Annotated in this window: 50 protein-coding genes, 1 tRNA gene and 1 pseudogene (2 of these 52 only partly in view); 28 read left to right on the forward strand and 24 right to left on the reverse strand. The window is 64.6% G+C overall.

Translation table 11 applies throughout. The annotated features are described in order from the left end of the window. The 3 genes from ACKWRH_RS02645 to ACKWRH_RS02655 all read right to left on the reverse strand — a co-directional run. Window positions 1-897, reverse strand: partial view of an efflux RND transporter periplasmic adaptor subunit gene (locus tag ACKWRH_RS02645; protein WP_445219206.1) — the 5' portion only. 33 nt of this gene lie to the left of the window's left edge; 897 of the gene's 930 nt are visible here — the first part of the coding sequence; its start codon is at window positions 895-897; its stop codon lies off the left edge, out of view. Window positions 898-1,074: 177 nt separating this feature from the next. Then, window positions 1,075-1,746 carry an OmpA family protein gene (locus ACKWRH_RS02650; RefSeq protein WP_166346490.1) on the reverse strand — a complete coding sequence of 224 codons (672 nt, stop codon included), beginning with the start codon at window positions 1,744-1,746 and terminating at the stop codon, window positions 1,075-1,077. 145 nt (window positions 1,747-1,891) lie between these two features. Next, on the reverse strand, window positions 1,892-3,406 hold the full coding sequence (locus ACKWRH_RS02655; protein WP_445219207.1) for a caspase family protein: 1,515 nt from the start codon (window positions 3,404-3,406) through the stop codon (window positions 1,892-1,894). Between the two features lie 367 nt (window positions 3,407-3,773). On the opposite strand from ACKWRH_RS02655, the gene ACKWRH_RS02660 reads away from it, so the two are divergent. After that, window positions 3,774-4,580, forward strand: coding sequence for an N-acyl homoserine lactonase family protein (locus tag ACKWRH_RS02660; protein ID WP_445219208.1), 807 nt, complete (start codon window positions 3,774-3,776; stop codon window positions 4,578-4,580). 19 nt (window positions 4,581-4,599) lie between these two features. Here ACKWRH_RS02660 and ACKWRH_RS02665 read toward each other — a convergent pair whose 3' ends face one another. Together ACKWRH_RS02665 and ACKWRH_RS02670 are read right to left on the reverse strand one after the other, a co-directional pair. Beyond that, a complete protein-coding gene (locus ACKWRH_RS02665; protein WP_445222610.1) occupies window positions 4,600-5,325 on the reverse strand; it encodes a class I SAM-dependent methyltransferase in 726 nt (241 codons plus the stop codon). An 84-nt stretch (window positions 5,326-5,409) separates the two neighbouring features. Further along, entirely contained in the window at window positions 5,410-5,952 is a 543-nt protein-coding gene (locus tag ACKWRH_RS02670) for a MarR family winged helix-turn-helix transcriptional regulator (protein WP_445219209.1), read from the reverse strand. Between the two features lie 110 nt (window positions 5,953-6,062). On the opposite strand from ACKWRH_RS02670, the gene ACKWRH_RS02675 reads away from it, so the two are divergent. The 5 genes from ACKWRH_RS02675 (at window position 6,063) to fahA (ending at window position 11,723) form a co-directional block, all read left to right on the forward strand. Beyond that, window positions 6,063-7,679, forward strand: a complete 1,617-nt coding sequence (locus tag ACKWRH_RS02675) for an FAD-dependent oxidoreductase (protein ID WP_445219210.1) — start codon at window positions 6,063-6,065, stop codon at window positions 7,677-7,679. A gap of 23 nt (window positions 7,680-7,702) precedes the next feature. After that, a complete protein-coding gene (locus ACKWRH_RS02680) occupies window positions 7,703-7,927 on the forward strand; it encodes a DUF2783 domain-containing protein (protein WP_008137646.1) in 225 nt (74 codons plus the stop codon). Between the two features lie 22 nt (window positions 7,928-7,949). After that, entirely contained in the window at window positions 7,950-8,906 is a 957-nt protein-coding gene (locus ACKWRH_RS02685; protein ID WP_445219211.1) for an MBL fold metallo-hydrolase, read from the forward strand. A 2-nt stretch (window positions 8,907-8,908) separates the two neighbouring features. Continuing rightward, window positions 8,909-10,255, forward strand: coding sequence for a homogentisate 1,2-dioxygenase (gene hmgA, locus ACKWRH_RS02690; protein WP_445219212.1), 1,347 nt, complete (start codon window positions 8,909-8,911; stop codon window positions 10,253-10,255). A 196-nt stretch (window positions 10,256-10,451) separates the two neighbouring features. Further along, a complete protein-coding gene (fahA, locus tag ACKWRH_RS02695) occupies window positions 10,452-11,723 on the forward strand; it encodes a fumarylacetoacetase (protein WP_445219213.1) in 1,272 nt (423 codons plus the stop codon). A gap of 11 nt (window positions 11,724-11,734) precedes the next feature. Here fahA and ACKWRH_RS02700 read toward each other — a convergent pair whose 3' ends face one another. The 3 genes from ACKWRH_RS02700 to ACKWRH_RS02710 all read right to left on the reverse strand — a co-directional run bounded on the left by ACKWRH_RS02700 (window position 11,735) and on the right by ACKWRH_RS02710 (window position 12,778). After that, window positions 11,735-11,911 (reverse strand): hypothetical protein, encoded by a 177-nt coding sequence (locus ACKWRH_RS02700; RefSeq protein ID WP_445219214.1) that lies wholly within the window; start codon window positions 11,909-11,911, stop codon window positions 11,735-11,737. Between the two features lie 3 nt (window positions 11,912-11,914). Beyond that, window positions 11,915-12,226: a DUF1272 domain-containing protein gene (locus ACKWRH_RS02705; protein WP_445219215.1), complete on the reverse strand. Its 312-nt coding sequence runs from the start codon at window positions 12,224-12,226 to the stop codon at window positions 11,915-11,917. Between the two features lie 72 nt (window positions 12,227-12,298). Next, window positions 12,299-12,778: an Lrp/AsnC family transcriptional regulator gene (locus ACKWRH_RS02710; protein ID WP_027577470.1), complete on the reverse strand. Its 480-nt coding sequence runs from the start codon at window positions 12,776-12,778 to the stop codon at window positions 12,299-12,301. Between the two features lie 119 nt (window positions 12,779-12,897). On the opposite strand from ACKWRH_RS02710, the gene hppD reads away from it, so the two are divergent. After that, window positions 12,898-14,016, forward strand: coding sequence for a 4-hydroxyphenylpyruvate dioxygenase (gene hppD, locus ACKWRH_RS02715; protein WP_445219216.1), 1,119 nt, complete (start codon window positions 12,898-12,900; stop codon window positions 14,014-14,016). Between the two features lie 137 nt (window positions 14,017-14,153). Here the strand turns inward: hppD and ACKWRH_RS02720 are convergent, their stop codons facing one another. The 4 genes from ACKWRH_RS02720 to ACKWRH_RS02735 all read right to left on the reverse strand — a co-directional run bounded on the left by ACKWRH_RS02720 (window position 14,154) and on the right by ACKWRH_RS02735 (window position 19,218). After that, window positions 14,154-15,260 carry a CaiB/BaiF CoA transferase family protein gene (locus ACKWRH_RS02720; RefSeq protein WP_445219217.1) on the reverse strand — a complete coding sequence of 369 codons (1,107 nt, stop codon included), beginning with the start codon at window positions 15,258-15,260 and terminating at the stop codon, window positions 14,154-14,156. 231 nt (window positions 15,261-15,491) lie between these two features. Beyond that, complete coding sequence (locus ACKWRH_RS02725) at window positions 15,492-16,292, reverse strand: FAD binding domain-containing protein (RefSeq protein WP_445219218.1); 801 nt, start codon at window positions 16,290-16,292, stop codon at window positions 15,492-15,494. A 13-nt stretch (window positions 16,293-16,305) separates the two neighbouring features. Next, window positions 16,306-18,648 (reverse strand): xanthine dehydrogenase family protein molybdopterin-binding subunit, encoded by a 2,343-nt coding sequence (locus tag ACKWRH_RS02730; protein WP_445219219.1) that lies wholly within the window; start codon window positions 18,646-18,648, stop codon window positions 16,306-16,308. Between the two features lie 84 nt (window positions 18,649-18,732). Next, entirely contained in the window at window positions 18,733-19,218 is a 486-nt protein-coding gene (locus tag ACKWRH_RS02735; protein ID WP_445219220.1) for a (2Fe-2S)-binding protein, read from the reverse strand. Window positions 19,219-19,559: 341 nt separating this feature from the next. Here ACKWRH_RS02735 and ACKWRH_RS02740 point away from each other — a divergent pair, with 341 nt between their 5' ends. After that, window positions 19,560-21,599, forward strand: coding sequence for a methyl-accepting chemotaxis protein (locus ACKWRH_RS02740; protein ID WP_445219221.1), 2,040 nt, complete (start codon window positions 19,560-19,562; stop codon window positions 21,597-21,599). 336 nt (window positions 21,600-21,935) lie between these two features. Further along, entirely contained in the window at window positions 21,936-23,969 is a 2,034-nt protein-coding gene (locus tag ACKWRH_RS02745; RefSeq protein ID WP_445219222.1) for a methyl-accepting chemotaxis protein, read from the forward strand. A 164-nt stretch (window positions 23,970-24,133) separates the two neighbouring features. Here the strand turns inward: ACKWRH_RS02745 and ACKWRH_RS02750 are convergent, their stop codons facing one another. After that, complete coding sequence (locus ACKWRH_RS02750) at window positions 24,134-24,505, reverse strand: DUF3175 domain-containing protein (RefSeq protein WP_445219223.1); 372 nt, start codon at window positions 24,503-24,505, stop codon at window positions 24,134-24,136. Window positions 24,506-24,687: 182 nt separating this feature from the next. Between ACKWRH_RS02750 and ACKWRH_RS02755 the strand changes: the two genes are divergently transcribed. The 3 genes from ACKWRH_RS02755 (at window position 24,688) to ACKWRH_RS02765 (ending at window position 28,700) form a co-directional block, all read left to right on the forward strand. Then, window positions 24,688-26,175, forward strand: a complete 1,488-nt coding sequence (locus ACKWRH_RS02755; protein ID WP_445222611.1) for an MFS transporter — start codon at window positions 24,688-24,690, stop codon at window positions 26,173-26,175. Window positions 26,176-26,178: 3 nt separating this feature from the next. Then, a complete protein-coding gene (gene otsB, locus ACKWRH_RS02760) occupies window positions 26,179-27,000 on the forward strand; it encodes a trehalose-phosphatase (RefSeq protein ID WP_445219224.1) in 822 nt (273 codons plus the stop codon). Window positions 27,001-27,236: 236 nt separating this feature from the next. After that, entirely contained in the window at window positions 27,237-28,700 is a 1,464-nt protein-coding gene (locus ACKWRH_RS02765) for a trehalose-6-phosphate synthase (RefSeq protein ID WP_445219225.1), read from the forward strand. A 122-nt stretch (window positions 28,701-28,822) separates the two neighbouring features. Here ACKWRH_RS02765 and ACKWRH_RS02770 read toward each other — a convergent pair whose 3' ends face one another. Further along, window positions 28,823-29,164, reverse strand: a complete 342-nt coding sequence (locus ACKWRH_RS02770; protein ID WP_445219226.1) for a hypothetical protein — start codon at window positions 29,162-29,164, stop codon at window positions 28,823-28,825. A 196-nt stretch (window positions 29,165-29,360) separates the two neighbouring features. On the opposite strand from ACKWRH_RS02770, the gene ACKWRH_RS02775 reads away from it, so the two are divergent. Further along, window positions 29,361-29,450, forward strand: a tRNA-Ser gene (locus tag ACKWRH_RS02775). Between the two features lie 6 nt (window positions 29,451-29,456). On the opposite strand, the gene ACKWRH_RS02780 is transcribed toward ACKWRH_RS02775, so the two are convergent. Then, complete coding sequence (locus ACKWRH_RS02780) at window positions 29,457-30,410, reverse strand: LysR family transcriptional regulator (RefSeq protein WP_445219227.1); 954 nt, start codon at window positions 30,408-30,410, stop codon at window positions 29,457-29,459. 98 nt (window positions 30,411-30,508) lie between these two features. Here ACKWRH_RS02780 and ACKWRH_RS02785 point away from each other — a divergent pair, with 98 nt between their 5' ends. Beyond that, a complete protein-coding gene (locus tag ACKWRH_RS02785) occupies window positions 30,509-31,690 on the forward strand; it encodes an MFS transporter (protein ID WP_445219228.1) in 1,182 nt (393 codons plus the stop codon). Between the two features lie 10 nt (window positions 31,691-31,700). Next, window positions 31,701-32,734: pseudogene (locus ACKWRH_RS02790) on the forward strand (aldo/keto reductase). A gap of 7 nt (window positions 32,735-32,741) precedes the next feature. Here the strand turns inward: ACKWRH_RS02790 and ACKWRH_RS02795 are convergent. After that, window positions 32,742-34,352 carry an amidohydrolase family protein gene (locus tag ACKWRH_RS02795; RefSeq protein ID WP_445219229.1) on the reverse strand — a complete coding sequence of 537 codons (1,611 nt, stop codon included), beginning with the start codon at window positions 34,350-34,352 and terminating at the stop codon, window positions 32,742-32,744. Further along, on the reverse strand, window positions 34,349-35,167 hold the full coding sequence (locus ACKWRH_RS02800; protein ID WP_445219230.1) for a uracil-DNA glycosylase: 819 nt from the start codon (window positions 35,165-35,167) through the stop codon (window positions 34,349-34,351). The genes ACKWRH_RS02795 and ACKWRH_RS02800 overlap by 4 nt, the downstream gene beginning before the upstream one ends. Before the next feature lie 250 nt (window positions 35,168-35,417). Here ACKWRH_RS02800 and ACKWRH_RS02805 point away from each other — a divergent pair, with 250 nt between their 5' ends. The 5 genes from ACKWRH_RS02805 (at window position 35,418) to recQ (ending at window position 42,745) form a co-directional block, all read left to right on the forward strand. After that, window positions 35,418-36,992 carry an amidase family protein gene (locus ACKWRH_RS02805; protein WP_445219231.1) on the forward strand — a complete coding sequence of 525 codons (1,575 nt, stop codon included), beginning with the start codon at window positions 35,418-35,420 and terminating at the stop codon, window positions 36,990-36,992. Between the two features lie 470 nt (window positions 36,993-37,462). Continuing rightward, the gene (locus ACKWRH_RS02810; RefSeq protein WP_445219232.1) at window positions 37,463-38,764 is read left to right on the forward strand and encodes an O-acetylhomoserine aminocarboxypropyltransferase/cysteine synthase family protein; all 1,302 of its coding nucleotides are present in this window, start codon (window positions 37,463-37,465) and stop codon (window positions 38,762-38,764) included. A gap of 12 nt (window positions 38,765-38,776) precedes the next feature. Then, complete coding sequence (gene metA, locus ACKWRH_RS02815) at window positions 38,777-39,778, forward strand: homoserine O-succinyltransferase MetA (protein WP_445219233.1); 1,002 nt, start codon at window positions 38,777-38,779, stop codon at window positions 39,776-39,778. A 104-nt stretch (window positions 39,779-39,882) separates the two neighbouring features. Continuing rightward, window positions 39,883-40,626, forward strand: a complete 744-nt coding sequence (locus ACKWRH_RS02820; RefSeq protein ID WP_445219234.1) for a polysaccharide deacetylase family protein — start codon at window positions 39,883-39,885, stop codon at window positions 40,624-40,626. A gap of 253 nt (window positions 40,627-40,879) precedes the next feature. Further along, window positions 40,880-42,745 (forward strand): DNA helicase RecQ, encoded by a 1,866-nt coding sequence (recQ, locus tag ACKWRH_RS02825; RefSeq protein WP_445219235.1) that lies wholly within the window; start codon window positions 40,880-40,882, stop codon window positions 42,743-42,745. 178 nt (window positions 42,746-42,923) lie between these two features. Here recQ and ACKWRH_RS02830 read toward each other — a convergent pair whose 3' ends face one another. Then, a complete protein-coding gene (locus ACKWRH_RS02830) occupies window positions 42,924-43,937 on the reverse strand; it encodes a 1-aminocyclopropane-1-carboxylate deaminase (protein WP_028153143.1) in 1,014 nt (337 codons plus the stop codon). 163 nt (window positions 43,938-44,100) lie between these two features. On the opposite strand from ACKWRH_RS02830, the gene ACKWRH_RS02835 reads away from it, so the two are divergent. From ACKWRH_RS02835 to ACKWRH_RS02845, 3 genes are all read left to right on the forward strand, one after another. Beyond that, a complete protein-coding gene (locus ACKWRH_RS02835) occupies window positions 44,101-44,565 on the forward strand; it encodes an Lrp/AsnC family transcriptional regulator (protein WP_445219236.1) in 465 nt (154 codons plus the stop codon). 106 nt (window positions 44,566-44,671) lie between these two features. Further along, entirely contained in the window at window positions 44,672-45,835 is a 1,164-nt protein-coding gene (locus ACKWRH_RS02840) for a PLP-dependent cysteine synthase family protein (protein ID WP_445219237.1), read from the forward strand. 207 nt (window positions 45,836-46,042) lie between these two features. Then, entirely contained in the window at window positions 46,043-46,603 is a 561-nt protein-coding gene (locus ACKWRH_RS02845; protein ID WP_166060847.1) for a carboxymuconolactone decarboxylase family protein, read from the forward strand. 16 nt (window positions 46,604-46,619) lie between these two features. On the opposite strand, the gene ACKWRH_RS02850 is transcribed toward ACKWRH_RS02845, so the two are convergent. Beyond that, window positions 46,620-48,203 (reverse strand): diguanylate cyclase, encoded by a 1,584-nt coding sequence (locus ACKWRH_RS02850; RefSeq protein WP_445219238.1) that lies wholly within the window; start codon window positions 48,201-48,203, stop codon window positions 46,620-46,622. A 223-nt stretch (window positions 48,204-48,426) separates the two neighbouring features. Further along, window positions 48,427-49,299: a hypothetical protein gene (locus ACKWRH_RS02855; RefSeq protein WP_445222612.1), complete on the reverse strand. Its 873-nt coding sequence runs from the start codon at window positions 49,297-49,299 to the stop codon at window positions 48,427-48,429. A gap of 218 nt (window positions 49,300-49,517) precedes the next feature. Between ACKWRH_RS02855 and ACKWRH_RS02860 the strand changes: the two genes are divergently transcribed. Beyond that, on the forward strand, window positions 49,518-49,766 hold the full coding sequence (locus ACKWRH_RS02860) for a hypothetical protein (RefSeq protein ID WP_445219239.1): 249 nt from the start codon (window positions 49,518-49,520) through the stop codon (window positions 49,764-49,766). 9 nt (window positions 49,767-49,775) lie between these two features. Here ACKWRH_RS02860 and ACKWRH_RS02865 read toward each other — a convergent pair whose 3' ends face one another. Next, a complete protein-coding gene (locus ACKWRH_RS02865; RefSeq protein WP_445219240.1) occupies window positions 49,776-50,711 on the reverse strand; it encodes an alpha/beta hydrolase in 936 nt (311 codons plus the stop codon). A gap of 104 nt (window positions 50,712-50,815) precedes the next feature. Between ACKWRH_RS02865 and ACKWRH_RS02870 the strand changes: the two genes are divergently transcribed. Further along, a complete protein-coding gene (locus ACKWRH_RS02870; RefSeq protein WP_445219241.1) occupies window positions 50,816-51,703 on the forward strand; it encodes a branched-chain amino acid aminotransferase in 888 nt (295 codons plus the stop codon). An 18-nt stretch (window positions 51,704-51,721) separates the two neighbouring features. Here ACKWRH_RS02870 and ACKWRH_RS02875 read toward each other — a convergent pair whose 3' ends face one another. Next, window positions 51,722-52,339 (reverse strand): class I SAM-dependent methyltransferase, encoded by a 618-nt coding sequence (locus tag ACKWRH_RS02875; protein WP_445219242.1) that lies wholly within the window; start codon window positions 52,337-52,339, stop codon window positions 51,722-51,724. 103 nt (window positions 52,340-52,442) lie between these two features. Next, entirely contained in the window at window positions 52,443-53,039 is a 597-nt protein-coding gene (phaR, locus tag ACKWRH_RS02880) for a polyhydroxyalkanoate synthesis repressor PhaR (RefSeq protein WP_445219243.1), read from the reverse strand. A gap of 305 nt (window positions 53,040-53,344) precedes the next feature. Between phaR and ACKWRH_RS02885 the strand changes: the two genes are divergently transcribed. The 3 genes from ACKWRH_RS02885 to yddG all read left to right on the forward strand — a co-directional run bounded on the left by ACKWRH_RS02885 (window position 53,345) and on the right by yddG (window position 56,465). Next, the gene (locus tag ACKWRH_RS02885) at window positions 53,345-54,523 is read left to right on the forward strand and encodes an acetyl-CoA C-acetyltransferase (protein WP_028149510.1); all 1,179 of its coding nucleotides are present in this window, start codon (window positions 53,345-53,347) and stop codon (window positions 54,521-54,523) included. Window positions 54,524-54,769: 246 nt separating this feature from the next. After that, window positions 54,770-55,495 (forward strand): acetoacetyl-CoA reductase, encoded by a 726-nt coding sequence (phbB, locus tag ACKWRH_RS02890; protein WP_445219244.1) that lies wholly within the window; start codon window positions 54,770-54,772, stop codon window positions 55,493-55,495. Window positions 55,496-55,595: 100 nt separating this feature from the next. Continuing rightward, complete coding sequence (yddG, locus tag ACKWRH_RS02895) at window positions 55,596-56,465, forward strand: aromatic amino acid exporter YddG (RefSeq protein ID WP_445219245.1); 870 nt, start codon at window positions 55,596-55,598, stop codon at window positions 56,463-56,465. A gap of 51 nt (window positions 56,466-56,516) precedes the next feature. Here the strand turns inward: yddG and ACKWRH_RS02900 are convergent, their stop codons facing one another. Then, window positions 56,517-56,861, reverse strand: the 3' portion of a protein-coding gene (locus ACKWRH_RS02900) for a cupin domain-containing protein (protein ID WP_445219246.1). The gene runs 78 nt beyond the window's last position; 345 of the gene's 423 nt are visible here — the last part of the coding sequence; its start codon lies beyond the right edge, outside the window — the gene reads right to left on this strand; the stop codon is at window positions 56,517-56,519.

Here is a 56,861-nt window from a genome sequence, read left to right on the forward strand (position 1 = left end):
GAACATGGTCTTGATCTGGTCGCCGTCATGGAGCGAAGACCCGGCGTCGGCCACGACGATTTCGCCGACCTCGAGGCCTTCCAGGATTTCCGTCGCGCTGTCGGACGACAGCCCGACCCGTACCTTGCGTGTCTCGACAATATTGCCTTTGACGACCTGAATGGTGAGATGGTCGATCGCGGTCTTGGGGATCGAGACGCCGCAGCTTCGCTTGGCGTCGATCGAGGCGCGGGCGAACACGCCGACCTTGAGCGATGGATTGTTGGTGACGCTGATGCGGACGCGGCCGAGCTGCGTGGTGCGGTCGATCTCGGGCGCGACCAGCCGGACCCGGCCGATCAAATCGGGCGCGTCATCGCGGCTGATGCGCACGGTTGCGCCGGGGTTGAGCTTGGGCATGTGCACCGCCGGGACCTGGGCGTCGAGCTCGATCTCGTTGTTGACGGCGATGCGGAACATCGGGCCGGCCTGCGGCGAGGCGGGCGCGCCGACGATGGTGCGCACTTCGGTGACGAGGCCTGGCGCAGGCGCCTTCAGCGAGATCGAGCCTTGCGGGCCGGGTCTTTGCGGCTGGCCGGGGATCTGCGGCGGCGCCGTCAGGCGCGCCAGCTCCTGATTGTCGGTGACCATGGCGCCTTCGGTGACGAAGAGGTCGGTGACCCTGGAGCCTTCTTGGTCGGCGACGACCACGGCCTCGCGGCGCGGCACGAAGAAGCCTGTCACCCGCACGAGATCGGAGAAGCAGGCGTTGGTCGACTTCGTCACGATGACGAGCGCCTCGCTCGGCGTGTCCTTCGCCTCGGGGCGATGCCGATGCTCGAACAGATAATAGCCGACACCGAGCGCAACGACGAACAGCACGGTTCCGGCAGGCTTGAGATATTCGGAGGCGTTCATCGCCGGATTGTCCTGGCCTGGCTCACGGCCATCCGCACGAGGCCTGCTGAGAGCGTTTCCCTGAAATAAAGCTGCGTCCCGCAAGGCTGCGGGACGCGCTTTTGAAGCAAGACTTTACACCACATCACGACTTGGCACTTCAAAGGATTTGGCACTTCAAAGGATTACGTCGTGCTCTCACTTCGATGCGGTGGTCTTGTTTTCCATGTTGACGACCTGCACGCGCCGATTGACCTCCGCCATCGGCTGGGCCGGATCCTTCAGCTTGCTCTTGCCGTAGCCGACGGTGACGAGATCGGTCGCGGAGATGCCGTACTTGTCGACGAGATAGCGCTTGATCGAATCCGCGCGGCGCTCCGACAGGTCCTGATTATAGCCCTCGCCGCCGGCGGCGTCGGTGTGGCCGGCAACCACGAAGGTCGAGCCCTTCAGGTCGGGGCTGGTCAGCGCGCGACCGAGCGCCTGTACCGAGGCGAGCGACTTGGCGCTGATATTGGCCGAGTTGTAGTCGAACGTGATTTCAAGATCGATGTTCGGCTTGTCCTTGGCCACCGACGCGATCTCTTCGCGCTCGGTCGACGAAAGCGAGCGCGTCGAGCGGCCGCGCACGGACTGGATCAGCTTGGTTTCCGCCGCACTGGGCGCGGGATCGGCCTGCGGGGCGATCGAGAGGCCGCGGGTCAACGGCTTCTTCGGCGGCGGCGCCAGCGCGCGGACGATCTCGTCCTCGGTGACGTTCTTGCTGTTGCCGTCGTCGCCCGCGAATGCGAGCGGGGTCGTCAGCGACAGAGCGGCGCCGACCGTGATGATGGACAGGATCGCGGTAAATCCCTTTGCAGCCAATCTCATTGCCAGTCCCTCCTGCGCAGCTGACCCGCGCGGTTCCAAAATTTCTGCAATGGCCCCCGGGAAAGGCCGCCTGCGGCATCCGTCCGTTAGTCTTCCCTGGGCCGCCGAGGGTTCGAGGCGTCTACCACCTCAACTCAAAAAAATACTAGCGTACTCCGTAGCTTGCGAACTCCTGAACAATGTTCGGGTCCATCGCCTTGGCATTGGCGATGTCGAGCGCGCCTTCCTGCGCCGAGCCGTTGCGCTGCTTGGCAATCCCGCGGCCAAAGAGCGAGGAGGTCAGGCGCGGGTTGATCCTCAGGGCTGCGTCGAAATCGGCGATGGCGTTCTTGACCGCTCCCGATTTCAGATTGACGAGCCCCCGGCTGTCCAGCGCATCGACGAAATTCGGCCGCAGCCGCAGCGCCTCGTTGCAATCCTTCAGCGCGCCCTGGAGGTCGCCGACCACGGTGCGGGTCCAGCAGCGGTTGTTCAGCGCCTCGACGTCCTTCGCGTTGATCCGAAGCGTCTCGTCGAAATCCTTGATGGCCAGATTGTAGGCGCCCTTGCTGGCATAGACCTGACCGCGCCGGTACAGCGCGTTTACGTCGTCAGGATTGGCGGCGATCTTGGCCGTCAGGCCCTTGATGGTCGGATCCTCCGCCAGCGCGGCCGCGCTCGGCCCGCTATCCATGCTCGGTGCGGGGGTGGTCTCGGTCGGTTTCACCGGCGGCAAGGCGGCCTCGACCTGCGGTTTCGGCGAGGGCGCCGGCGCCGGTGCTGGAGCAGGCGCCGGTGCCGGAGCAGGTGCCGCTGCCGTGTCAGCCGGCTTCGGCGGCGAAGGCGGTGCGGGCGGAGCCGGCGGTGGGTTGTTGGCGACGACCGGCGGCGATGGCGGCGGTGCCGTCATCGACGGGCGCGATCCGCCGGCGCCAGGAATGAACGAAAAATCCTCGGCGAGCGACGAGGAGATCCACGGCACCTGCTCGCCGCGTGAGGCGCGGGTGACGCCCATCTTGGTGCGGTTCAGCGTCTCCTCGGCCATCAGGTCGGGGACACGGATCTCCTTCAGGAGTTCCTGGACGAACAGGCTGTGCTCGCCGCCCGCGTCCGAGACCACCGAGGCCAGTGCCGCCGAGTACATCACCAGCGTGCCATTCGGCGCGATGACCGGCGTCAGGCCGGCCGAGAAGCTGCGGAACCGGCGCTCGAAGGGATTGCGCCTGGAGGCGTCGACCAGCGCGATCTTGACGCCCGCGCCGCGAGTGTTGAGCTCGCCGAGCACGGTCTCCAGGCTGAAACCGTCGCGGCGCACGTCGGATTCGGTCCAGATCTGCGCATCGATCGGCAGCATATAGCTCTGGCGTGCCGACTGGATGCCGAAGCCGCTGAAGAAGATCAGCGCCACCGAGCCCGGCTTGATCTTGCCATAGAGCTTGTCGAAGGCGCGGCGCATGCCGTCGCCGGTCAGGTTCTCGCCGATTTCAACGGAAAAGCCGTCGCGCTTGAGCTCGTCGGCGACGTCGCGCGCGTCGTTGAGCGGTTCCTTTAGCGGGGCGTCCGCGTCCGGATATTTGGCGTTGCCGATGACCAACGCATAACGGTCGCCAGCGGCCAGGGATGGCGCAACCGGGACGAGCGAAACGAGCAAGGGCAGAAGAAAAAGGAAGCGAATCTTCATAATCAGCGCGGTCCAGCCAAAAAGGCGCCGTTACCAGCCTGCGCCGCGGCGACCTTAACTTACGCAATGTGCATTATCAAACCGCGGAAGGGGGGCGTCAACCGCCTGGAGATTCGGCATTATCGCGACAATTGACCGCGATGCATGGGCGCGCTGGGACGGGAATAAACGGGCTGTCACGTTGGTACTCGGCGCCATCTGGTTCGGCTCTGCGGCAGGATGCTGGAGCAGCCGCGACAAAGAAGATGTGAGGGGTCTCACATAGCAGGCTGGACGCTGTCGCAACCCTCCAGTGTTTGACCTTCGCGGCGGACGATGGCTTGCTGCGCTTGATCGTCCCCGAAGGTCCAACTCAGAAAAGAAAACCATGGGAAACGCCTACGAAATCTACGCCCTGCGTTATGCGACGATGTCGCCCCGCACCCCCAACATGAATTTCCTGGCGCCCGACCCGCATGACAGCGCGGCGCAGGATCTCGACTATTTCGTCTGGCTGATCCGCGGCGGCGGCCGCGACATCCTGGTCGATACCGGCTTCAATGCCGAGGAGGCGAGCGCGCGGGCGCGCAAACTGACGCTCAATCCCGTCGATGCGCTGGAGCGCTTTGGCGTCGCGGCGTCGAGCGTTCGCGACATTATCGTGACGCATCTGCATTACGACCATGCCGGCAATCTCGATCGCTTTCCGAATGCGCGCTTCCATCTCCAGGAGCGCGAGATGGCTTATGCGACGGGGCGCTGCATGTGCAACGGACTGCTGCGACATCCGTTCTCGGTCGAGCACGTCACGCAGATGGTGCGCCATGTCTATGGCGAGCGCGTCGCTTTCTATTCCGGCGATGGCGAGGTCGCGCCCGGCGTCACCGTGCACCGTGTCGGCGGCCATTCCGACGGCTTGCAGGTGGTCAAGGTCGAGACCGCGCGCGGGCCGGTGGTGCTGGCGTCCGATGCCGCGCATTACTACGCCAATCTGCAGCGCAAGAGCCCGTTCCCCATCGTCTACAATATAGGCGACATGGCGCAGGGCTGGGAGACGATCGAACGCCTCGCCGGCCATCCCGACAGGTTCATTCCCGGCCACGATCCGATCGTGACGGAGATCTATCCGCGTGCTAGCGACAAGGTCGATGCCTGGGCGCTGCATTTGCCGCCGTCGCGGTCGTTTGCGAAGTGACGGAATCCGCGGCGTGGTGTCAGCGAGTGCCGGCAGGATCCGCACAAGCAACGATATCGCGGGGAGATTTTCGAGCCGCTACCTCCGGCGGAGAGAATACCGCCAGGTATCCTCCGTCCCCTGCGAGCTTATATGTGGCGACCTCGCGATAGCCGACGGCGGTCAATTCGCAGCGCAAGAGCTCAATTGGCGTGCCATGCTTCGACGTCGGAAGCTCAAGATCGACAATTCCGACCCGTGCATCCCGCTTTAGAGCGGCCGCGAGATTGTAGAGGAAGGCATAGGGTTGGGCTATCTCGTGATACATGTGCACGAGGATTGCAGCATCCAGCGAGGAAGCGGGCAGACGCGGGTCGTGTGGTTCGCCGAGGGCGAATTGCACGTTCGTCAACTTCAGACGTTCTGTTCGCCTGGCGAGCTCGATGAGGTAATCCCGCGTGACGTCCTGGGCAACGACTGAGCCGGCGGGGCCGACGAGGTGCGAGAGCCTGACCGTGTGGTAGCCGCTGCCTGCTCCAATGTCGCCCACTGTCATACCTGGTTTCAGTTCAAGAGCACGTGCGATTTGACCGGCCTCATTGAGGGCGTCTCGGCGCTCTTCGGCGGCGCGGCGCGGGCTGACGATCCGTGCAACAGGGCGCTGTGGTGAGGGAAACTCGTTTGCAGCGACTCCGGGGGAAGCCAGATAACCTATGTCAGCGGCGTATGCGCGAGTTGCGGCAAACGCCGTAAGTAGCGCCGTTATATAAGCCAGTGCCGTGACAGACCTGCCAAGCTTTCTCAATCGGCCTCCCAAAAGCCGACGTCTGCGCCTCTATGAGTACGCGCCCTAATACGCCTCTTTCGCGTCGGCCTCTTCGCTGGTCTGGATCAGGTCGAGGCTCTGTTCGATCTTGCCGAGCAGGGCCGAGAGCTGCTTGCGCTCCTGCGCGGAGAGGCAGGCCAGGATCTCGTCTTCCCGCCGCAGCAATTGCGGGAACAGCTCTTCGTACAGCGCGCGACCCTTCTTCGTCAGTTGCAGGCGGAATTCGCGGCGGTCGGCTTCGTTCTCGACCCGCTCGATCAGCCCCTGGTGCAGCAGTGTGGTCACGGCGCGGCTGATGGTGGATTTGTGCGTGCGGGTGCATTGCGAGATGTATTGCGCGCTACAGGCATCATTGCGGAAGCCGAGCGTGGCGATCACGCGCCAGGCCGGAATATCGAGGCCGTGACGCTCCTGATATTCGACCGCGAGCGCGGAACTCACCTCCGCCGCAAGCCGGTTGAGGCGGAACGGCACGAACTTGAACAAATCGAGCCGCGACTTTGGCCGCAATGAAGTCTCGTCGGCCTCACGTGCCTTCAGCGCGATGTCGCTGGATGTCCTCGCCAAGGCTTGCGCTCCGAATTCCAGTTGACGGCCGGCCGGCTCCGGTCCAAAATAGTTGCACGTGAGACTATCTAGCAGATCAGTCCTCTCTTGACCAGAGCCGAGGTTAGCGCATGGCGCAGGCCAATACGCAGCAGGCCAAAACCCAGTTCGGCTATCGCCGCCACCCCGACCAGGATCGTCCCGGCCACAGCGCGGCCGAGCATCCCGTGGTGGTCGTCGGCGCGGGGCCGGTGGGGCTGTCGCTCGCGATCGACCTGGCCCAGCGCGGCCAGCGCGTCGTCCTGCTGGATGATGCCGACCGGATCGGCGAAGGCTCGCGCGCGATCTGCTTCTCCAAGCGGTCGCTCGAATATTGGGACCGGCTAGGCGTCGGCGACCGCATGGTCGAGAAGGGCGTGGTGTGGAGCGTCGGCCGCATTTTCCATGGCGAGTCGCAGCTCTACCAGTTCAACCTGCTGCCGGAAGACGGTCACAAGCGGCCGGCCTTCATCAATCTCCAGCAATATTACGCCGAGGCCTATCTGGTCGATCGCATCAGTGATCTCCCTGAGATCGATCTGCGCTGGCGCAACAAGGTGACGGCGCTTGAACAGCGCAACGATTCCGCCGCGCTGACGATCGAGACACCGGAGGGCGCCTATCGCCTGCACGCGCAATATGTCGTCGCCTGCGACGGCGCGCGCTCGTCGCTGCGGCAGATGGTCGGCGCCGAGTTCGCGGGACAGGTGTTCGAGGACCAGTTTTTGATCGCCGACGTCAAGATGACCGCGGAATTTCCGACCGAACGCTGGTTCTGGTTCGATCCGCCGTTTCACGCCGGGCGATCTGCGCTGTTGCACCGGCAGCCCGACGATGTCTGGCGCATCGATCTCCAGCTCAATCGCTATGCCGATCCCGTCGTCGAGAAGAAGCCGGAGAACGTGCGGCCGCGGATCGCGCGCATGCTCGGTCACGACAAGTTCGAGTTCGAGTGGATCTCGCTCTACAAATTTCAGTGCCGGAGGATGGATCGCTTCCTCCACGGTCGGGTGATTTTTGCGGGCGATTCCGCGCATCAGGTCTCGCCCTTCGGTGCGCGCGGCGCCAATTCCGGGCTAGAGGACGCGGAGAATCTGTCCTGGAAGCTCGACCGCGTGCTGCGCGGTACCTCGCCCGCGAGCCTGCTCGAAAGCTACCATGTCGAGCGGAGTCTCGCGGCCGACGAGAACATCCGCGAATCGACCCGCTCGACCGATTTCATGGCGCCGAACTCGCATCAGGAAGCGCGGCTGCGCAAGGCGGTGCTGTCGCTGGCCAAGGAAACGGAGTTCGGCAAGCGCATGGTCAATGGCGGGCGGCTCTCGGTGCCGTGCAGCTACGACTCGCCGCTGTCGTCGCCCGATGCCGAGGCGTGGCGCGGCGGACCGTTGCCCGGCTGTTCCATGCTCGACGCCCCCGTCGGCGAGCAGACCTATCTGACGGACGCATTCCGTCGGGGTGGAACGGACTTCACCTTGCTGTCGTTCAGCAATGGCGCGGCGATCGATGCGCCCGATGGCGTGAAGGATATCCCCATCGGCGGCGAGGGCGGTCTTGCCGATCCCTCGGGCCTTGTCGCAAAGCGCTATGCTGCCGAGCCTGATACGGCCTATCTGCTCAGGCCCGACGGCTACGTTGCGGCGCGCTTCCGCCATCCGACGCGTGCGGCGATCGCGGCCGCGTTGTCGCGGGCCCAAGGTTTGAATTGAAAAGGCTTGAATTGAGGATTCGCATGCCGCTTTCAACCAGCTCCAACTTCGCGCGGCCCGACGATGCCTTTCGTGCCATCGTCGAGGCGCACCGCGGCCTCACCGACGAGCAGAGCGCAGATTTCGACGCGGCGCTGGTGCTGATCCTCGCCAACCATATCGGCGACATCGACGTGTTGCGGGAGGCGCTCGTGCTCGCCAAGCGCCGCATGATCGACGGCCAGCAGCAACAACAGCAACAACAATAACCCAAGACCTAAGGATGAATTGATGGCGAAGAACTTCGCATCCACCGGCGATCTCTCCGAGAAGAAGATCACCTTCTCCGAGATCGGCACCGATCTCTACGCTTTCACCGCCGAGGGCGATCCCAATACGGCCGTCATTGTCGGCGACGACGGCTGCCTCGTGTTCGATGCGCAGGCTACGCCGGCGATGGCGAACAAGGTGATCGAGCGCGTGCGCACCGTCACCGACAAGCCGATCAAATATGTCGTGCTGTCGCACTATCACGCCGTGCGCGTGCTGGGCGCCTCCGCCTACAAGGCGCAGGGCATCGTGGCCTCGCAGGAGACCTATCGTCTCATCGAGGAGCGCGGCCAGCAGGATTGGGATTCCGAATATGGCCGCTTCCCGCGGCTGTTCCAGGATGCCGCGAGCATTCCCGGCCTGACCTGGCCGACGCTGACCTTCGAAGGCGAGATGTCGATCTATCTCGGCAAGCGCGAGGTGCGCCTGATGCAGCTCGGCGCCGGCCACACCTCCGGCGACATCGTCGCCTGGGTGCCGGATGCCGAAGTGATGTTCTCCGGCGACCTCATCGAATATCACTCGGCCTGCTATTGCGGCGACGCGCATTTGCGCGAATGGCCGCTGACCCTGAACGAGATCCGCAACTTCAATCCCAAGGCGATCGCGCCGGGTCGCGGCGATGCCCTGAAGGGCACAGCCACCGTGCGCGAAGCCGTCGCGATGACGCGCGACTTCGTCACCTCGCTCTACGGCGCTGCCGAAATCTCGGTCGCCAAAGGGCGTACGCTGAAGGAATCGATGGCGGCGACGCGCGAAGTGATGGATCCGAAATTCCACAGCTTCGCCATCTACGAGCACTGCCTGCCGTTCAACGTGTCGCGCGCCTATGACGAGGCATCGGGGATCGACGACCCCGTGATCTGGACCGACAAGCGCGACCAGGACATGTGGGCCGCCCTGCAAGGAGGAGGATAGTCATGAACGTCAATACCTCGCCTGATCAGATCATCCGCAGCTCGGCGCAGGTCACGCCGGGCTACATGTCCGGCTTCGGCAACAGTTTTGAGACCGAGGCGCTGCCGGGTGCGCTGCCGATCGGGCGCAACTCGCCGCAGCGCTGCGCCTACGGGCTTTACGCCGAGCAGCTTTCCGGCTCGCCCTTCACCGCGCCGCGCGGCACCAACGAGCGCTCCTGGCTCTATCGCATCCGTCCCTCGGTGAAGCATTCCGGCCGCTTCGAGAAGGCCGATGCCGGCCTGTGGCGCTCGGCGCCGTGCCACGAAAACGATTTGCCGATCGCGCAGCTGCGCTGGGATCCGGCGCCGATCCCGAAGGAGGACAAGACCTTCCTTCAGGGCGTGCAGACCATGACGACCGCCGGTGACGTCAACACGCAGGCCGGCATGGCCGCGCATGTCTACCTCATCACCAAGTCGATGGTGGACCAGCACTTCTACAATGCCGACGGCGAGCTGATGTTCGTGCTTCAGCAGGGCAATCTGCGCCTCGTCACCGAGTTCGGCCGCATCGACGCCGAGCCCGGCGAGATCGTTGTGATCCCGCGCGGCGTCAAGTTCCGCGTCGAGATCCCGAATGGCCCTGCGCGCGGTTATCTCTGCGAGAACTACGGCGGCGCCTTCACGCTGCCGGAGCGCGGGCCGATCGGCGCCAATTGCCTCGCCAACGCGCGCGACTTCCTCACCCCGGTCGCGCATTACGAGGACAAGGACACGCCGACCGAGCTCTACGTGAAATGGGGCGGATCGCTGTTCAAGACCACCTTGCCGCATTCGCCGATCGATGTCGTCGCCTGGCACGGCAATTATGCGCCGTACAAATACGATCTGCGCACCTTCTCTCCCGTCGGCGCGATCGGCTTCGATCATCCCGATCCCTCGATCTTCACGGTGCTGACCTCGCCGTCGGAGACGGCGGGCACCGCGAATATCGACTTCGTCATCTTCCCGGAACGCTGGATGGTCGCCGACAACACCTTCCGTCCGCCCTGGTACCACATGAACATCATGAGCGAGTTCATGGGCCTGATCTACGGCGTCTACGATGCCAAGCCGCAGGGTTTTGTCCCGGGCGGCATCTCGCTCCACAATTGCATGCTGCCGCACGGCCCGGACCGCGATGCCTTCGAGCACGCCAGCAACGGCGAATTGAAGCCCGTGAAGCTGACGGGCACCATGGCCTTCATGTTCGAAACCCGCTACCCGCAACGCGTCACCGCGCATGCCGCCAATTCCGCGACGTTGCAGGACGATTACGCGGACTGCTGGAAGGGCCTGGAGAAGCGCTTCGATCCGAACAAGCCGTAGTGTTGCTTACCCTCCCCTGGAGGGGGAGGGTCGCTCGCGCCAGCGAGCGGGGTGGGGCGAAGGTCTCTCCGCGAGCAACACCGCCCGTGTTGAGAGATCACCCCACCCCGTCTCATATTTCGCTGCGCTCAACATGAGCCGACCCTCCCCCTCCAGGGGAGGGTGACACCGTCACCGCTGCGCCACGGGAAACCCAATGCCCCACCCCAACGACCCCAGCCTCCGCTCCTTCATCGAGGTCGATCCTGCCTCCGATTTCCCGATCCAGAACCTGCCCTATGGCGTGTTCTCGACCGCGGCGAATCCGACGCCGCGGGTCGGCGTCGCGATCGGCAATTACGTGCTCGATCTCTGGGAGCTCGAGCAGGACTCGCGGCTCGATGTCGGTTCGCTCGGTGTGTTCTCCGGGGCCTCGCTCGATCCCTTCATGGCGCTGGGGCCAAAGGTCTGGGAGAAAACGCGGGCGCGGATCAGCGAGCTGCTGCGCCATGACCATCCTGAGCTGCGCGACAATGAGGATCTGCGCAAGCAGGCGCTGGTGCCGATGCGCGATGCAAAGCTGCATCTGCCGTTCGCTGTCTCGGGCTACACCGATTTCTATTCGTCGAAAGAACACGCCACCAATGTCGGCGTGATGTTCCGGGGCAAGGACAATGCGCTGCAGCCGAACTGGCTGCATATGCCGATCGCCTATAACGGCCGCGCTTCCACAGTTGTGGTTTCCGGCACCAGGGTGAAGCGGCCGCGCGGGCAGCTGAAGCCGCCGAATGTCGAGGTGCCGAGCTTCGGACCGTGCAAGCGGCTCGATTTCGAGCTGGAAATGGGCGTCGTGGTCGGCCAGTCCTCGCCGATGGGCGGCATGCTGACCGAGCAGCAGGCCGAAGAGATGATCTTCGGCTTCGTGCTGCTCAACGACTGGAGCGCACGCGATATCCAGCAATGGGAATATGTGCCGCTTGGCCCCTTCCTGGCAAAAGCCTTCGCGACCTCGATCAGCCCGTGGGTGGTGACGCGCGAGGCGCTGGAGCCGTTTCGGTTGCAGGGACCGGAGCAGGTGCCGGTGCCGCTGGATTATCTCAAGCAGGCGAAGCCGCAGAACTACGACATCGCGCTCGACGTGTCCTTGCGCGCGGCCGGCGCCAATGCGCCCGCCAGCATCAGCCGCACCAACTTCAAATACATGTACTGGTCCTCGGTGCAGCAGTTGATGCACCACGCCTCCAGCGGCTGCGCCATGAATGTCGGCGATCTCCTCGGGAGCGGCACCATTTCCGGCCCGGAGAAGAACCAGCGCGGCAGCCTCCTGGAGATCAGCTGGAACGGCACCGAGCCGGCCGAACTCCCCGGTGGCACTAAGCGCTCGTTCCTGGAAGACGGCGACAGCCTCGTCATGCGCGGCTGGTGCCAGGGCAACGGCTACCGCGTTGGGTTTGGCGAGGTTGAGGGGACGATTTTGGCGGCGGAGTGATCTCCTGCCGGCTATAGGTCAAGGCCAGCCTTGTCGAGCTCAGTTCTCATTCGAGCTGAAAAATCGACAATCTGCTGCTTATCGAAATTGCAGTACGTTGGGAGAGATTTATCAGGGACGTGCTGCACCAGCGCCGCGCCGACCCGAATTATGTACTTAAGTTCTTCCGGCGTTACTTCAATCTGCATTTGCTAGCGCTCCTCCGGCGGCACGCCTTTCACCCGCGCGCAATGCGCCGCGACGTCTTCCACAGTGTACTTCAAATGCACCCGCTTGTCGGACGGCGCCTGCTTCGTCGTGCACACTCCCGGCCGCCATTCCTGCGTGGGGCGGATCGGGCGCGGGGCAAAGCCGCCGCCGCAGTTCGGACAGACGTTGGAGAGCTTTGTTTCCACGCAATCCGCGCAGAACGTGCATTCATAGGAGCAGATCCGCGCATCCGTTGCATCAGGTGGCAGGTCGCGGTCGCAATATTCGCAGTTCGGTCGAAGCTGGAGGGCCATGGCTGAATCTCCCGGATTGGCTAGATCATCGCAGATCGCACACGCAGCGCGAATGCCGTAGTTCCCTCGATTTCAGCCGGGCTTGATCTCCTTGAGCGGCAGCTTGGAGCTTTCCTTCAGCCGATCAAGCACGATCGAGGAGCGCACATGCGCCACGCTCTGGTGCGGCATCAGCACGTCGTTGACGAGGTTGGAGAGACCCTTGAGATCGCGGAGAACGGCCTTCAGCACGTAATCGGCGTCGCCCGTCAGCGAATAGGCTTCCTGGATCTCGTCGATGCGGTTGACCAAGGCGCGGAAGCGTTTCGAATTGTCCGGCGAGTGGGTCGCGAGCCCCACCTGGATAAAGGCGATCACACCGAAGCCCAGCGCCTCGCTGGAGAGATCGGCGTGATAGCCTGAGATCACCTTCTCCTCCTCCAGCCGCATCCGCCGCCGCGAGCATTGCGAGGCCGAGAGCCCCGCGAGATCGGCGAGCTCCTGGTTGGTGAGGCGGCCGTCATCCTGGAGCGCGCCCAGGATCTTGAGGTCGAATGCGTCTACGGAGATCATGCGTCATTTATCCATTTCATGCACGAACCGTGCATATGATAGCCAAAATGCGGCCCGTTTGCACGCTCATTGCACGCCCGGTGAAGGATAGTTCATGGCAGCAGCAATTGGAGAGCACCATGGGTCCGTTTCCGCACGATGCACCGCCGGCCACCGTCACCGCCGACAATCCGATGGGCAGCGACGGGTTCGAGTTCGTCGAATATGCGCATCCCAATCCGGAAGAGCTGCACGCGCTGTTCAAGCTGATGGGCTATGCGCCCGTCGCCCGCCACAAGAGCAAGAAGATCACGGTCTATCGCCAGGGCGACATCAACTATCTCGTCAACGAGGAGCCCGGCACCCACGGCTTCGACTTCGTCGCCGCGCACGGCCCCTGCGCGCCGTCGATGGCGTTTCGCGTGGTCGATGCGAAGGCGGCCTATGACCGTGCGATCGCGCTAGGCGCCGAACCTGCCGGTGTGTCGTCGGCGCAGAAGACGCTCGATGTGCCCGCGATCAAGGGCATCGGCGGCAGCCTGCTCTATTTCGTCGATCGCTACGGCGCCAAGGGCTCGGCCTATGATGCCGAGTTCGAGTGGCTGGGCGCACGCGATCCCAAGCCCGTCGGCGCCGGCCTGTTCTATCTCGACCACCTCACCCACAACGTCCATCGCGGCCGCATGGATGTGTGGACGGGCTTCTACCAAAAGCTGTTCAACTTCCGCCAGATCCGCTTCTTCGACATCGAGGGCCGCGCCTCCGGCCTGTTCTCGCGTGCGCTGACCAGCCCCGACGGCAAGATCCGGATTCCGATCAACGAGGACGCCGGCGATTCCGGCCAGATCGAGGAATATCTGAATATCTATCGCGGCGAAGGCATCCAGCACATCGCCTGCGGTTGCCGCGATATCCACGCCACCATCGAAGGCCTGCGCGAGGCCGGTCTGCCCTTCATGCCGTCGCCGCCCGAGACCTATTTCGAGCGGATCGACGCGCGCCTGCCCAAGCACGGCGAGGACGTCGCACGCCTCCAGACCAACGGCATCCTGATCGACGGCGAAGGCGTGGTCGACGGCGGCCAGACCAAGGTGCTGCTGCAGATCTTCTCCGCCAACGCGATCGGCCCGATCTTCTTCGAGTTCATCCAGCGCAAGGGCGACGACGGCTTTGGCGAGGGCAACTTCAAGGCCCTGTTCGAGTCGATCGAGGAAGATCAGATCCGGCGCGGGGTGTTGAAGGTGGATAACGCTGCGTAAGGTCTTAGCCTCACGCACACTGCCGTAGGGTGGGCAAAGCGAAGCGTGCCCACGACTTCTTTGTCTCTCACGGAAAGATGGTGGGCACGGCGCTTCGCGCCTTTGCCCACCCTACGAGATCTTCGCCTGGGCTAGATCTATTTCTTCCACGCAGCCGTCACCGCACCAATTTCCGCGCCCTCCGGCTCCCGCACCGCAGACGGCGTACGAGAGAATCTTGGCGCGGGCGCGGGCTGCTTCACGCCGTGGCGCTCGAGGAAGACGTTGCGGGCGACCATGTGCGGATGCTCGGTCGCTTCCGACATGGTCAGCACCGGCGCGAAGCAGATGTCGGTGCCTTCCATGATCCTGCACCAGTCCTCGCGGGTCTTGCTCTTGAACACGGCCTGCAATTTCTGCTTCAGCGCGGGCCAGGCCTTGCGGTCCATCTGCGCGTCGAAATCGGCATCGGTCAGGCCAGCGTGCTCGCGGAGCAGCGCGTAGAACTGCGGCTCGATCGAGCCGATCGAGACGAAATGGCCACAGGCGCATTCGTAGACGCCATAGAAATGCGCGCCGCCGTCGAGGAAGTTCTGGTTGCGGCCTTCAGTCCAGCGGCCGATCGTGGTCATGTCGAAGAAGAACGACATCAGCGAGGCCGCGCCGTCGCACATCGCGGCGTCCACGACTTGGCCCTTGCCGGATCTCTGCGCTTCCAAAAGGGCCGCGAGCACGCCGACGACGAGATAGAGCGCACCGCCGCCGAAATCGCCGACCAAATTGAGCGGCGGCACCGGGGCTTCCTTGGTGCCGATCGCGGCGAGCGCACCGGTGATCGAGATGTAATTAATGTCGTGGCCGGCGGCGTTGGCGAGCGGGCCTTCCTGGCCCCAGCCGGTCATGCGGCCGTAGACGAGTTTGGGATTGCGCGCGAGCACGACGTCCGGGCCGAGCCCAAGCCGCTCCATCACGCCGGGACGAAAGCCCTCGACCAATGCATCGGCGCTGGCAAGCAGGTCGAGCACCTCTGCGATCGCCGCTTTGTCCTTGAGGTCGAGCTCGATCACCTTGCGACCGCGGCCCGCGACCGACTTCATGCTTTTCTTCGCACCGACGCGATCGAGCGTGACGACATCGGCCCCCATGTCGGCCAGCATCATGCAGGCGAACGGGCCGGGTCCGATGCCGGCGAATTCGACGACACGGAAGCCCGAGAGCGGGCCGGAGGCGCGGACGGAGGAGGTGGGCGCTGGTTTATCGAGCACGTTGTTGTTTCCTCGGGTCGCCGGCGAATGCCGGTGGTCCGGCGATCGCTTTTGACGTTCCTCTTCGGGGGCGAGTTAATTGGCTGATTAACTTTTCTCGCCTTCATGTCCGCGAGGCAAGCGGTTTTCATGCATGGGCGCATAATAAAAGCGGCGCGCATTGCTGCGCGCCGCGGAAGATTTGTGTTGAGGCGCTAAGGCGCGACGCGCTGTCGCGCTTTATCGACGCGATCAGCCCGCGGCGGCCACCGCGCGCTGCGCCATCACCTTGACGAGGTTGGCGCGGTATTCCGCGGTGCCGTGGATATCGGCCAGCAATCCGCTCGCCGGAATGCTGACATTGTCGAGCGCCGACGGCGACCAGTTCGCCTTCAGCGCGGCTTCGATGGCGGGCACCCGCATCACGCCGCTCTGCGAGGCGCCGGTGGCGGCAACGCGGATCTCGCCCGACTTCGTCTGCGCGACGAACACGGCGGTCAGCGCGAAGCGTGAGGCCGGGTGCCGCATTTTTTCGTAGCCCGCCTTCGCCGGCACGGGGAACGACACCGCGGTGATGATCTCTCCGTCTTCCAGCGCCGTCGTGAACAGGCCCTGGAAGAAGTCCTCGGCCGAGATCGACCGCTTGTTGGTCTTGACGGTGGCACCGAGCGCCAGCAGCGCCGCCGGATAGTCCGCGGCGGGATCGTTGTTGGCGATCGAGCCGCCGATCGTGCCGCGATAACGCACGGCGGGATCGCCGAGCACCGAGGTGAGATAGGCGATCGCGGGGATCGCCTTCTTCACATCGGCATTCTGCATGATGTCGTAATAGGTCGTGCCGGCCTTGATGGTCAGCACGTCGCCCGAGAGCTCGACGCCCTGCAGCTCCTTGATCTTGCCGAGGTCGATCACGTCGGACGGGCTGGCGAGCCGCTGCTTCATGACCGGCAGCAACGTCTGGCCGCCGGCGAGGAATTTCGCCTCGCTGCTCTTGCCGAACAGGGCGACGGCCTCGTCGACCGAGGAGGGGCGATGATAAGTGGTCTGGTACATCTTGTTGCTCCTCTCAGGCCGCGTGGATCGTGCGCCACACCCGGTCCGGGGTTGCGGGCATTTCCAGGTTGTTCTTGCCGATCGCATCCGTGATCGCGTTGATCACGGCCGCAGAGGCGCCGATCGCGCCGGCCTCACCGCAGCCCTTGATGCCCAAGGGATTGCCCGGGCACAGCGTCGTGGTGTGGGAGAGGTTGAACGAGGGCAGGTCGTCGGCGCGCGGCATGGAGTAGTCCATGAACGAGGCCGTGACGGGCTGGCCGTTGGCATCGTAGATGGCGTGCTCGAGCAGCGCCTGCCCGATGCCCTGGGCAAGGCCGCCATGGACCTGTCCCTCGACGATCATCGGGTTGATCAGCCGGCCGAAATCGTCGGCCGCGACGAAGTTGACGAAGGAGGTCTTGCCGGTGCCCGGATCGACCTCGAGTTCGCAGATGTAGGCGCCGGCCGGGAAGGTGAAGTTGGAGGGGTCGTAGAAGGCGCTTTCCTTCAGGCCCGGCTCCATCCCGTCAGGCAGATTGTGCGCGGTGTAGGCCGCGAGCGCGACCATCGGGAAGGCGATCGCCTTGTCGGTACCGGCCACCTTGAACTCGCCGTTCTCGATGACGATGTCGCCCTCGGACGCTTCGAGCGCATGCGCTGCGATCTTCTTGGCCTTGGATTCCATCTTCTCCATTGCCTTCAGGATCGCGGTGAGACCGACGGCCGCGGAGCGCGAGCCGTAGGTGCCCATGCCGAACTGCACCTTGTCGGTGTCGCCATGGACGATCGAGACCTGGCTGATGGGAACGCCCAAGCGCTCCGCGACGAGCTGGCAGAACGTCGTCTCGTGACCCTGGCCATGGCTGTGTGAGCCCGTCAGGATCTCGATGGTGCCGACCGGGTTGACCCGCACTTCGGCGGATTCCCATAAGCCGACGCCGGCGCCGAGGCTGCCGACGGCCTTAGACGGCGCGATGCCGCAGGCCTCGATGTAGCAGGACACGCCGATGCCGCGCAGCTTGCCGTCCGCCTTCGCCTTGGCCTTACGGGCGGCGAAGCCGGCATAGTCGATCGCCTTCATCGCCGCGTCGAGCGAGGCGTTAAAGTCACCGGTGTCGTAGGCCATGATCACCGGCGTCTGGTGCGGGAACTGGGTGATGAAGTTGGTCCGGCGCAGCTGGGCCGGATCGACCTTCAACTGCCGCGCGGCCGTCTCCATCAGCCGCTCGATCAAATAGCTCGCCTCGGGGCGGCCCGCGCCGCGATAGGCGTCGACCGGCGTGGTGTTGGTGTAGACCCCGACCACCTCGGCATGGATCGCCGGGATGTTGTACTGGCCCGACAGCAGCGTCGCGTAGAGATAGGTCGGCACCGACGAGGAGAACAGCGACATATAGGCGCCGAAATTGGCGTAGGTCTTCACCTTCAACCCGGTGATCTTGTTGTTGGCGTCGAACGCCATCTCGGCATGGGTGACGTGGTCACGGCCATGCGCATCGGTGAGGAAGGCCTCGGTGCGGTCGCCGGTCCATTTTACCGGGCGGCCAACCTTCTTCGAGGCCCACAGAGCCACCATCTCCTCGGGATAGATGAAGATTTTTGAGCCGAAGCCGCCGCCGACATCGGGGGCGATCACGCGCAGCTTGTGCTCGGGGGCGATGTTGTAGAACGCCGACAGCACGAGGCGGGCGACGTGCGGGTTCTGCGACGTGGTATAGAGAGTGAAGTGCTCTTCCGCCGCGTCATAGTCGGCGATCGCCGCGCGCGGCTCCATCGCGTTCGGCGCAAGGCGGTTGTTGGTGACGTCGAGCTTGACGACATTGGCGGCCTTGGCGAAGGCGGCATCCGTCGCGCCCTCGTCGCCGATCACCCAGTCATAGACCTGGTTGCCGGGGGCCTCGGGGTGAAGCTGCGGCGCGCCGGCCTTGATTGCGGCGTGGATATCGGCGACCGCCGGCAGCTCTTCATAATCCACGACCACGGCTTCGGCCGCGTCGTGGGCCAGGTTCTTGCTGTCGGCGATCACGACCGCGACGGCCTGGCCGACGAAGCGCACCGTTTCCGGCGCCATCGCGGGCCATGCGCCCATCTTCATCGGGCTGCCGTCCTTGGAGGTGATAGCCCAGCCGCAGATGAGATTGCCGACCTTGTCGTCGACGATCTCTTGTCCGGTGAGCACTGCGACCACGCCCGGCATCTTCAGCGCGGCGGAAGAATCGATCTTCTTCACCTTGGCGTGCGCATGCGGGCTTCTGATGAAATGGGCATGGGTCATGCCCTGCAATTTGATGTCGTCGACGTAACGGCCCTTGCCGGTAATGAAACGCTTGTCTTCCTTGCGCACGACGCGCGCGCCGATGCCTTCAACACCCATGTCTGGTCCTCCCGACCGGAATTGTCTTGACTGCGCTTTCCCTCGAAAGCAGCAGCGGTGGTTCTTTATTCGAGGCGGGCCGCTTTACTCGGCCGCCTGCGAGACCTTCATGCGCCCGGCTGCATCCAGCACGGCCTTGACGATGTTGTGGTAGCCGGTGCAGCGGCAGATGTTGCCTTCGAGCTCCTGGCGCACGGTGGTCTCATCGAGCTGGCCGCCATGGCGATGCACGATGTCGATCGCCGACATGATCATGCCCGGCGTGCAATAGCCGCATTGCAGGCCGTGATTGTCGCGGAAGGCGGCCTGCATCGGGTGCAGCTCGTCGCCCTTGGCGATGCCTTCGATGGTGGTGACGCTGGCGCCGTCGGCCTGGCCCGCCAGCATGGTGCAGGATTTCACCGCCCGGCCGTCCACGTGCACGACGCAAGCGCCGCACTGGCTGGTGTCGCAGCCGACATGGGTCCCGGTGAGGTTGAGGTGATCGCGCAGGAGCTGGACCAGCAGCGTGCGGTCCTCGACGTCGACGGCAACGGCCTTGCCGTTCACCGTCAGTTTGACTGTAGACACGGAACATACCTCCCCGGATTGATTTTGATTGTTTCTAATTAGAGACCGCCGCCCCCGGACTTTGCAACTAGGATTTTGGTCACGCCGGTCATGGAAAAGTCATCGATCCTGACGAGCGGGCAATGACTTGGGCGGGCGAAGTGGGTCGATCGCCGCAAAATGGTCGGCCCATGTGGGATGCCAGCCGTCATCCGATCCGGTCGGCTTTTGGCCGATAAGGCCTCGGATTGCACGCGCCTGCCGAATTTACCGCCCTTTATCCATTGTGCCCTAGTTTTGCGCATCCGGGTCCGGGGGCGGGGCGCCTCCGGATCACGGCTGAATAGAAAATGGGGGTTGGAATGTCCGGGCGTATCGCGTCGCCGTCGAAGCGTACAATATTTCCGACCCTCCGGTTCCGCGCCAAGATCATCCTCGGCTTCGCCGCGGTGCTGGTGATCTCCGCCGGCAGCATGGCTTTCTCGTATTTCGGCTTCGAGCGGGTCTCGTCCGGGGTCGGGTCCTACCGCAGCAGCGTCACCGAGGCCGATCTCGCCCGCAACATCGACCGCGAGCTGCTCGCCTACCGCTCGGCAGTCCGTTATTTCGTCGTCACCGGCAAGGAGGACGATGCCAAGGCGGCGCTGGACGCCGAGACCGGCCTGAAGAGCGCCATCGATCAGGCGGTCAAGAGTGCCAAGAAGCCGGCGCGGCAGGAGGGCCTCAACAAGCTCGCCAAGGAGTTCTCCAACTTCTCCGCAACCTTCGCAAAGGTCCTCCAGGCCAAGCGCGATAGCGCGCTGCTGGTGCAGAACCAGCTGACGCGCCAAGCCAATCTCCTGAAATACAAGCTTGACGATATCGGCAACAATGCCTCCGATTCCGAGGCGCAGTCGATCGAGTTCGGCACCAAGCAGGTCAACGCCCAGTTCCAGACCGCGAGCGCAGCGGCGACCAATTTCGTGCTGACCTCCGACCAGGCGATCGCGACCAGCGCGCTGGCGCGGCTGAAATTCGTCGAGAATTCGCTCGGCGCGGTCTATTCCATGGACGACAAGATCGTCGCCGGCCTGAAGGACGCCAAGACCATCCTCGTGGCCTATCGCGAAGCGCTGGAGAAGCTGATCGCCAACGCCAAGATGGTGGATGAGCTCGTCACCGAGATGAGCGGTTCGGCCGGTGCGATCCTGCAAGGCGCCACCGCTATGAAGGCGGACCTCGTCGCCGAACAGCAGCGGCTGGATTCGGAGTCGGAGGCGACCATCGGGCGGACCGAGCAACTGGTGCTGATGCTGGCCGTCGGCGGCACGCTGCTCGGCGCGATCCTGGCCTTCCTGCTCGGCACCGGCATCTCGCGTCCGATGATCGCGATGTGCAAGGCGATGCGCGAGCTCGCGTCGGGCAATTTCGACGTCGTGCTGCCGGGCCTCGGCCGCAAGGACGAGATCGGCGAGATGGCCGGCGCGGTCGAGGAATTCAAGGTTCAGGCCGTCGCGAAAGCCGAGCGCGACGCCGCCGCCAGCGAAGCCCAGAACAAGGAACTGGCCACCGCACGCCGTTCCGAGCTGATTCGCTTCGCCGATGACTTTGAAAGCGCGGTCGGTGCCATCGTGTCGAATGTGTCGGCCTCCGCCGTGCAGCTCGAATCAGCGGCTTCCACGCTGACCCGAACCGCCGAAACCACGCAGACCCTGTCGAGCCAGGTTGCCGGCGTGTCCGAGCAGGCCTCGAGCAACATGCAGTCGGTCGCAACCGCGACCGAAGAGCTTTCGGCCTCAGTCGAGGAGATCGGCCGCCAGGTCCGCGATTCCAGCCGCATCGCGGAAGCTGCGGTGGTCCAGGCCAAGGAGACCGACGGCCGGATCGGCAAGCTGTCGCACGCCGCGCAGCAGATCGGCGAGGTGGTCAAACTGATCACCGCGATCGCCGAGCAGACCAACCTTCTAGCGCTCAACGCCACCATCGAGGCGGCGCGCGCGGGCGAGGCCGGCCGCGGCTTTGCCGTGGTCGCCAGCGAAGTGAAGTCGCTGGCCAGCCAGACCGCGAAGGCCACCGACGAGATTTCCTCGCACATCGCGGGCATGCAGGGTGCGACGGCCGAGTCGGTCGCCGCGATCAAGGAGATTGGCGCCACCATCGGCAAGATCTCGTCGATCTCGACCTCGATCGCGAGCGCCGTGGAAGAGCAGGGCGCCGCGACGCAGGAGATTGCCCGCAGCGTCCAGACCGTCGCGCAGGGCACCCAGACCGCCGCCACCGACATCGGCCAGGTCAACCGTGGCGCCGCCGAAACCGGCTCGGCCTCGGAGGAGGTCCTGCACTCCGCCAAGACGCTGTCATCTGAAAGTACCCGCCTCCGCGCCGAGCTCGATCGCTTCATGGGGAATATCCGGGCGGCGTAAGGGGCACTGTAGCGCCACCCCCCACTGTCGTCCCCGCCTAGACTAGTGCGCAATTGCGCACAGGGGGCGGGGACCGATAACCCCAGGAAGAAATTGCGGCGCGAGCCGTTAAGTCCGAGTCCTCGCCAAACCACTCCCTGTGGTTATGGGTCCTGGATCTGCGCTTCGCTTGTCCGGGACGACAGCGGAGCAAGGCCTGCCCGCGTCACCTAACCGCAAGTTGCGACGCCATAAATTTACCGTGGCTTATCCTTTGCACTCTACCGTGCTCACGAGTCAGGAAGCGGGCTGCTTCCGGGCTGCGCCTGGTTTTCCGCGAATGGAATGGGGTGGGGAATGCCCGTCAAGTCGAAGCCGAACACATCGAAGCTGCTCACCTTGCGCTTTCGCGCAAAAATCATCCTCGGCTTCGTGGCAGTGCTCGCCATCCTCGCCGTCAGCATGGCCTTCGCCTATTTCGGCTTCGAACGGATCCAGGCCGCCGTGGCATCCTACCGGGCCAGCGTGTCGGAAGCAGACCTCGCGCGGACCGTCGATCGCGACCTGATCGCCTATCAGGGACTGGCGCGGGCCTATACGCTGACGGGCGCGGCCGATGACGAGACCGCGGCCAAGGGGGCCGAAGAGAATCTGAAGGGCTCGATCGCCAAGTCGATGGCCGCCACCACCGGCGCCGCGCGCCGCGAGCAGGTCGGCAAGCTCGAGACCGAATTCCAGCGGTTTACGAAGGTGTTCGGTGAGATCATCACGCTGACGCGCGAGAATAACAAGATCGCCGCCGACGAGCTCAACAGCGTCGGCAACAAGATCCGCTTCAAGTTCGACGATCTCGCCGATACTGCCGCGCTGGCAGGCCTGAACTCGGTTCAGACCACGGCCAAGGACGTCACCTCGCAATATCTCGCGGTCTCGACCTCGGTCAGCGCCTTCGTCGCCAAGCCGGAGCCGAAGACCGCCGACGGCGTGATCGCCCGCATCAAATTCCTGGAGACGCTGCTGGTCTCGATCTATGCCAACGACCAGAAGATCACCGATCGCGTCACCGAGATCGGCAACCTGCTGAAGCAGTACCGCACCTCTTTCTCGAAGCTGACCGAGAACGTGAAGATCATCGTCAAGTTGAACGGCGAGATGACCAAGACGGCGGCGGGCATTCTCAAGCTCTCGGCCGAGCTGCGGTCCGATCTGACCTCGGATCAGCAGCGCATCGAAGCGAGCGCCAACTCCACCATCACCGAGACCGAACGGCTGATGCTGATGATGGCGCTCGGCGGCCTCGCCATTGGCGCCGTGCTGGCCCTGATGCTCGGTAACGGCATCTCGCGTCCGATGATCGCGATGTGCAAGGCGATGCGCGAGCTTGCGTCCGGCAATTTCGACGTCGTGTTGCCGGGCCTCGGCCGCAAGGACGAGATCGGCGAAATGGCCGGCGCGGTCGAGGAATTCAAGGTTCAGGCTGTCGCGAAAGCCGAGCGCGACGCCGCCGCCAGCGAAGCCCAGAACCGCGAGCAGGCCGCAAGCCGCCGCTCCGAGTTGATCCGCTTTGCCGACGATTTCGAGAGCGCGGTCGGCGCCATCGTCTCCAACGTCTCGGCCTCCGCGGTACAGCTCGAATCGGCGGCGTCCCCGCTGACCCGCACCGCCGAGACCACCCAGAGCCTGTCGAGCCAGGTCGCCGGTGTCTCCGAGCAGGCTTCGAGCAACATGCAGTCGGTCGCAACCGCCACCGAAGAGCTCTCGGCCTCAGTCGAGGAGATCGGCCGCCAGGTGCGCGACTCCAGCCGTATTGCGGAAGCTGCCGTGGTGCAGGCGAAGGAAACCGATAGCCGGATCGGCAAGCTGTCGCACGCCGCCCAGCAGATCGGCGAAGTGGTCAAGCTGATCACGGCGATCGCCGAGCAGACCAATCTTCTTGCGCTCAACGCCACCATCGAGGCGGCGCGCGCGGGCGAGGCCGGCCGCGGCTTCGCAGTGGTCGCCAGCGAAGTGAAGTCGCTGGCCAGTCAGACCGCGAAGGCGACCGACGAAATCTCCTCCCACATTACCGGGATGCAGGGCGCGACGGCCGAATCGGTCGCCGCGATCAAGGAAATCGGCGCGACCATCGGCCAGATATCGTCGATCTCGACGTCGATCGCGAGCGCCGTCGAGCAGCAGGGCGCCGCGACGCAGGAAATCGCGCGCAGCGTCCAGACCGTTGCGCAGGGTACCCAGACCGCCGCCACCGACATCGGCCAGGTCAATCGCGGCGCCGCCGAAACCGGTTCGGCCTCGGAAGAGGTGCTGAGCTCGGCCAAGACGCTGTCATCCGAAAGCACGCGCCTGCGCGCCGAGCTCGATCGCTTCATGGGGAATATCCGGGCCGCGTGAAGCTCGCCGCGCGTCAGGTGCCTGGCGCTTGAAGACCTCGCTATCGCCTCATACTCCGCTGTCATACGCGATAGAAAGCCATACCTGCAGACCAGGCCAACATAACAGTTGCCGGATCTGCGCTTCGCTTGTCCGGGCCGACAGCGGGGTAAAGAGCGCGAGTCTCACTCCCTCCCGAACGCCCGCCTCAACTCGACCTTCGCGCGCTCCAGCCGCGCGCGTTGTGTCTTGGGCAGGGTCTTGCCGGCGCGGTTGATGTAGAAGGTCAGCATGGAGAGCGCCGAGCGGTAGGCGCCGGTCTTGCGGCGCGAGCTGTGTTCGGCCGAGCGCTTCAGCGAGATCGCGATCTTCTTTGCGCTGGTCAGCTTGAACACGTCCTGCTCGAGGTCGAGTGCATCGCTCTCCTTCGTCACGCGCTGCGACCAGCGTTTTGGCGAGGCGCGCTTCGTGCTCTTGCGCGAGGTCGTGCTGCGCCTCGCACTGGTCTTCCGCGCTCCCGTCTTTCGAGAATGTGTCGTCTTTCTGACGTGAGCCATGCGTCAACTCCCTGCGGCTCCATCGGAAACGGACGACCCCAAGGGCTGTTCCTGCGGGAACCTGCCCTTGCCGCAGGCGTTGTCGCAGGTGGCAGGCGGAATGCCGCACCCCGATGATCGGATCGCCCCCGTTCACACCATGTGAGCCGGGGCCGCTTCCATTGGTTAGACCCAGCAACGCGATGGAATTGCAGCAAAGCCCAGCGCTGAATTACGGACCTGCTGTCTCTGCGGCGGCCGCGACCGACCGCATCGTCGAGACCAGCATTCCCGCGCGGCTCGACGCGCTGCCGTGGAGCGGCTTTCATACCCGCGTCGTGCTGGCGCTCGGAATCACCTGGATCCTCGACGGGCTCGAGGTGACGCTGGCGGGCGCGCTCTCCGGCGCGCTGAAGCAGAGCCCGACCCTGCAGTTCTCCAATCTCGATCTCGGTATCGCCAATTCCGCCTATCTTGCCGGTGCGGTGCTCGGCGCGCTCGGCTTCGGCTGGCTCACCGACCGTATCGGCCGCAAGAAGCTGTTCTTCATCACACTGGCGCTTTATCTCTCCGCAACCGCCGCGACCGCCTTGTCGTGGAATGTCGCGAGCTACGCGCTGTTTCGCTTCCTCACCGGCGCCGGCATCGGCGGCGAATACACTGCGATCAACTCGACGATCCAGGAACTGGTGCCGGCGCGCTATCGCGGCTGGACCGATCTCGTCATCAACGGCAGTTTCTGGATCGGCGCGGCGATGGGCGCGGTGGCGGCCATCGTGCTGCTCGATCCCGCATTGTTCGGTCCCGATCTCGGCTGGCGCCTCGCCTATCTCATCGGCGCGACCCTCGGCCTTGTCGTGCTGTTGATGCGGATGTGGATTCCGGAGAGCCCGCGCTGGCTGATGATCCACGGTCGGCCCGACCAGGCCCACGCCATCGTGGACGAGATCGAGCGCTCGGTGATCGGGCACGACCAGCATGCGAGCGACGGCCGCTTCACGAAAATCCGACTGAAGATGCGCGACCACACGCCGATCAGGGAGGTCGTGCATACGTTGTTCTCCGTCTATCGCCAGCGCTCCCTGGTCGGCCTCGTGCTGATGGTCGCGCAGGCGTTCTTCTACAACGCGATCTTCTTCACCTTCGCGCTGGTGCTGACCGACTTCTACGGCATCAGCGCCGATCATGTCGGCTGGTATCTCCTGCCGTTCGCCGCGGGCAACTTCCTTGGTCCGCTGCTGCTCGGCCGGCTGTTCGATACGCTCGGCCGCCGCGTCATGATCATGTTCACCTACGGCGTATCGGGCGTGCTGCTGGCGCTCTCGGGCTATCTGTTCTCGATCGGCGCGCTGAGCGCGCAGGGGCAGACCATTGCCTGGATGGTGATCTTCTTCTTTGCCTCGCCTGCCGCGAGCGCGGCTTACCTGACCGTCAGCGAGACGTTCCCTCTGGAAGTGCGCGCGCTGGCGATTGCGGTGTTCTACGCGGTCGGCACCGGCATCGGCGGCGTGATCGGGCCCGCGCTGTTCGGCGCGCTGATCGACACGGGATCACGCACCAGCGTGTTCGCGGGCTATTTGCTGGGGGCCTTCCTGATGATCGCGGCTGCGGTCGTGGCGTGGCGCTACGCCGTCGCCGCGGAACGAAAATCGCTCGAAGAAATCGCGCGGCCGCTCGCCTTTATGGAGTAGACTATGAAATCAGAACTCGCGGAATTGGATCAGAAGCGCGCCATGGTTGAAGATGAAGCGCCCGACGCGGTGCCTGTGCCGCATGCGCTCGTCCCGCATCTCGGCGAAACAGCTATCCTGCTCGACATCGACGGCACGCTGCTCGACCTGATGCCGACGCCGCGCGAGGTCTGGGTGCCGCCGGGTCTGTCGGAAACGCTGAACCGGTTGACCGAGCGCACGTCGGGCGCGCTGGCGATGGTCAGCGGCCGTTCGCTCAATGATATCGACCTGATCTTCGCGCCCGATGTGTTTCGCGCGGTCGCCGGTCACGGCGCGGAAATGCGCCTGTCGGTGGACAATGAAGCCGACGACGTGCACGCACCGCCGATGGACAAGGAGCTGAAGCGGCGCCTGGCTGCGATCGCAAAACTGAGCCCCGGCATTCTGCTCGAGGACAAGGGCTATTCGCTGGCACTGCATTATCGTCTCGCGCCACATGCGGAGAAGGCGATCTACGAATCCGTCTCGCTGATCCGCGCCGATCTGCCCAATGCGCCGATCGAGGTGCTGCCCGGGAAGTTCGTTTGCGAGATCAAGCATTCCGGCTTCACCAAGGCGACCGGCGTGCGTGAATTGATGAAGCACGAGCCCTTCAAAGGGCGCCGTCCGATCTTCATCGGCGACGACGTTACCGATGAGACCGTGTTCGCGATCATGCCCGACATGAACGGCCTTTCCTTCTCCGTTGGCCGCCGCGCCATCGGCGTCAACGGCCATTTCGACGAGCCGAAGGATGTCCGAGCGTTCCTCGCGCGTCTGCTCGACGATACAAGGTTGGAATAAGGCATCGTCACCTCGGGGCCACATTGTCGCGCGCGTCGTTCCCCGCGCGCGCAATTCATGCTGGGCAACACAGCCACGAAAATTGACTTTGTTGAGTGAAACCGCCGGGTTCCCTGGAGAAAAACCAGTTCCAACGCACACGCCTGATTTTGGTTTCAATTCGTACAAATGATGATCAGGAACCATATTGATGAACGGCAGTTAAACGGGGTGGAATGAACAGGAGGGGACGACCTGTGAACTTAGTCGTCGTTTCAAATCGAGTTGCGCGCGGCAAACCCAACGAACCCATGACGGGTGGCTTGGCTGCGGCTTTGCTTCCCGTGGTGGAACATTCGGGTGCTATCTGGGTGGGTTCGTCAGGCCGCGTGCGTGACGGCCATCAGAAGGAGCCGTTCGCCGAGATCGAAGCGCTGGGCTCAGGCGCGATTGCGACGCTGGATCTGCCGGCGGCGCACTACGGCGGCTACTACGAAGGTTTTGCCAATTCGGCGCTGTGGCCGGCGCTGCATTCGCGCAGCGATTTGATCCGCGTCTCGCGAGACGACTATGTCAGCTATCGCGAGGTCAACGCCTTCATGGCGCGCGCCTTGATGCGCTTCCGGAAACCGAAAACGGCCTTCTGGGTGCAGGATTATCATTTCCTCGCGCTCGGCGCGGAGCTGCGCGATCTCGGTGTCGATGATCCGATCGGCTTCTTCCTGCACACGCCGTGGCCGGTCGTCGCAGTGATGCAGGGCGTGCCCAATCATCGCGAGCTGATCACGGCGATGCTGGCCTACGATCTGCTCGGCTTTCAGACCAATGAGGATTGCCAGAATTTTCTCGGCTATGTCGCGGGCGAGCTCGGCCTCACCGTGGAAGACGGCGTTGCGATTTCGCAGCATGGCCGTACGCGTTGCGAGGTCTTTCCGATCGGCATCGATGCGGAGAAATTCGCGGCTTACGCCGCGAAGTCGGCCTCGCATCCCGACGTGTCGCGGCTGCGCCACAGTCTCAACGGCGAGCGGCTCGCGATCGGCGTCGACCGGCTCGACTATTCCAAGGGTCTCGTCAATCGCATCAGCGCGTTCGACCGGCTCTGGACCGAGCATCCGCAGTTCGCGCGCAGCATCTCGCTGCTCCAGATCGCCAACCCCTCGCGCGGCGCGATCGAGGCCTATGGCAATCTCCAGAACGAGGTCGCGCGTCTCGTCACCGACGTCAACGGCCGCCACGGCGAGGTCGACTGGACGCCTATCCGCTACCTCAACAAGGGCTTCAGCCAGGCCGTGCTCGCGGGTCTCTACCGCACCGCGCAGATCGGCGTGGTGACGCCGCTGCATGACGGCATGAACCTCGTCGCCAAGGAATATGTCGCCGCGCAGAACCCGGCCGATCCCGGCGTGCTGGTGCTGTCGAAGTTCGCCGGCGCCGCCAACGAGCTCGAAACGGCGCTGCTGGTCAATCCGCACGACATCGACGGCATGGCGCGCGCGATCGCGGTCGCAGCCGCGATGCCGCTCGCCGAGCGCAAGATGCGCTGGGACGCGATGATGAAGAAGCTGCGCGGCCACACCATCCAGCAATGGTCCGCCGACTTCGTCGCCGAGCTGGAGAAGTGCCGGATCGAAAAGGCCGTCGTCACGCCGCTCGAGACCCAGCCGCCGCAGGCCCTGCGCTGGCTGAAGTCGGCGATATCAGGTGTAAGACTGATCTAGGATCTTGCGTCATGGCCGGGCTTGTCCCGGCCATCCACGTCTGCTCATGCAGCTTCAAGAACGTGGATGCCCGGGACAAGCCCAGGCATGACGGCGTACTGCAAGGGGTGCGACCCGCGCCCTCAATAACAATACGACACCCCGTCCAGAATCGCGCATTGCCGCTTGTTCGGCGCGTTGGGATCGTCCAGCGGCACCATGCCCTTGCCCTGGCCGACGAACACGCCGGGGCCGACATGCACCGAGCTCTTGTTGCCGATGATGACGCTCGGATGCGGCGAGGCGCTCGAGCGCGTCCCGTCCGGCCAGATGATGGCATCGCCCGAAAGCACCCCGCGCCGCCCGTCGTCGCAACTCACGTCGACGCCCTGCCGGGTGCAGACCTGCGCGGCGGCCGGCACGGCGAAGGCGGAGCCAAGGGCCGAAATCAGGCTAAGGGCGGCGATGGTCTTTGGGATGGTCATGGCGTCCCCGGTCGTGTTTGGCGGTCTTGAGTGAATCGTCGCGCCAAACCCGCTTCCGGTTCAGCCATCGGGCGGTTCCGAAGCGCCAGCGGACGCCAGATATTGTCCTTCAAATACAATATCTTACGGAAAATTCACCCGATTTCCCCGCGATCCCTTGCAAAATCATCGGCTCCCCTTCAAGAGAGGGCGCTCCGGAGAGATGGCCGAGTGGCTTAAGGCGCACGCTTGGAAAGCGTGTGTGCGGGAAACCGTACCGTGGGTTCGAATCCCACTCTCTCCGCCATTGGCCTCATCCCGCCAACTTCCATTTGCCATCCCCGACCCGCTTCAGCGCGGGGTCGCTCACCCGCACATGCTCGGCGAGAAAATCGATGAACGCGCGCACGCGCGCGGGCAGGGGCGCGGTGTGGCCGACATAGACGGCGTGGATGTCTTCGCGGTCACCGGGATTGTAGCTTTGCAGCACGGGGACGAGACGGCCGGCTTCGATGTCGGGGCCGATGTGGAAGAGGGCGAGGCGGGCGAGGCCGACGCCGCCGAGGGCGAGGCGGCGGGCGATTTCGCCGTCGCTGGCGCGGGCGGCTGGTGGCGGCATGGCTTCCTCGGTGTGGTCGCCGCGCCGGAATGGCCAGCCGCCGCGGATGCGCGGAAAGGTCCAGCCGATGCCGCGGTGCTCAGTGAGATCCGCCGGCGTCTTTGGCGTGCCGAAGCGCGCCAGATAGTTTGGGGTGCCGACGACGACCATGCGGCTGGTGCCGAGCTTTCGCGCGACCAGGCGTGAAGCTTTCAGGGGCCCGACGCGGATGGCAATATCGGCCCGTTCCTGCATCAGGTCGATCAGCGTGTCGGTTAGCACGAGATCGAGTGTGACCTCGGGATGCCGTTCCAGGAAGCGGGGAATCAGCGGTAGGACGTGCAGCATGCCGAAGGGAATGTTGCAGTTGACCGTGAGGCGGCCGCGCGGCGCCGCCCCTGAAGCCGCCTCACGCTCGGCCTCTTCCATCTCTCCAAGGATGCGCACGGCGCGCTGGTAGAAGGCCTGGCCCTCCTCCGTCAGCGTCAGCTTGCGCGTGGTGCGGTTGATCAGCCGCGAGCCGAGGCGCGTCTCCAGCCGCGAGATCAGCTTGCTGACGCCTGACGGCGTCAGGCGCAGTTTTCGCGCTGCCTGGGTGAATCCGCCGAGATCGACGACGCGGACGAAAACCTCCATCTCGGCGGAGCGGTTGGTGTCGAAACGGGCCATGTTGAATTCATGTCACAAATGATTGGATTGCGGACATCCTAATGGTTTTGTTGCGCTGCGGCTATCTGCGTGGCTCGTCCCTCGCATTGGAGCCACGCATGCCTCCCGCCGTCCTCGCCCTCACCGCCGGTGCCTTCGGCATCGGCACCACCGAGTTCATCATCATGGGCCTGCTGCTCCAGGTCGCCACGGACATGCACGTCTCCGTGCCGGTCGCGGGGCTACTGATCTCCGGCTATGCGCTCGGCGTCTTCGTCGGCGCGCCTGTCCTGACGCTGGCGACGCGGCGGATGCCGCGGAAAACCGTTCTTCTCGCCCTGATGGCGATCTTCACGCTCGGCAATGCCGCTTGCGCGCTGGCGCCGAACTACGAATTGCTGATGGCGGCGCGGGTGCTGACCTCGCTCGCCCACGGCACCTTCTTCGGCGTCGGCTCGGTGGTAGCCACCAGCCTCGTCGCGGAGGACAAGCGCGCGTCGGCGATTGCGACCATGTTCATCGGCCTGACGGTCGCGACGCTCCTGGGCGTGCCCTTCGGCGCCTGGTTCGGCCTGATGCTCGGCTGGCGCGCGGCGTTCTGGGCGGTGACGGTGATCGGCGTGATCGCCTTTGCGGTGGTGGCGGCGCTTGTGCCCGGCCATGTCGGCAATGGCGACAAGCCGATCTCGCTCTCCGAGGAGATCGCGGTGCTCGGCCGTCCGCAGGTGCTGCTCGGCCTCGCCATGACCGTGTTCGGTTTTGCCGGCCTGTTCGTCGTCTTCACCTATATCCAGCCGATCCTGACGCGCTTCACCGGTTTCTCGGAAGCCGCGGTGTCGCCGATCCTGCTGGTGTTCGGCGCGGGTCTCGCGATCGGCAACGTCGCCGGCGGCAAGCTCGCCGATCGCGGCCTTGCGCGTGCCCTGATCGGCACGCTCGCCGCGCTCGCCATCGTGCTGCTTGGCCTTGCTGCCGTGCTGTCGGTCAAGACCGCAGCCATCGCGCTGATCCTGCTGCTCGGCATCGCGGCCTTTGCGACCGTCGCGCCGCTCCAGCTTCGCGTACTGGAAGCCGCCGGCCCCAGCGGCCGCACGCTCGCGTCCAGCCTCAACATCGCCGCCTTCAATCTCGGCAACGCGCTCGGCGCCTGGGCGGGCGGCGTCACCATCGACCGCGGGCTCGGTCTCTCCGCGCTGCCGCTGATCGCGGCCGGCATCACGGCCGTCGGTCTCGTGCTCGCGCTATGGAGCCTTCAGCTCGATCGAGCGCAGGCCGCAGTCACGGCGTGCCCGGCGGAATAGGAGAATGATCATGGAATATCGCAATCTCGGCGCCTCCGGCCTCAGGGTACCCGTCCTCAGCTTCGGCACCGGCACGTTTGGCGGCCACGGCCCGCTGTTCTCGGCCTGGGGCCGCAGCGGCGCTGACGAAGCGCGCAGACTGGTCGACATCTGCCTCGATGCCGGCGTCGATCTGTTCGACAGCGCCGACGTCTATTCGAACGGCGCATCCGAGGAAATCCTCGGCGCCGCAATCAAGGGACGCCGCGACAAGGTGTTGATTCCACCAAGATGAGCCTGCCGATGGGGGACGGTCCGCTCGATGCCGGCTCTTCGCGGTATCGTCTGGTCGCCTCGGTCGAAGCTGCGCTGCGGCGGCTCGGCACCGATTACCTCGATCTGCTCCAGCTTCACGCCTTCGATGCGTTCACGCCGATCGAGGAGGTGTTGTCCACCCTCGATGCGCTCGTACGCGCCGGCAAGCTGCGCTATGTCGGTGTCTCCAATTTCGCCGGCTGGCAGCTGATGAAGTCGCTCTCCATCGCCGACCGGCACGGCTGGCCGCGCCATGTCGCGCATCAGGTTTATTATTCGCTGCTCGGCCGCGACTACGAATGGGAGCTGATGCCGCTCGCACGCGACCAGGGCGTCGGCGCGCTGGTCTGGAGCCCGCTCGGCTGGGGCCGGCTCACGGGCAAGATTCGGCGCGGCGAGCCGCTCCCTGCGAGCAGCCGTCTGCACGCCACCGCGCAGTTCGGCCCGCCCGTGGACGACGAGCGGCTTTATGCAATCGTCGACGTGCTTGATACGATCGCCGCGGAGACCGGCCGCACCGTGCCGCAAATCGCGATTGCCTGGCTGCTGTCGCGCCCCACCGTCTCCTCGGTGATCGTCGGCGCCCGCGACGAAGCGCAGTTGCGCGACAATCTCGGCGCGGTTGGCTGGTCGCTGAGCGCTGCGCAGATCGCGCGTCTCGACGAGGTCAGCGCCGTGATGCCGCCTTATCCCTACTACCCCTATCGCATCCAGGAGGGCTTTGCGCGCCTCAATCCGCCGTTGGTGTGATGGACAACTAATAAAAGGCGGCAATTGCGGCGCCGATGCCCTGGGGAAGGTTAGGTTCGCTCTTCAGCGTGTCCAGAAACGCGGGATCGCCTGATACCGTGAGGCCATCCAGCTTGATCGGGTGCAGCGGCTCGGCCGCTGCCGCGACCGCCGCCAAATCCGGACCGGTCCTGACGCCGTTATATTCCAGCCGCGGGCGTAATTGGACGTTGTTGCCGAACTGCTCGTCGAGCGCGAGACGCCATCCGGTCCGCGACACCGTTCCGCGGGCGATCGCGTCACTCATGGCGAGGCTGTGCGGTTGCAGCGTGCCGAGATTGCCGAGCGCGGCGCGGAGGCGGCTCGTCGCCTCCGCCAGCGTGATCTTCTCGATCCCGGGATCCTGGTCGGGCGAGGTGAAGTCGATCACCCGTGCGCTGCTGCCGATCTTGAGCGCTTCGCCGATTCCGCCCGCCTTCTGCATGACCGTCTTCGTCCCATAACGGGCTCGTCCGCCGATGGTGACCAGAACGATGTCCTGCTCGCGCGACTTGATCAGATGAGCGTAGGGATCGCCGGTGACCCCCTTCACGACCAGAAGGTCGGCGAATTTGCCATTGGCGATCGTTCCCAGCTTCGCATCCCATTTGAGGATCGCGGCCGGATTGCGCGTCGCCATCGAGACGATGTCGTAGTCGCTGAAGCCGAGATTGAAATGCGCGGACACGACTTTGGCCGCCTTCAGCTCGCCGAGCAGGTTCTTGCTGCCGGACGGCGACCAGTCCGAGCCGAGCGCAATGGTGAGGCCGGCCGTGCGCGCGGCAACGACATCGGTCGTCTTTCCGTAGAGCAGCAGATTGCTCAGGGGAGACCAGACCACCTTGGCATGGTTTTCGGCCATCGTTCCGAAGTCGGTCGCATCGAGTGCCGTGCAATGAATGCCGGCCAGCGACGGCTCGATCGCCCAATCCCCCTCGGAATTTCGCAAGGCGAGGAAGTGGCTATGCGCCTTGGTGTCGATGCCTTCGCTGAGATGCAGCAGGAAGCACGATGACGATTTCAGCTCGTGGTCGAACTTCGCCCAGTCTTCGGCATCGATGTCGGGAATCTTCGAGTGTGCCCGCGGCAGATCGGGCGGGCTGCCGATCTCTGCGGCGCGCAGCGCGCCCTTGTAATATTTGTGGATCGTGCCGCTCCAGTTCGACAGCGTGATCCCCTGGCTAGTGGTGGTGCCCGCGACCATGCACTTGGCTTCGACGTAGCGAACCAGGGCGGGCAGCAGCGAGCCGTCGTCGGCCAGCGCGATCGCGCTCATGGGGCCGGTCACCGACGTCTTGTACGATTTGGCATTCTGCCATTGGTCGCGATTGCCGTAGGGCTGCGGCACGCGCCAGAGCGGCAGGATGTTGTAGCTCAGGTGATTATGCAGCTCGATCAGGCCAGGATAGATGGTGCCGCCGGTCGCCACTGCAACGACGGCCTCGAAGCCTGCCGGGGCCGGCTGTCCCTTGGGTACGATCGCGGCGATGCGATTGTCCTCGATGAAGATCGTCCCGCTCTTGATGACGTCGCCCTCAGCGGTCATCGTCACGATCCGCCCGCTCAGTGCCCATCGCTTCGGGTTGGCAGCCGGGCTCATGGGATCACTCCGTCGGGGATGGTGATCGTGATCGTGCGCCGCTTGGTGGCCGCGTCGGCGCCCTGGCGCACGGCCCATGGCGTGTCTCCGCGCATCCAGGCCGGCAGGCCCGCCGGGAGATCCTTCGCGATGATGTCGAAGAGCTCGCTCGGTTTGAAGGCGTCGCCATATGGCACAAGCGTCGTCGGCACGTCGGGATGCTGGACCCCAGGTGCGAGAGCCGCGAGCGCGGCATTCCACTTGGTCAGCATGATCTTGGTGTTCGCGGCCCGCGTCGCGTTATCGTGGGCCGAGCTTTCCGGCCAGGTCGGGTGGGTGATGTGCTGATAGGCGAGGGTCTTGTAGGCCGCGCCGTCGGACGTCTTGAGCCAGGCCTTCCACGCCTCGTCGGCGAGGCCGCCGAGCGAGACAACGGCCTCGATATTGCCGGGCGCGAGCACGGCCTTGAACCATTTGTTGCGATAGTCGACGATGCCGGGCTCGTTCTTGTGCTTGTTGCCGCCGCTCTGCCCGTAGACGCTGTACAGGAAGGTGTTCACCATCACGTAGCTCCGAGTGATGCCGAGCTTGGCGAGAAAGCCCTGAGTGCGGCGCCCCGCGGTGCCGACCAGGATCCGGCGGACGATCGTCTCGTGCTGGGCGGGATCCTGACCGACGATGAGCACACGCGCCGATCCGTCGAGCCGGCCGCGGTGAAAGATCGGCCCCCATTCAATCCGGAAATCGTTGGGATCGTAGGTTTCAGCGGCCGGATAGTCAGCACACAGATCGCGAAATGGTTGCTGGTCGTATCCGCTGTCGAATTTCACGAGCATGGCAAATGCTCCGATGTGTCGCTGTCAGAATAGCTACGTCAAAAACCTGATCGCCATCGCACAATCTTGGCGGTGGTTTGTTCCACCATTCAACCAGTATATGGGTCAGGAGAGCGGGGCCAAAGGTTCATCCGCGTCTCTCGCGCCGGCCCGTGGCAGAGGGTCGCGGCGACGCGCCATGCAGAAACGAGCCTGTACACGCTCGCGTGATCTCCTTAACTTCCGCTGCGCAATTTTTTGGAGATGCGGCGTGGCGAAGAAGACGGCGACCAAGAAGAAAAGTGTTGCACGGAAAGTAACGAAGACCTCGGTCAAGACGAGCACCGCCCGCAAGGTAGCCGTTGCGAAGGCAGCCAAGAAGACGGTCAAGAAGCCGGCACCGCGTAAGTCGGCCACGGCACGCCGTCCGAAAGGTCCGGTCTGGCAATGGTCCGCGGTCGACACCGCAGCCGCGATCCGCAACGGCGCGATCTCCGCGGTCGAGACCGTCGAGGCGCATCTCGAACGGATGCGCGCCGTCAATCCGCGGCTGAACGCGGTTGTCGTCGATCTCAGCGAGGAAGCGCTGAAGGCTGCGCATGCGGCCGACAAGCAGCGCGCTAAGGGCCGCGAACTCGGCCTGCTGCACGGCGTGCCCATCACGATCAAGGAGAACGTCGACTACGAAGGCCGGCCGAATTTCAACGGCGTGCCCGCCAACAAGGATTTTGTCGCGCCGTCGGACTCGCCCGTGGTGCGCAATCTCAAAAAAGCCGGTGCGATCGTCATCGGCCTCACCAACACGCCGGAATTCTCCTTCCGCGGCTTCACCGACAATCCGCTGCACGGGCTGACGCTGAATCCCTGGGACCCGAACATCACCTGCGGCGGTTCCTCGGGCGGAGCGGGCTCGGCGGTCGCCGCCGGCATCGGCACCATCGCCCATGGCAACGACATCGGCGGCTCGCTGCGCTGGCCGGCCCATTGCAATGGCGTCGCCACCATCAAGCCGACGCAGGGCCGCATCCCCGCCTTCAACGGCAGCGCAACCGCGGAGCGGCCGATGCTGGCGCATCTGATGTCGGCGCAGGGCCCGCTCGCCCGTCACGTCGGCGACGTCCGCCTCGCGCTCGATGTGATGAGCCAACGCGATCCGCGCGATCCCTGGTGGGTACCGGCGCCGCTGGCCGGGCCGAAGCCGAAGGGACCGATCAAGGTCGCACTGGCCAGGATCCCGGAGGATATGGACGTCGATCCGTCCGTCCGTGCGGCGCTGCGTCAGGCCGCCGATCACCTCGAGCGTTCCGGCTATCGCGTGACCGAGGTCGATGTCCCCGACATCGACGGCGTCTGGCAGACCTGGTGCGACATCATCACCAACGAGACCGTGGTGATGCAGGAGGCCGGCATGCTGAAGGTGACGTCCGAGGACTTCCACAAGGCCTGGGGCGGCATGAAGACCAAGGCCAATGTGCTCGATCTCAAGGCCTGGATGCAGGCGACGGCCGCACGCAACGGCCATATCCGCGCCTGGCAATTGTTCTTCGAGGAGTATCCGGTCGTGCTGGCGCCGACCACGGTGAAGCCGACGCCGGGACCGCGCGACGACACCGTCAGCGCCGAGCGCGTGAAAGAAATCTTCTGGGGCGAGATCCGCTTCATCTCTGCCATCAACGTGCTGGGCCTGCCCGGCGCGGTGGTGCCGGTGACCCTGGATGACGGCAAGCCGATCGGCGTGCAGCTGATCGCCGGCCGCTATCGCGAGGACCTGGCGCTCGATGCGGCGGCCGCGATCGAGAAGCGTGCCGGTGTGCTCGCTCACCGGCTCTGGGAGACGATGGAGTAGGGTGTACTCTCACCCTCTCCCCTTGTGGGCGAAGGTGGCATAGGCGGCCTTCGGCCGTCGTCCTTAGAACGCCGATGCTTTGCATCGGCTATGGCAAAGCGGCGAGACGGGTGAGGGTCTCTCCCCACAGGCGAGCATTTATCCGTATGGATAGATACCCCTCATCCGGCGCCATAGCCGAAGCTTCGCTTCGGCGTTCTTAAGAACGGCGGCCGAAGGCCGCCTATGCCACCTTCTCCCGCAAGGGGAGAAGGGAAAGCACCGTCATTGCCGCGCTGACTCGCAGCAATTCATTAATCCAATTCGATTCAAGTTTTAGCCAATTCACCAACAACCGTTAGGGTTACTTCCTCGATCTCTAGGCGAATTATTGTCCGCTTTACCACCCGCCTCTAACAGAGGAACGGCGGACAACGCACATGCCTCATACAGGCCAATAAGTGCGGCCCGCTCCACGCGGAGGTGGCACGATGCGCAACGAGACGATCGCTATTCACGCCGGCTACGAGCCCGAAGCCACCACGCATGCGGTTGCGGTGCCTATCTACCAGACCGCGGCCTATGCCTTCGACAGCGCCGATCACGGCGCCGCGCTATTCAATCTCGAGGCCGAAGGTTTTCGCTACAGCCGCATCGCCAATCCGACCAGCGCGGTGCTGGAGAAGCGTATCGCGCAGCTTGAAGGCGGCGTCGGCGCGCTCGCGGTTGCGACCGGCCAGGCTGCGCTGCATTTCACCTTCGTCAACGTCGCCGATCACGGCGGCAACATCGTTTCCGTGCCGCAGCTCTACGGCACCACGCACACGCTGCTCTCGCACATCCTACCGCGGCAGGGCATCACCGGCCGTTTCGCCGAGAGCGACAAGCCGGATGTGATCGCAAAACTGATCGACGAGAACACGCGCGCCGTGTTCGCCGAAACCATCGGCAATCCCGCCGGCAACGTCTGCGACATCGAGGCTCTCGCCAAGATCGCGCATGCGCATGGCGTACCGCTGATCGTCGACAACACCGTCGCGACCCCGATCCTGCTCAAGCCGTTCGACTACGGCGCCGACATCGCCGTGCATTCGCTGACCAAGTTCCTGGGCGGCCACGGCACCACGCTCGGCGGCGCCATCGTCGATTCCGGAAACTTCCCCTGGGCCAGGCACGCCGACCGCTTCCCGGCCTACAACAAGCCCGACGTCTCCTATCACGGTCTCGTCTATGCCGAGCGCTTCGGCCGGACCGCCTATATCGAGCGCGCCCGCAGCGTCTATCAGCGCACCATGGGTTCGGTGCTGTCGCCGTTCAACGCCTTCCTGCTGCTCCAGGGCATTGAGACCGTCGCGCTGCGCATGGAGCGCCACGTCGAGAACGCGCGCAAGGTCGCCGAATTCCTGCGCAAGGACTCGCGCGTTGCCTGGGTCAACTACACCGGCTTTCCGGACAGCCCCTATTATCCGCTCGTTCAGAAATACCTCGACGGTAATGCTTCCTCGCTGTTCACCTTCGGCATCAAGGGCGGCATGGAGGCTGGCAAGACCTTCTACGATGCGCTGAAGCTGATCACGCGTCTGGTCAATATCGGCGATGCCAAGTCGCTGGCGTGCCATCCGGCCTCGACCACCCACCGGCAGATGTCGGCGGAGCAGCAGCGCGTCGCCGGCGTGCTGCCGGAGACGATCCGCCTCTCGATCGGCATCGAGCATTCCGCAGATATCATCGAGGACATCGACCAGGCGCTCGAGAAGGCCTGCCCGTCGGCACGCCTCCAGGCCGCGGAGTAGGCGACGGCGCCGATGACGATCTTGATCGACAGGGATCAAGGTATATCGAGCCCGGCGCTGGTACCGGCCGAGGGCGATCTCGCGCGCGACCACGGTTTCGCCGATCTCACGATCGGTCTGATGAACAACATGCCGGATCCGGCGCTGAAGGCGACCGAGCGGCAGTTCATGCGGCTGCTCCAGGCGGCCGCAGGTCCGCGCCGCATCCGCTTCCATTGTTTCTCGCTGCCCTCGGTGAAGCGGTCGCCCGAGGCGAAGTGGCATGTCGAGAGCGAATATTCGGAACTCAGCGAGCTCAGGCACCACAAGTTCGACGGGCTGATCGTGACCGGCGCCGAGCCGGTCGCGCCCGAGCTCGACCAGGAGCCGTATTGGCGCGACCTCACCGACCTGATCGACTGGGCCAAGGTCAACACGCGCTCGACGATCTGGTCGTGCCTCGCCGCGCATGCGGCGGTGCTGCATCTCGACAGCATCGCGCGGCGGCGGCTCCCGGCCAAATGTCACGGCATTTTCGACTGCGAAGCTGCGACGAAGGATCCGCTGACGCGCGCTGCGCCGGCGCCCCTCAAGGTCTCGCATTCCCGCCTGAACGAGATCGCCGAGAGCGACCTCACGCAGGCCGGCTATCAGGTGCTGACGCGTTCGGCAAAGGCCGGCGTTGATATCTTCGTCAGGCAATATGCCAGCCGCTTCGTGTTCTTCCAGGGCCACCCGGAATACGATGCGCTGTCGCTCCAGCGCGAATATCTGCGCGATATCGGCCGCTATCTCGCGCGCGAGCGCGAGACTTATCCGCACCTGCCCGTGAGTTATTTTGACGCAGCGACTGAAGAGAAGCTCGCCCGCTTCGAAAAGAAGGCGACCCACCAGCGCCACCCGGCGCTCACCAACGAACTGCCTGCGCTGAATCTGCGCGCCGATATCGCCGCCGGCAGCGCCGCGGCGGCGCTTTTCCGCAACTGGCTGCAATATCTCGGTGCGGAAGCCGATATTTCGGTCCTGGCACGCTAGACGAAGGGCGTTGGTTCCGCATTAGGATTACCCGGGCGTTAGGCTTGCCTCTACCAGCGCACGAATGTTTCAGTAGAGAATAGGGAATCGCGGGAAACGCAGTCGTGTGGTCGGCATTCCAGGGACGCGTGAGCAATCGGCTGGCCCGGCATTTCCGTGCCGCGCCGCACCGGCTGCCTGCGCTTGCGCCGATGGTGAGCTTCACGTTTGACGACGCGCCCGATAGCGCCGCAGGCGAGGGCGCCGCGCTTCTGGAGACGCATGGCGGCCGCGGCACGTTCTACCTTGCCGGCAGCCTGATCGATCGCCCGTCGGATCATTGGCACGGCCTGTCGAATGACGCGATCGTGCGGCTTCACCAGGCCGGTCACGAGATTGCCTGCCATACCTTTTCGCACCAGAGCTCGGCCGATCTCGACGAGGCCGCCATGGCGCGCGAGATCGAGCGTAACCGCAGCCATTTCCACGGTATCGATTCCTCGATCGTGCTGGAGAACTTCGCCTACCCCTATGGAATCGCCTCGGTCTGGCGCAAGCCGCAACTTGCAAAGGCCTTTCGCTCGGCGCGCGGCATCCTTCCCGGCGTCAATCGCGACGTCATCGACCTGCAGTTCCTGCGAGCCTCGCCTCTGGTCGATCGCGAGATCGATATTGCGGGCGTCGATCGCTATTTCGACGAGGCGGTGGCAAGCGGCGGATGGCTGATCTTCTACGGCCACGACGTCGCCGACGCGCCAAGCCCCTATGGCTGCACGCCGCACCTGATGCGCCACGCGCTGGAGGCGGCCGGGAAGCGCGACATGCCGATCGTGACGGTGGCGGAAGCGCTGCGACGGATCGGGGCGTAGCTTTCTTCTTCCTTCTCCCCTTGCGGGAGAAGGTGGCGCGGAGCGCCGGATGAGGGGTATGTCTCCGCAGAACAAGCTTTACCGAATCCGCGGATAGATAGCCCTCACCCGTCTCGCCGCTGCGCGGCGATCCACCCTCTCCCGCAAGGGGAGAGGGAAAGGGGCCCACCTGCCATCCAAACGGTCTTGCCATGCCCGCGCGGTCATGCGACTGGCCTTGTGACGAATCCTACGGCCTTGCACCGACGCGCCCATGTCCGCTCCCTCCACCGCCCCGCTGCCTGCGCCGGCCAACGGCCGCGACGCGCTGTCGGTGCTGCATTCGGTGTTCGGCTTGCCAGGGTTCCGCGGTGCACAGGGCGAGATCATCCGGCACGTCACGGATGGCGGCAATTGCCTGGTCTTGATGCCGACCGGCGGCGGCAAGTCGCTCTGCTATCAACTGCCGTCACTGCTGCGCGAAGGCTGCGGCATCGTGGTCTCGCCGTTGATCGCGCTGATGCGCGACCAGGTCGCCGGCCTGCTCGAAGCCGGGGTCAACGCCGCGGCGCTGAACTCGTCGCTGACACTGCAGGAAGCTTCCGACATCGAGCGCCGCCTGATCGCGGGCGATCTCGACCTGCTCTATGTCGCGCCGGAACGCCTGGTGACGCCGCGCTGCCTGTCGCTGCTGGCGCAGGCGAAGGTCGCGCTGTTCGCGATCGACGAGGCGCATTGCGTCTCGCAATGGGGCCATGACTTCCGTCCCGAATATGTCGGCCTCTCCATCATCGCCGAGCGCTTCCCCAACGTTCCGCGCATCGCGCTGACCGCGACCGCCGACGAGCTGACCCGCAAGGAGATCGTCGAGCGCCTCCGGCTCGCCGACAGCCCGCAATTCGTCTCCAGCTTCGACCGCCCGAATATCCGCTACGAGATCGTCGACAAGCGCAACGCGGTGTCGCAGCTGAAAGAATTCATCCGGGAGCGGCATGCCGGCGACGCCGGCGTGGTCTATTGCCTGTCGCGCAATCGCGTCGAGGAGGTTGCCGCCGCGCTCGACGACGCCGGCATTGCGGCGCTGCCCTATCACGCCGGGCTCGACAGCAGCATACGCTCGCGCAACCAGGACCGGTTCCTCAACGAGGACGGCATCGTCATCGTCGCGACCATCGCCTTCGGCATGGGCATCGACAAGCCCGACGTGCGCTTCGTCGCCCATCTCGATCTGCCGAAGAGCATCGAGGCCTATTATCAGGAGACGGGGCGCGCGGGGCGCGACGGCAAGCCGTCGGCGGCCTGGATGGCCTATGGTCTCTCCGACATCGTGCAGCAGCGCCGCATGATCGACGAGTCCAGCGGTTCTGACGATTTCAAGCGGGTGTCGATCGGCAAGCTCGACGCACTGGTCGGCCTCGCGGAGACCGCGCAGTGCCGGCGCAAGCGGCTGCTCGCCTATTTCGGCGAGGCGGAGACAGCGAACAATTGCGGCAATTGCGACAATTGCCTGACGCCTCCCAAGATGCGCGACGGCAAGGTGCTGGCGCAGAAGCTGCTGTCCTGCGCCTATCGCACCGGGCAGCGTTTCGGTGCGATGCAGCTGATCGACGTCCTGATTGGCCGCCTCACCGAAAAGGTGACGCAGTTCGGCCACGACAAATTGTCCGTGTTCGGCATCGGGCGCGAGCTGAACGAGAAGCAGTGGCGCACGGTGCTGCGGCAGCTGGTGGCGATGGGGCATTTGTACAGCGACAGCGAGGCGTTCGGTGCGCTGAAGCTGACGGAGAGCGCGCGCGGCGTGCTACGTGGCGAGACCGAGGTGTGGCTGCGCGAGGAAGCGCCGGGCACGCGTGTTCGCGCGAGCCGGACGAAATCCCGCCGTGGTGACCTCGCGCCTGCGGCCAACGCGCCGCAGGGCGATGTCGATCCCGAATTGCGTGCGCGGCTGAGGTCCTGGCGTTCGGACATCGCGCGCGAACGGGGCGTACCGGCCTATGTCGTGCTGCACGATGCCACCATCGACGGCATCGTCCGGGCCTGGCCGACGACGCTGGACGAGCTCCGCAACGTGCCCGGCATCGGCGACAAGAAGCTTGAGCATTACGGCGACGAGCTGCTCCAGATCGTCAGGACGCGGTAGGGCTTCTCGTCATCCCGGACAAGCGGAGCGCAGATCCGGGATCCATACCGCGTGATTTATCTTGGGGCACGCGGGGAGACGTTCTTCGCCAAACATCTCCCTGGGGTTATGGGCCCCGGGTCTGCGCTTACGCTTGCCCGGGACGACCGCGAGTGGAGGCGCGAGGTACGGCGCTGCTTCAGCCGTTCCGGAATGCGTAGCCGTAGCCGTTGAGCGCCGGCGCGCCGCCGAGATGGGCGTAGAGAATCTTCGCGCCCTTCTCGAAATGGCCCTTCTGGGTCAGGTCGATCAGGCCTTGCATCGATTTGCCCTCATAGACAGGATCGGTGATCATCGCCTCTAACCGTGCGGTGAGGCGGATCGCTTCCTTGGTCTCTTCCGAGGGCACGCCATAGGCGGGATAGGCGTAGTCCTCGATCAGCACGACGTCGTCTTCGACGATATCCTTGCCGAGCTCGACGAGCTTGGCGGTGTTCTGCGCAATCGAGAGCACCTGCGCTTTCGTTTGCGCCGGCGTGAACGAGGCGTCGATGCCGATCACCTTTCGCGCGCGGCCGTCGGCGGCGAAGCCGACCAGCATGCCGGCATGGGTCGAGCCGGTGACGGTGCAGACCACGATGTAGTCGAACTTGAAGCCGAGCTCGGCTTCCTGCTTGCGCACTTCTTCGGCGAAGCCGACATAGCCGAGGCCGCCGAATTTGTGCACGGAGGCACCGGCGGGAATCGCGTAAGGCTTGCCGCCCGCCGCCTTCACCTCCTCGATCGCCTGCTCCCAGCTCTTGCGGATGCCGATGTCGAAGCCGTCGTCGACCAGGCGCACGTCGGCGCCCATGATGCGCGACAGCATGATGTTGCCGACGCGATCGTAGACGGCGTCCTCGTGCGGGACCCAGGCTTCCTGCACCAGGCGGCACTTCATGCCGATCTTGGCGGCGACCGCGGCGATCATGCGGGTGTGGTTGGACTGCACGCCACCGATTGAGACCAGCGTGTCCGCGTTCGAGGCGATCGCGTCGGGGATGATGTATTCGAGCTTGCGCAGCTTGTTGCCGCCATAGGCGAGGCCGGAATTGCAGTCCTCGCGTTTGGCATAGATCTCGACATTGCCGCCGAGATGCTTCGACAGCCGTTCCAGCTTCTCGATGGGCGTCGGGCCGAAGGTCAGCGGATAGCGCGCGAATTTGTCCAGCATCATTTGGGCATCCCGATTGGCGTTGAATTGGCTCAAGCGCCTAGCACTGCCGTGGGCAAATGTGCTTTCAAATATTGCGCAGAAACTGTCGCGAAGCTTGCAGTTCAGCGTCCAATAGATCTACTTTCTTCCGGACCTGCGCTAAAGATCGAAAGTTTCTTCCATGGCCGCCCGACTCGACCGCACTGACCTCAAGATGTTGAGATTGCTGCAAAATAACGGCCGGCTTAGTAACGCCGAGCTGGCCGAAACCGTCGCCATCAGCCCCGCCACCTGCCATCGCCGCACCCAGCGCCTGTTCGAGGACGGCTTCATCGCCGCGGTCCGCGCCATGGTCGCGCCGAAGAAGGTGGCGAAGGGCACGCTGGTGATGGTCGGCGTCGTGCTCGACCGCTCGACCCCGGAGAGTTTCGCCACCTTCGAGCAGGCGATCACCAGGCTGAAATTCGTGCTCGACTGCCACCTCGTCGCCGGCGACTTCGACTATTTCCTCAAGATCCGCGTCGGCGACATGGAGGATTTCAACCGCATCCACGGCGAACAGCTGATCGCGCTGCCCGGCGTGCGCCAGACCCGCACCTTCTTCGTGATGAAGGAGGTCGTCGACAACGCGCCGCTGGAGTTTTGAGCCATAGCGTTTTCCAGCGAAGTGGAAACCGGTTCGCGTCATAAAACGCGTCAAGACAAAATCCAGCGCACTTGATGCGCGATCCGCATCATGGGAGATTCAGGCGATGCAGACATTTCCCTTCCGCCACCTCAATCCGGCCGGGCCGGCCTATCGGCGCGGTTGGGTGGACGAGGCCGTCGCCGCGATCGAGGCCGACCAGTGCCGCACGGCTGACACGCATCTGATCCGGCTGATCGTGCCGGCGCTATCAGGCATCGACATCTATCTCAAGGATGAGTCCACGCATCCGACCGGCAGCCTGAAGCACCGCCTTGCGCGCTCGCTGTTCCTCTACGCGCTCTGCAACGGGCACATCCGCGAAGGCACGCCTGTGGTCGAGGCCTCGTCGGGCTCGACGGCGGTGTCGGAAGCCTATTTCGCGCAGATGATCGGCGTGCCCTTCTACGCCGTGATGCCGTGCACGACCTCGGCGGAGAAGATTGCCGCGATCGAGCATTATGGCGGTAACTGCCATCTGATCGACGACGGCCGCGCGCTCTACGCGGAAGCCGCCGCGCTCGCCGCCCGGCTGAACGGCCACTACATGGACCAGTTCACCTTTGCCGAGCGCGCCACCGACTGGCGCGGCAACAACAACATCGCCGAATCGATCTTCACGCAATTGCAGGGCGAGCCGCGTCGGATTCCCGACTGGATCGTTATGGGTGCGGGCACCGGCGGCACCTCGGCCACCATCGGACGGTACTTGCGCTATCGCCAGTATCCGACACGGCTATGCGTCGCCGATGTCGAGCATTCCGCCTTCTTCGACTGCTTCCGCACGCAGGACCGCTCCCGCGTTTGCGAGCGCCCATCGCTGATCGAGGGCGTCGGCCGGCCGCGCTGCGAACCCTCCTTCGTCCCGGGCGTGGTCGACCGCATGATGAAGATCCCGGATGCGGCAACGATCGCGGCGATGAACGTGCTGTCGCGCCGGCTGCGCCGCGCGGTCGGCGGCTCCACCGGCACCAACTTCCTGGCACTGTGCCGCCTCGCCTCGGAGATGCGACAGGCCAACGTATCAGGGTCGCTGGTCACGCTGATCTGCGATTCCGGCGAGCGCTACCGGCAGACCTATTACGAGCCCGAATGGCTGAAGGGGCGCGGCCTCGATCCTGCGCCGTTCGAGGCGGCCCTGTCGTCGTTCCTCACGACGGGCGTGCCGATGACGCTCGACGTCGACGACGTCGCAAATCCACAGATCGTACCAAGCCCCGAGGCATCATAGAGCGTTTTCGAGCGAAGTGGATGCCGGTTCGCGTTGAGAAAACGCGTCGAACAAAAATCTAGAGCCCCGTTCCGAGCCCATCGGAACGGGGCTCTAGCCGACGTTTCCCTGCCACTTACAAAATGGCACGGTCGTCACGGCAACTTCACTTGCCTTGCACGTGCACGCGGGTGAGCTTTGCCTCTTCTCAACGAGGAGATCCCCGCCGTGCGCCTTCCCATTCTCGATCCGAAAGACCTGAGCGCCGAACAGAAGCCGCTCTATGACGACATGCGAGCCGGCATCAAGGACCACTTCAAGGGCTTCGTGAATATGCGCGACGACGGCGCGCTGCTGGGGCCGTGGAATCCCTGGATCCGCGAGCCGCGCTTCGGCAAGCCGGTGTGGGAGCTGGTCAAGGCAATCGCATCGAACCCACTGCTGCCGGCGCCGGTGCGCGAGGTCGCGATCCTCGTCACCGGTTCGCATTTCCGCTCCGGCTATGAGCTCTATGCTCATGTGCTCGTTGCCGAGCAGCGCGGCCTCTCCGACGAGAAGCTCGCGACCATCGTCGCGGGCCAGCGGCCGGTCGATCTCACCAAGCAGGAGGCCGTCGCCTACGACGTGGCGTCCGCATTGGTCAGCGGCGGCGTGCTGCCGGAATTGACCTGGCGCGCCGCGGTGAAGGAGTTCGGCGAGCACGGCGCGGCCGAGCTGTCCTATCTCGTCGGCGTCTACTGCATGGTCTCGGTCACCCTCAACACGTTCGACGTGCCGGTGCCGGAGTAGACGCCGCGTCCTTCGATCACTCCGCCGCCTTGCTTGCAGGCGGCGGGGGCGTCCAGGCGATGCAGCGATTGCGGCCCTCGGCCTTGGCCTGGTAGAGCGCATGATCGGCCGCGCCCATCAGCGCGTCGATGCCGGACATGCTGACGGTGGCTTCCGCCATGCCGATGCTCACGGTGAGGCCGAACTGAACCTTGTCGGCAAAGACCTGCGCGCTCATCACGCGCTTGCGGATGCGTTCGGCGACCGTCCTCGCGCGGGACAGGCTGGTCTCGGGCAGGAGAACCGCAAATTCCTCGCCGCCGAGGCGGCCGACGATGTCCGACTTGCGCTTGCCGTCGAGGCACGCGGCCGCAACCGCCTTGATCGCGGCGTCGCCGACCGCATGGCCGTAGCGATCGTTGACCGACTTGAAGTGATCGATGTCGAGCATCAGCACGGAGACGGAGCGATAATAGCGTTGAAAGCGGCTCCATTCCGCATCGAGGCCGTCGAGGAAGTGGCGGCGGTTGTAGAGGCCGGTGAGCGGATCGGTGGTGGCGAGCGTCTCCAGCATCGCGGCCTTTTGCGTCAGATCGGTGATGTCGACATAGGTCAGCATGCGGCCGCCATTCGACATCGTGGTGCAATGGGCCCTGATGCGCCGGCCGTCCGGCGTCTGCAGGTCGCGCACGTGATCGCCGGCCTTGACCTCTCCGACGCGTCTGGCTGGAAATTTCGCGAGTTCGCTCGTTGGAAGATGGGGCGCACTGGCGCGATGCAGGCGTCGCACCAGCGACGAATAGGTCGGCTGGTTCGCGGCCTCGTCTTCGCTGACCTCCCAAAAGCGCCGCATGCGCCGGTTCATGAAGGTGGCGCGCAGGTCGGGGTCGAGAAGGAGGACACCATCCTGAACATTCTCCAGCGCATCGCGCAGCAGCTTCAACTCGTCGGAATAGCGCACGATGTCGGTGACGGGCGTGTAGGTCAGCATGCGCCCGCCATCGGGCAACGGCGTGACCTGTACGCGCACGACATCGCCATTGGTCCGGCGCAGATCGATCGGCGTCGGATCACCCGCCTCGATCACACGAACACGCTCCGTGATCAGGGCATCGAGGTCGGGGTCCGGCACCTCATAGGCTCCGGTGTCACGTCCATGATGGAGCAGCGTGAGAATGGATGGATTGCTGTCGGCGACCTCGTCAGGCAGGCGCCACATCTGGCGAAACGACCGGTTGATCAGGCGCGCCCTGAGGCTCGAGTCGAGCAGCACGATACCGGTCGGCACATGATCGAGCGCGGCGCGCAGCGCCAGCATCTGGCTGCGCATCAGCGCGTCGGACGAGCGTTCCCGCTCCTCGCCGGCCAGTCGCTCGACGCTGCCCGGCTGTTCGAAGGCGACCCCGACCTGACGGTCCGATCGCCAGATCACGCGGCAGGTCAGGCTCTCGCGCCCTGCAAGCCTGAGCTGGAATCGCTCGGGCACGCCGAGGCCGCTCTCCATCTCGAGCGTCGCAGCCTTCTCGGACAGCCGGCGCACGACGCAATCGATCGACGACTGGCCGAAATTGAAAAAGATCTTCCCAGCGAGGAACGTCCGTTCCGGGACCAAGCGGGACATTCTCAGCCTCCAAGGCGAAACGCGATGCGAAAGGTCGGTCCAGTTTCGCGCAAGGATCCTTGCGGCGGTGTAACGCAATCGATGTTTTGGGATGAGGATTAACAACCGGTTGACGCGCAATGCGAAGCGGCTGATGCCTTAAGCTTTGAGGCGCCGGTTCCGTACCGAGCCATCCGGTCAATTGCGAGTGCTGCGCTTGATCGAAAATCGCCCGCGACCGCAGTCAGTTGCGTACCGCGTAGAGCGGTGTGCGCAACGTCACCTGGTAGGCCGGCTTCGCCATCCAGGCGATCTGGGCGGTGATGCCGAACAGGCGGTTGTCGTTGTCATCCATGCGGTCGAGGTCGAGCCGCAGGATCGGCTGAGTGAAGGATTCCGCCAGCGTCCGGCCTCCGAACTGCGCGCCGCCGAACGACTGCACGCCGAGGCGTCCGGTGAACTTCCAGTTGCTCGGCCATTGGTAATAGCCGCCCGCATAGAGGATCGTGTTCGGCCGGATGCTGGCGAGCTGGCTGGCGATGTCGGTGTGGGTGTATTGCACGCCGGCGAGCCAGCCGCGCGTCTCGTCCTCGTCGAGCGCGTAGTCGAATTCCAGGATGTTGTTGAACGAAGTCGTCATGCCCTGCTCGTTCGGCACTGACTGCGTCAGGGTCGATTGCAGCGTGATGGTCGGGATTTTTCCGCCGTTCTGCTGATAGAGGTCGGCCTGCACGCCGATGTTCCAGCTCGTGATGTCGAACGTCGACCAGCCGCCGCCGATGTCGATCGTCGAGCCCGACACGCCGCCATAGAGCGAGACGCGATCGCTGACGTCGACGGTCAGCGGCAGATCGATGGCGACCGACTTCGCCGCCGGCAAGCCGTTCGGCAGGGTCGCGCCTCGGCGCGCCGCCAGGGCCCCGAAGGCAGCCGACAATGATGTGTTGCCGAAGCCGAGCGCGAGCGTGCCCGCGGGAATGGCCGCATAGATCGTACGCAGATCGAGGTAGATGTTCGGCACAGCCGGCCTTGCCGGAGCATCCTCCTCGGCCTCATTGGCGATGGCGGCGCCCGCCGAAATCGTCAGGCAAAGCAACCCCATCGCCAAAGTGCGCAAAGCCTGATGATGCGACGGGTTGCAATGAGACACGTGACAATCCGACGCGTGGCACTGTGCGATGACGGAACCGCGCGCTAGATGGAACGTGATCGCGCCCGGGGTCAAGACGTGTCCGCCAGCGATGGACTGCACGGGCGTGCGCGGTTACCTTGCTGTGATCGCACCGACACACTCGCCGGCCAGAGTGCAGGCCGGACAATGGAAGGACGACAGCCATGAATACGTCACGCCGCATCCTGCTCACCGGTCTGGCGGGACTCGCCGTGGCCCCGACTGCCGTGGCCGCTGCCGTACCGCTGCGGGAGCCTGACGACGTGACGGTGGCCGAGGAGCGCTTCGCACGCACGATTGCCGCCGCGCATGCGCCCGACGTCACCTGCGCGCGGCAGGCCGAACGTTATGCGGATGCGCATTGGCCTGAATATGTTGTGGCAGCCAGGGCCGTGATTCACGCGCGCGTGTGACGCGCGCTTCTATTTCTCCACCGCCCGCCGAACCTGTTCGCCGATCTGCGACAGCACGAGCTGCGCCTGCGGCAGGATCGCGCCCATGGCGTGGAAATTGTGGACCATGCCGTCATGGCAGACGTGCTCGACCGCGACGCCGGCGGCGAGCAGCTTGCGCGCATAGGCATTGCCCTCGTCGCGCATCGGATCAAATTCGGCGGTGTGGATGATCGCGGTCGGCAGGCCTGCAAGTCGCGTCGCGCGCAAGGGCGAGATGCGGGGGTCGGCGGTGTCGATGCCATCGGGCAGATAATCGGTGAGATCGGCTTCGATGGTGGCGCGATCGATCAGATGGCCTTCGGCGAATGCCTCGCGCGAAGGCGAGGTCTCCTCGAAATCCAGCACCGGGCAGATCAGGCATTGCGCGACGATCGAGAGGCCGGCGGTCTGCATCGCTTCCTGGCACACGATCGCCGCGAGCGTGGCGCCGGCGGAATCGCCGCCGACCACCAGACGTTCAGCGTCGATGCCCAGCAACGAGGCTTGCCGCGCGACCCATTCCGTGGCCGCGACCGCATCAATGACGGCGGCAGGAAATTTGTGCTCGGGCGCGAGCCGGTAATCGACCGAGACGAGGCGACAGCCGGTTACATGCGCCAGCGCTGCCGCGATGCGGTCATGCGTCGCGATGCTGCCGGCCACCAGCCCGCCGCCATGAAAGAACACGAAGCCCGGCGTGCGGTCGCCGGCAGAAGCGGGCGAATAAAGGCGATAGGGCAGCTCTCCACCGGGACCCGGAAGCGAACCGTCGGCGGTGGTCACATCCGGCGCATCAGTGCGCGCAAACTGCATCAGCTTGGCCAGCGACTGCCGCCGCGCCTCGACGCTCGGCCGGCTCCGCCCCTGCGGGGCGGCCGCAGCCATCATGGTCAACAATCGCCTTGCAAGCGGATCGAGCGGCATGGATCCTTCTCCCCTTGTCGGAGAGGGTAACGCACCATATCCCAGCAGGGAATCATTTAGACATTGGGACAATAGTGCCCGGATATGTCCAAGGGAGGCCGGTCATGGTCGAGATCAAGAAACCGATCGAATATTCGCCGAGCTGGACCTTCTTTGAGGGCAAATGGCACGACGGCAACGTGCCGATCATGGGCCCGCGCACGCATGCGGCCTGGCTCGGCTCGGTCGTGTTCGACGGCGCGCGCGCGTTCGAGGGCGTCACGCCCGACCTCGACCGTCACGTCGCCCGCGCCAACCAATCCGCGATCAATTTTGGCCTGAAGCCGGTGGTCGACACCGGCACCTGGCTTTCGCTCGCCAACGAAGGCATCGCGCGCTTCGCCGCGAAGGCCGAGCTGTACGTCCGTCCGATGTACTGGGCGCAGAACGGTTCGGGCGGCGGCGTGCTGTTCGACCCCGAGACGACCAATTGGTGCCTGTGCATCTACGAGGCGCCGATGCCGAAACCCGTCGGCAACGCCATCACACTGTCGCCGTTTCGCAGGCCCACCGCCGAATGCGCGCCGGTCGAGGCCAAGGCCGCCTGTCTCTATCCGAACAATTCGCGGGCGCTCGCGGAAGCCGCCGGGCGCGGCTTCCAGAACGCGCTGATGCTCGACATGCTCGGCAATGTCGCGGAGTTCGGCAATTCCAACGTGTTCATGGCCAAGGACGGCGTGGTCTACACGCCGGTCCCGAACGGTACGTTCCTGAACGGCATCACCCGCCAGCGCGTCATCAGCCTGCTGCGCGGCGACGGCGTCACCGTGGTCGAGAAGACGCTGCGCTATGCCGACTTCCTCGCTGCCGACGAGATCTTCTCGACCGGCAATTTCGCCAAGGTCGCCCCCGTCATCCGCATCGACGATCGCGAGCTGAAGCCGGGGCCGCTCTACACCAAAGCGCGCAAGCTCTATTGGGACTTTGCGCATGCGGTGAAGCTGGCGGCTTGATCCGCGCCTTCCGGCGTCCTAGCCGCGTCGTTTAAACCGGCTGAACTGAAACGCCTGGGTCGATTTCCACGGTGTGTGATGCGTCTCGCTCCGCGTCTCGACCAGATCGAACTCCGGCCCAAGCTCCGCAGCAAGGCTCGCGCTGTCGTGCCGCTGCACCGGCAGGCCGCTGCATTTCTCCGGGCCATCAAGCGCAAATGTCGCGATGATGATTTGGCCGCCGGGCGCAATCGCCGACCGCAGACGCTCGACGTAAGCGGCCCTGTCGCGCGGATCGGTCAGGAAGTGAAATGCCGCGCGATCGTGCCAGAGGTTGTAGCTGCGCCCCGGCCGCCATGTCGTGGCGTCGGCAACGATCCAATCGACTGCTGAAGCTGCCTGGCCGATTCGCTTCTTCGCCGCTTCAAGCGCGTTGGCGGAGAGATCCAGCACAGCGAGGTCGCGGTACCCGTCCCGCAGGAGAGCGTCCACCAGCCGCGAAGCACCGCCGCCGATGTCGATGATGGCGACGCCATGGCCGGGACAGGCCGAGCCGATCATCTCGAGCGAGATCGTCGGGCTGTCCTGAAACCAGCTTACCTCGGCCTCGCCCTTGGTGGCGTAGACGTTGTCCCAGTGCGTGCTGCGGTCGGACATGGCGGCTCCGGCCTGGTCGGGACGACAGCGCGCAAGTCGCGCTGCTATGAACCGGCGGCCCGCGCGTCCGCCGCAGGTGGACGCGCCGGCGCGAACGAAATGCCTACTCGTCCTTCTTCGACATCCGCTCGAGGCGTTCCTGCATGTCCTTCATCTGCTGACGCAGGTCGTCGATGTTGCTGTCCGTCGGCGCCGCGGCGTTCGCGTCGGGCTCCGGCTCGGGGCTGGTCGCCGGACGGCCCGCGTTGGGGGCAAACGGCTTGAACATCGAGAAGGTCTGCTGGAACAGCTCCATGTTGCGGCGGACCTGTTCTTCCAACGGAGCAAAAGGAGTGCCGGAGAGCGAGTTGGCGATCTGCTTGCGGAACTTCTCCTGCTCCTGGGTCAGCGTCGCGATCGACTGCTCCAGATATTTCGGCACCACCATCTGCATGCTGTCGCCGTAGAAGCGGATGAGCTGGCGCAGGAAAGTGGTCGGCAGCAGGTTCTGGCCGGCCTTGTTCTCCTGCTCGAAGATGATCTGGGCGAGCACGGAGCGGGTGATGTCGTCGCCGGTCTTGGCGTCGTAGACCAGGAAATCCTCTCCGTCCTTGACCATGGCGGCGAGGTCTTCGAGCGTCACGTAGGTGCTCGTCCCGGTGTTATAGAGCCGGCGGTTCGCGTATTTCTTGATGGTGGTGGGTTGGTCTGATTTCGCCATGGGCTCTCACTTGCAAGCGCGGAGAACGGGAACCCGACGGATAATGCCGCAGGGCGGGAAGAGTACGCAACGCAACAAAATAAGCATTTTCAAAGGGGTCACGCTACCGTTTTGTGCGCCACGGTTAATCGGGCAGCAAAAACGTGCTTGCGAAAGCGCCAGGAACGCCATTTTTAATGCGTTGCGGCATGAATTCGGTCGCCGGCCGATTGACATGCCTCAACGACGTTAACAGGATGCCATTCGAGACTGGCGAGCTGTTTCCCCAGCCCCGCCTGCCCCCTTTCAAACACCAGGAGATGCCCATGTCAGACGATGTCGTCATCGTCAGCGCCGCCCGCACCCCGGTCGGAAGCTTCAACGGAGCGTTCGCGACCCTTCCCGCCCATGACCTCGGCGCCATCGCCATCAAGGCCGCGCTGGAGCGTGGTGGCATCGAGCCCGGCCGGGTCTCCGAGGTCATCATGGGGCAGATCCTGACCGCGGCTCAGGGTCAGAACCCGGCCCGCCAGGCCTCGATTGCCGCCGGCATTCCGGTGGAGAGCCCGGCCTGGGGCGTCAACCAGCTTTGCGGCTCGGGCCTGCGCACCGTCGCGCTCGGCTACCAGGCGCTGCTCAACGGCGATTCCGAAATCGTGGTCGCCGGCGGCCAGGAATCCATGAGCATGGCTCCGCACGCCCAGTATCTGCGCGGCGGCGTCAAGATGGGCCCGGTCGAGTTCGTCGACACCATGATCAAGGACGGCCTGTGGGATGCCTTCAACGGCTATCACATGGGTAACACGGCCGAGAACGTCGCGCGGCAGTGGCAGATCACCCGCGCCCAGCAGGATGAATTCGCCGTCGCCTCGCAGCAGAAGGCCGAGGCCGCGCAGAAGGCCGGCAAGTTCAACGACGAGATCGTTCCCGTCACCATCAAGTCCCGCAAGGGCGACGTCGTCGTCAGCGCCGACGAATATCCGCGCCATGGCGCCACCCTCGACGCCATGGCCAAGCTCCGTCCCGCCTTCGAGAAGGAAGGCACGGTCACCGCGGGTTCGGCCTCCGGCATCAACGACGGCGCTGCCGCCGTGGTGCTGATGACCGCCAAGCAGGCGGCCAAGGAAGGCAAGAAGCCGCTCGCGCGCATCGTGTCCTGGGCGCAGGCCGGCGTCGATCCGAAGATCATGGGCTCGGGCCCGATCCCGGCCTCGCGCGCCGCGCTGAAGAAGGCCGGCTGGAGCGTCGGCGATCTCGACCTGATCGAGGCCAACGAGGCCTTCGCGGCGCAGGCCTGTGCCGTCAACAAGGATCTCGGCTGGGACACCTCGAAGGTCAACGTCAACGGCGGTGCGATCGCGATCGGCCATCCGGTCGGCGCTTCCGGCGCACGCGTGCTGGTGACGCTGCTGCACGAAATGCAGAAGCGCGATTCGAAGAAGGGCCTCGCCACGCTGTGCATCGGCGGCGGCATGGGTATCGCGATGTGCCTGGCGCGCGACTGAAGCTGACATCTAACTTACGTGTCACTTGCGCGTGCGCTGCACACATAGGTGAGTGCGTTGCACGCGACCAAAAAGGCAGCGGTTGCAAATCAAATATTCTTCGCAACCGCGCAAGCCTCGACTAAATACAAACGCCCGGCTCGACGCCGGGCGTTTTGTTCTTGATGTCCGTCAAACCAACCGCATAATCCGCATCTAAAACGATCACTCAGAAGCGTCCGAAGAGTCCAAGGGAAGGAATACGATATGGCACGTGTTGCATTGGTGACGGGTGGTACGCGGGGCATCGGAGCTGCGATCAGCAAGGCGCTGAAGGCGGCCGGCTACAAGGTTGCGGCGAGCTATGCCGGCAATGATGCGGCTGCGGAGAAGTTCAAGGGCGAGACCGGCATTGCCGTCTACAAATGGGACGTCGCCTCGTTCGATGCCTGCGCGGAGGGCGTCAAGAAGGTCGAAGCCGATCTCGGCCCCATCGACATCCTCGTCAACAATGCCGGCATCACCCGCGACACCGCCTTCCACAAGATGACGCTCGATCAGTGGAACGCCGTCATCAACACCAATCTCGGCTCGCTGTTCAACATGACGCGCCAGGTCATCGAAGGCATGCGCGCGCGCAAGTTCGGCCGCGTCATCTCGATCTCGTCGATCAACGGCCAGAAGGGGCAGTTCGGCCAGGTCAACTATTCCGCGGCAAAGGCCGGCGACATCGGCTTCACCAAGGCACTTGCGATCGAGAACGCCAAGGGCGGCATCACCGTCAACGTGATCGCGCCGGGCTACATCAACACCGAGATGGTGCAGGCGGTGCCGAAGGACGTGTTGGAAAAGAACGTGATCCCGCAGATCCCGGTCAACCGGCTCGGCGAACCCGAGGAGATCGCGCGCGCCGTGGTGTTCCTCGCGGCCGACGATGCCGGCTTCATCACCGGCTCGACGCTGACCATCAATGGCGGCCAGTATCACGCCTGATAGGACCTCAAGCCTGTAGATTCAGGCGCGACAAGGCGATAGTGAAGACGACATGCCCGGCCTCGTGCCGGGCATCATCGTCCTCAGAGCCTTTCGATTGATGACCCCGCGCACAGCCACACTGATCGGATTGACCGCGATCCTGATGTGGTCGCTGCTATCAGTGATGACGGTGGCGACCGGAAAGATTCCGGCGTTCCAGCTCGCCGCCATGACGTTCGCGATCGGCGGTCTCGTCGGCCTCCTCACCTGGGTCGGCCGCGGCGATGCGGCGAGGAGCTTGCGTCAGCCGTTGGTCGTATGGGTCGTCGGCGTTGGTGGCCTGTTCGGCTATCACGCACTGTATTTCCTGGCGCTGCGCTTTGCGCCGCCGGCCGAAGCCGGTCTTTTGAATTACATGTGGCCGCTTCTGATCGTGCTATTCTCGTCGTTCCTGCCCGGCGAGCGGCTTGCGGTGCATCACATCATCGGTGCCGTGCTCGGCCTCGTCGGCACCGTGCTGCTGTTCGCCGGGAGCACCTCCGGCTTCGCGCCGGGCCAGCTGCCGGGATTGATCGCGGCGTTCATCGCGGCGTTCGTCTGGGCGGCCTATTCGGTGCTGTCGCGGCGCTTGAAAGCGGTGCCGACCGATGCGGTCGCGGGCTTCTGCCTTGCCACCGCGGTGCTCGCCGGGCTGATGCATGGTTTGCTTGAAACCACGGTGTGGCCGGAGACGACGCTGCAATGGCTCTCCGTGGCCGCCCTCGGCATCGGCCCCGTCGGCGCCGCGTTCTACGCCTGGGACATCGGCATGAAGCGCGGCGACATCCGCGTGCTCGGTGCCGCATCCTATGCGACGCCGCTGCTCTCGACCGGATTCCTCATCGCCGCCGGTTTTGCAAAAGCCAGCGCCAACATCGCCATCGCCGCGGTTCTGATCGCCGGCGGCGGCCTGATCGCGGCAAAGGATATGGTGCTGCGGAAGCGGTGACAGTTGTCGTCGGGCTCTCCGCCATGCGGCGCCCCGGAAGGACAGTGCGCCTTACGGCTCCCAGCCCTTCGGCGCGAGCTCGAATTTCGCGAACTCGAATGCTGGCGCGACCGTGCAGCCCACCAAGGTCCATTCGCCCGTCGTCTCCGCCGTCTGCCAGGCATTCGCCGGCACGATTCCCTGCGGCCGTTCGCCGCCCAGCAGATCCGTGCCGAGCCGCACCTCGTGTTGCGAGCAGCCTTCATGCGCGATGCGCAGCGTCAGCGGGCTGCCGGCGTAGTAGTGCCAGATCTCCGCGGCGTCGATGCGATGCCAATGCGAGCGTTCGCCGCGCGCGAGCAGGAAATAAATGAGGGTCGAGCGCGACCGGCCGTTGGTATCAGTGGTCTGGTCGCG

The sequence above is a fragment of the Bradyrhizobium sp. Pa8 genome (assembly GCF_052588265.1).

Coding starts and splice junctions, on each gene's coding strand:
- ACKWRH_RS02650 (WP_166346490.1), bottom strand. CDS start 1,746: ATGAGATTGGCTGCAAAGGGATTTACCGCGATCCTGTCCATCATCACG.
- ACKWRH_RS02655 (WP_445219207.1), bottom strand. CDS start 3,406: ATGAAGATTCGCTTCCTTTTTCTTCTGCCCTTGCTCGTTTCGCTCGTC.
- ACKWRH_RS02660 (WP_445219208.1), top strand. CDS start 3,774: ATGGGAAACGCCTACGAAATCTACGCCCTGCGTTATGCGACGATGTCG.
- ACKWRH_RS02675 (WP_445219210.1), top strand. CDS start 6,063: ATGGCGCAGGCCAATACGCAGCAGGCCAAAACCCAGTTCGGCTATCGC.
- ACKWRH_RS02680 (WP_008137646.1), top strand. CDS start 7,703: ATGCCGCTTTCAACCAGCTCCAACTTCGCGCGGCCCGACGATGCCTTT.
- ACKWRH_RS02685 (WP_445219211.1), top strand. CDS start 7,950: ATGGCGAAGAACTTCGCATCCACCGGCGATCTCTCCGAGAAGAAGATC.
- hmgA (WP_445219212.1), top strand. CDS start 8,909: ATGAACGTCAATACCTCGCCTGATCAGATCATCCGCAGCTCGGCGCAG.
- fahA (WP_445219213.1), top strand. CDS start 10,452: ATGCCCCACCCCAACGACCCCAGCCTCCGCTCCTTCATCGAGGTCGAT.
- ACKWRH_RS02700 (WP_445219214.1), bottom strand. CDS start 11,911: ATGCAGATTGAAGTAACGCCGGAAGAACTTAAGTACATAATTCGGGTC.
- ACKWRH_RS02705 (WP_445219215.1), bottom strand. CDS start 12,226: ATGGCCCTCCAGCTTCGACCGAACTGCGAATATTGCGACCGCGACCTG.
- ACKWRH_RS02710 (WP_027577470.1), bottom strand. CDS start 12,778: ATGATCTCCGTAGACGCATTCGACCTCAAGATCCTGGGCGCGCTCCAG.
- hppD (WP_445219216.1), top strand. CDS start 12,898: ATGGGTCCGTTTCCGCACGATGCACCGCCGGCCACCGTCACCGCCGAC.
- ACKWRH_RS02725 (WP_445219218.1), bottom strand. CDS start 16,292: ATGTACCAGACCACTTATCATCGCCCCTCCTCGGTCGACGAGGCCGTC.
- ACKWRH_RS02730 (WP_445219219.1), bottom strand. CDS start 18,648: ATGGGTGTTGAAGGCATCGGCGCGCGCGTCGTGCGCAAGGAAGACAAG.
- ACKWRH_RS02740 (WP_445219221.1), top strand. CDS start 19,560: ATGTCCGGGCGTATCGCGTCGCCGTCGAAGCGTACAATATTTCCGACC.
- ACKWRH_RS02745 (WP_445219222.1), top strand. CDS start 21,936: ATGCCCGTCAAGTCGAAGCCGAACACATCGAAGCTGCTCACCTTGCGC.
- ACKWRH_RS02750 (WP_445219223.1), bottom strand. CDS start 24,505: ATGGCTCACGTCAGAAAGACGACACATTCTCGAAAGACGGGAGCGCGG.
- ACKWRH_RS02755 (WP_445222611.1), top strand. CDS start 24,688: ATGGAATTGCAGCAAAGCCCAGCGCTGAATTACGGACCTGCTGTCTCT.
- otsB (WP_445219224.1), top strand. CDS start 26,179: ATGAAATCAGAACTCGCGGAATTGGATCAGAAGCGCGCCATGGTTGAA.
- ACKWRH_RS02770 (WP_445219226.1), bottom strand. CDS start 29,164: ATGACCATCCCAAAGACCATCGCCGCCCTTAGCCTGATTTCGGCCCTT.
- ACKWRH_RS02780 (WP_445219227.1), bottom strand. CDS start 30,410: ATGGCCCGTTTCGACACCAACCGCTCCGCCGAGATGGAGGTTTTCGTC.
- ACKWRH_RS02785 (WP_445219228.1), top strand. CDS start 30,509: ATGCCTCCCGCCGTCCTCGCCCTCACCGCCGGTGCCTTCGGCATCGGC.
- ACKWRH_RS02795 (WP_445219229.1), bottom strand. CDS start 34,352: ATGAGCCCGGCTGCCAACCCGAAGCGATGGGCACTGAGCGGGCGGATC.
- ACKWRH_RS02800 (WP_445219230.1), bottom strand. CDS start 35,167: ATGCTCGTGAAATTCGACAGCGGATACGACCAGCAACCATTTCGCGAT.
- ACKWRH_RS02810 (WP_445219232.1), top strand. CDS start 37,463: ATGCGCAACGAGACGATCGCTATTCACGCCGGCTACGAGCCCGAAGCC.
- metA (WP_445219233.1), top strand. CDS start 38,777: ATGACGATCTTGATCGACAGGGATCAAGGTATATCGAGCCCGGCGCTG.
- recQ (WP_445219235.1), top strand. CDS start 40,880: ATGTCCGCTCCCTCCACCGCCCCGCTGCCTGCGCCGGCCAACGGCCGC.
- ACKWRH_RS02830 (WP_028153143.1), bottom strand. CDS start 43,937: ATGCTGGACAAATTCGCGCGCTATCCGCTGACCTTCGGCCCGACGCCC.
- ACKWRH_RS02835 (WP_445219236.1), top strand. CDS start 44,101: ATGGCCGCCCGACTCGACCGCACTGACCTCAAGATGTTGAGATTGCTG.
- ACKWRH_RS02840 (WP_445219237.1), top strand. CDS start 44,672: ATGCAGACATTTCCCTTCCGCCACCTCAATCCGGCCGGGCCGGCCTAT.
- ACKWRH_RS02850 (WP_445219238.1), bottom strand. CDS start 48,203: ATGTCCCGCTTGGTCCCGGAACGGACGTTCCTCGCTGGGAAGATCTTT.
- ACKWRH_RS02860 (WP_445219239.1), top strand. CDS start 49,518: ATGAATACGTCACGCCGCATCCTGCTCACCGGTCTGGCGGGACTCGCC.
- ACKWRH_RS02865 (WP_445219240.1), bottom strand. CDS start 50,711: ATGCCGCTCGATCCGCTTGCAAGGCGATTGTTGACCATGATGGCTGCG.
- ACKWRH_RS02870 (WP_445219241.1), top strand. CDS start 50,816: ATGGTCGAGATCAAGAAACCGATCGAATATTCGCCGAGCTGGACCTTC.
- ACKWRH_RS02875 (WP_445219242.1), bottom strand. CDS start 52,339: ATGTCCGACCGCAGCACGCACTGGGACAACGTCTACGCCACCAAGGGC.
- phaR (WP_445219243.1), bottom strand. CDS start 53,039: ATGGCGAAATCAGACCAACCCACCACCATCAAGAAATACGCGAACCGC.
- ACKWRH_RS02885 (WP_028149510.1), top strand. CDS start 53,345: ATGTCAGACGATGTCGTCATCGTCAGCGCCGCCCGCACCCCGGTCGGA.
- phbB (WP_445219244.1), top strand. CDS start 54,770: ATGGCACGTGTTGCATTGGTGACGGGTGGTACGCGGGGCATCGGAGCT.
- yddG (WP_445219245.1), top strand. CDS start 55,596: ATGACCCCGCGCACAGCCACACTGATCGGATTGACCGCGATCCTGATG.